This window comes from Pantoea sp. JZ2 (assembly GCF_035191405.1).
Classification (GTDB): Bacteria; Pseudomonadota; Gammaproteobacteria; order Enterobacterales; family Enterobacteriaceae; genus Pantoea; species Pantoea stewartii.
Genome location: NZ_CP045248.1, coordinates 1 through 56,854, shown reverse-complemented (window position 1 = coordinate 56,854; position 56,854 = coordinate 1). Strand labels below are relative to the sequence as shown.

Genomic DNA, 56,854 nt, shown 5'->3' with positions numbered 1-56,854 from the left:
AAAACCCATCGCCGGCTACTGGTTCAATACTGTTGGACAGGCCATTTTTGGTCACAATAACTTCGCCGTCAGGATTGGTTCGGTCTTTTCAACCCTGATGAGCGCCATCCTGATTTACTGGCTGGGTTGTCGCCTGTTTGCTCGCCGTACCGTTGCTCTCACGGCCAGCGTTATCTTTATGACCTCACTTCTGGTCTACGGTATTGGTACTTATGCCGTGCTGGATCCGATGCTGACGTTATGGATGGTTGCGGCGATGTGCAGCTACTGGTTCGCCAGCGAAGCGCAAAATGTGCGGCAACGTATCCTCCGTTATCTGATTTTGGGCTTAGCCTGCGGCATGGGCTTTATGACCAAAGGTTTCCTTGCCCTGGCGGTTCCTGTACTGGCGATCCTTCCATGGGCGATCTGGAACCAGCGTTTTCGGGAACTGGTTATTTATGGCCCACTGGCGATTGTCAGTGCGGCAGCCATCAGTGCACCCTGGGCGATTGCCATTCAGCAGCAACAACCTGATTTCTGGCATTACTTTTTCTGGGTTGAGCATATCCAACGTTTTGCCGAAGACAACGCACAGCATAAGGCACCTTTCTGGTACTACCTGCCAGTGCTGATTGCCGGCGCGCTGCCCTGGCTGGCGTTGTTACCGGGCGCACTGCGTTCAGGCTGGACCCAACGCCAGCAGTCCTCAGGTGGTGTTTATCTGTTGAGCTGGGTCGTGATCCCCTTGGTGTTTTTCAGCATTGCGAAAGGGAAACTGCCGACGTATATCCTGCCTTGCTTTGCGCCGCTGGCGCTGCTGATGGCTGACTATGCCTGGCGTAAAGTGGGTGAGAACACGCGCGTCTTTAAAGTCAACGCCTGGATCAATATCCTGTTTGGCGCGATCTGTGTGGTTACGTTGCTGGTCGTGCTGGCACCCTGGGGATTAAGCCATCGTCCGCTCTATGGCGCACATCAGCTGGTTGCACTCATTATGGCCGTGATCGCGTTTGCGGGCTGGGCTGTCGCGGGGGCTTTCAGCCTGAAATCGCCACAACGCAACTGGCTGGCCGCCGCGCTTTGCCCTTTGGCGCTGGCGCTCTGTGTCGGTTCGGCAATTCCGGAAAGCGTTGAGAATACCAAGCAACCCCAGGTCTTCATCCGCAGTATTGAAAACAGCCTGGCGAACAGCCGCTATATCTTAAGTGATAATTCCGGCGTGTCGTCAGCCATCGCCTGGACGCTGAAACGCAGCGATATCATTGCCTACAGTCAAAAGGGCGAGCTGCAGTATGGTCTTAGCTATCCCGATGCCCAGTCTGCCTATGTCAGCAGCGAGGATTTCCCGCAATGGCTTCAGGCGCACCGTAAGCAGGGCAATGTCTCGTTGATCATGATGCTGGAACGCGGTGAAGCGACACCCACGGATTTACCGCCAGCGGATGCGGTCTATCGCAACGGTCGGATGCTGTTACTGCAATACAATGCGGCTAACTGATCGTGAGTTTATTATTGGTGCTGCTGACCAGTTTACTCACCTGCGCAGGTCAGCTCTGTCAGAAACAGGCGGCACGGCAAACAAACAGGGCTAACCTGGCCGGCTGGCTGCTGGCCAGTCTTATAATGTTAGCGCTGGGGATGGTGGCCTGGTTGCTGGTGCTGCAGCGTTTGCCGGTAAGCCTGGCCTACCCGATGCTGAGTATTAACTTTATTCTGGTTGCCCTGGCCGCACGGTTTATCTGGCGTGAAAAAATGTCGCCTCTGCAATGGGCTGGCACGGTACTGATTGTCGCAGGCGTCGCCCTGATAGGGAGCTACGCATGAAGGGTTATTTGCTGGCCTTATGCAGCGTTTTGCTGGTGACACTCGCTCAGTTAATGCTGCGCTGGGCGATGCTTCAGTTGCCCAGTTTACAGGCCGTGTTGATCCAGCATCCCGTGAACTGGCTGCCGCTGCTGATTCTGTGTGGCGGACTGACTGCTTACGCCTGTTCGATGGTGAGCTGGTTTCTGGCACTGCGCCATCTGCCACTCAGCCGGGCCTATCCGTTGCTGAGTATCAGCTATGTACTGGTCTGGTTGATGGCAATCAGTCTGCCGCTGTTCGCTGAGCCTTTTCATACAGGCGCGATGGTCGGCGTCATGTTGGTGCTGGCAGGATTACTCTGTATGTGTATTAAGCCGCACAAAACCGACTGAAATGACCAGACCGGAACCGGCGTCGTTATAAGCAGGGCAACAAAATCAGTTCAGGATACGTGTTGCACCGCTCTTTTCAGCCAACCACAGTGACGCCGGCAACTTGCCGGCGTCACTGTTTCCGGTATCAGAACGTTTCCCAATTGGCTTCAGTTACGCTGGACTGGCGTGCAGACACCACGACTTTAGGTGCCGCGGACGATATAGCCTGACTGGCCACCACACTTTTCTTATTACTGGGTACCCGGAATACAGCAACCGTTTTTTCCAACGCTTCTGCCTGCGATTCCAGTGAGCTGGCAGCGGCTGAGGACTCTTCAACCAGCGCGGCGTTTTGTTGCGTCGTGGTGTCCATCTCTGTCATCGCCTGGGCGATCTGCGATATGCCACGATTCTGCTCATCCGAGGCTGCAGCGATTTCGCTCATAATATCTTTAACCTGGGTCACCGACAGCACGATCTCGTCCATTGTCGTTCCCGCCTGATCCACCAGGGTCGAACCTTCATTGACGCGATTCAGTGAATCGCGGATCAGCGTCTCAATTTCCTTAGCCGCAACAGCGCTGCGCTGCGCCAGGTTTCTGACTTCGCCAGCGACAACGGCAAAACCACGCCCTTGTTCGCCGGCACGGGCCGCCTCTACGGCAGCGTTCAGGGCCAGAATATTCGTCTGGAAGGAAATACCGTTAATGACACTGATAATTTCGCCAATCTTACCTGAACTGGTCGTAATGCCTTGCATGGTGGTGACAACGCTTCGGATGATCTCACCGCCGCGTCCGGCATTGGCAGAAGCCTCTGTAGCGAGTTGGCTGGCGTGATGCGCGTTTTCCGCATTCTGTTTCACGGTGGAGGTTAACTCTTCCATGCTGGCCGCAGTTTGCACCACGGCGGCAGACTGTTGCTCGGTCCGGGAAGACAGATCCATATTGCCGGCAGCGATCTCTGAAGAAGCGCGAGCCACGCTGTTCACGCCGTCGCGTACATGGGTAATTATGTTTTGCAGGCTGTCGTTCATCAGGCTGACGGCCTGCATCAATTGCCCCAGTTCATCACGACGAGCCGTGGACAGCGAGGCGGTCAAGTCGCCTTCCGCTATGCGTTTGGCTACGCTGAGCGTTTCTTTCAACGGAACCGTAATGGAAAGCGTTATTCGCCAGGCGATCAGCAGACTAAGCAGCACACAAATCGCGGCGACAATCGCAATCTGCGTTTCCGCTTTGTGTAATGCATTTGCGGATTCGGAAGCCTGGTAGTTAAAAAGCTCCGCAACGGACGTATTCAGTTTTCCGGCGGTGATGTTCAGTTGTTTCGACGCGGTTGTTTCTACCGCCACGGCTGACAGATAGTCAGTAAAGGCCTGCCTGAGTTGCGCCAAATCCGTTTTCTGCGTCTCCAGCACCGCCTGGATATCCGGGACAGACAGCGCGAGCAACTGTGCGCGCAACTGAGTAACGGTGGAAATGTTGTCGCTGATTTCACTTTTACTGGATTCGGTCGGTTTGTCGACAAAACGCTCTACATCACCGGCGATCTCTTTCAGTATCGATGCTAAGCGCAACACCTGAAGCATGGCCTCAGGCTGAGCGGGAATCGTGATACCATCAAGCCGCTGACCGACAGCCAGCAGATCATTGTTTTGAATGAGGGAGGCGGCAGCAAACGTTTTTTGCGAGGCATTATAAAAAACCTCGCGGTGCGTCTTGTAGTTTTCCAGTTCGTTTGCGGCAGTAGTAAGTGTGTTTTCGCTCTGACTGTCCCAGCTAAAGGTCTTAAGTCTGTTTACCTGTGCTGTTAAATCGTTCAGCGCTTTTGCGTTAACCTGCGCATAGTGTTCGTCTTTCGTGTACTGATAAAGCAGCCGGCTGGTTCGTGCTTCACCGAGTGTGTTGACAAAATCGACAGTAATGTCCTGTTTTTGCGCATTCTCCTTAATGGTTTCAAAGCCTTTAAACGCTAACAGTGCGATGGTCAGGGTTGCAACTATCAGCACAACAAAACTGAGCCCCAGCTTTTTCCCCATTTTCATATCGGAAAACGTACGCGTAATAAACATAATTCCACCCTGATAGCCGGTAAGGGAAATAATTTGCAGCGAGAAACAGGCTTCTACTGCTTAATAAAACTTATCGACTGTTACGTTGAAAACTTTAAAGACGTTTTGAAATAAATCTTCACAAATATGGAGGTGATGCATTTGCACTGTTTTAAAAGAAAAATTAAAACTTTAAACGTCATTAATAAAAGGCATGATAATTAGCTTGCGAATAATAAGAGGCGAGTTCTGTCTGACGTTTTTTACGTTTTCTGGCGTTATGAGAACAAAAATTTTACTGTTTCAAACTTCCATAAATTTATAATTTTATAAAAATATTCAATATCTTAATCAGTAATCTGATTGATTTTTCACTGGTTATCCGCTCAACTTGTTGACTAAATATTAACATTGAAGCGGCGCGGTTAGGGTGGCCATAATGATAGTGTACGTATTCTAATGATTTATGACCTTCAACCCTGGGTGTGTTTATAATTTGTATTAGTTAATTACAGAGATTAACTAATGTTTCACAGACACTTCATTATTGAGAGGTGCGTTTAATATGATTAATCTTTTTCAACTATTTGGAAACAGGCTAACCAAACATGCAATATATGACCTTTCTGCTGGCCGCCCTTATTTTTAGCGGCTCCGCTGCTGCTGCGCCTGCAGCATCCCAACCTGTCTCTCTGCTCTCACGCGCACTGCATGAAAGAATGCTGCTGATGAAAGACGTCGCAGCGTTCAAAAAAGTGCATAACAAGCCGGTTGAAGACCTGACCAGGGAAAAGGATGTGCTGGCAGAAGCGCAGGAAAAATCGGCTCAGGCCGGGCTGGATCCCCAATCTGTTACCGTCTTCTTTCAGGCATTGATGGATGCCAGCAAAGCGATTCAGTATCGCTACATGGCGGACTGGCTGGCCAAACCTCAGTCGGTCCCACCGGCTAAAGATCTGGCTGAGTTGCGAAAGCAAATCAATCAGTTAGATGAACAAATTCTGCAAGCGATTCATCAGCAACTGTCGCAGGGCAGTTTTTCGAAAAGCGATTTAACCTCTCTTCATCACCAACTGGATGTGCAACATCTGAGCGGGGATGATATTAATAACGTTTTACAGGGACTTGAGCAAATTAAACTAAAGCGGTAACGTGCCGCCAGCGTACACGCGTTAAATAACGAACGACTTCTCATTATATCTGCATTGCAACATCACGCCCGTCCTGTCAGGCGGGCGATGCTGTTTTCACTTCCTGACTGTTCTGTCGGAAATCCCCTTTTGATACGCGCAGGTAATGCAGTCGTTCTGCTCGGCGCACGGCTGTTTCTTTCGACAAAACTGCTACCTGAATCACATACGTAGCCAATACATGCTTCCTGAAAACCTTACAGATGATAAGGTTTTTGGCGACTGAATTCAGGATTGTTACTGGTCGACAGGCAAAACCTGAACGCGATATGGGATAACCCATTAAGCGTTCGGGTTTTTTTTGGCCTGAAGAACAGGCAACACCCTAACAAACTGAACATTCCCCATTTTCACATATGTATGTTTATCAGGATGTAAAGAAAGATGATAAATGCTCGCTACAAACAGTATGTACTCGCGCTTTTGCTGGTTTCACCGCTATCAGTCGGCCAGGAATGGAATGGCACAGTATTAGGTTTTGACGCTTCTCCCGCTCCCATGCTGGGCGATATGTTGGGTATTCGTAACATCCTTAATGATAACGGTTTTACCTACAATCTGGGTTATCTGAACGAAATCGGCTGGAATGCTGGCGGTGGCTACCATCAAGACTCGCATGTGGCTTATATCGATCAGTTTGCGTTGACCTTCACTCAGGATTTGGCGCGCTGGACAGGTATTCCCGATGCACGAATTGAGGGGAATATCGTCAATCGTAACCACAATGATGACCTCACCACCAGACGCGTGCAGGATCCGCGAGTGAATATCAACGACCTGACGCAGGAAAGCTGGGGCGGCCAGTCCATTACCCGTTTGGGCTGGCTGACCTTTGCGCGCAGTTTTGACGATCGCCGCATCACCTGGCGAATCGGGATGATGAATAAAGTCCAGACCTTCGATCAGATCATTCCCTGTGACTTCCAGCTACTTTCCCAGTGCGGCGGCAAGTCGGCTAACGCGCTCACCTGGCATAACTGGAACGTCCACACCTGGGGCACAACGCTGTCGTATAACGTGACGCCGGCCCTCACATTAAAGGGGGGAGTGATGGAGCAGAACCCGGATGCCTCCAGCCGTCATCATGCCTGGAGCGGGTCGACGAAGGGCAGCAAAGGCATATTACTTCCGGTTGAAATTGAAGCGCGCCCGATGATCAATCATCTTCCCGGAGCGTATAACCTGGGCGTGGTATTCACCAATGCGCCACAAACGGATCTTTATCACGGAAGATCGGGTGGGGCAGGGGCAACAGACCCAGAAGGTTATACACAACGCAATCGTACCTGGTTTGTGTACGCCGGAATGAATCAGCAACTCACGCAGCATAAGGACGATTCGAATCGTGGGTTAAGTGCCTCCGCCAGCATGAGCCTTGCCGACCAGCGTACCAATTATATTCATCAGGTTTATGCCGCCTCAGTGCGCTATCGGGGACTGTTTGACGCACGACCGGAAGACTGGATGGGTCTTGGTCTCAGCTGGATTGATATGAGCACTGGCTATGCCCGAAATCAGCGCTATATGAATACACTTAGCGGGCTGAGTGATCATAACAATCCGATGTATCATCCGGTACCGGGCCATTCCCTGAACGGGGAGTTTTACTATCGCTTCCGTCCTCTGTCGTGGCTGGAGCTACAGCCGGGCATACAGTACTGGCACCAACCGGGCGGCGTATCGCGCACGCAGGATGCCTGGGTCACCACGCTGAAAACCGCGGTAACTTTCTGACCCCACAGCAAAAGTACGATATGTGTCACGTTTTTTACGCATGATACGGATAGGTTGTAATTGAAACTGATAGAGTTCCCTCACTGGATTGTGACTGCTAAAAGCAGGCAAAACCTGATTTTCTGGCTTCTGCCGGATGTCAGGTTTTTTTGTTTCTGGGGTTCCGATGAAAATCGCCAAAATTCTTAATAACAATGTGGTGGTTGCTCTGGATGAGCGTGGGTCCGAACAGGTTGTCATGGGGCGTGGGCTGGCCTTTCAGAAGCGCGCAGGCGACACGCTGGAAACCGCACTGATTGAAAAGGTGTTTGCGCTGCAGAATGACGTGCTGGTGCGTCGGCTAGGGGAACTGCTGAGTCAGATCCCACTTGAGGTGATGACGACCTGTGACCAGATCATCAGGCTGGCAGGACAGCGGCTGGGAAAGCTGCAGGATAGTTTGTATATCACCTTAACCGACCACTGCTACTTTGCGATTGAGCGGCAAAAGAAAGGGCTGGCAATCAAAAATGTGTTGCTGTGGGAAATTAAACGTCTCTATCCCAGAGAATTTGGGCTGGGTCAGGAGGCGAGGGCCATTATTGCCCGACGTCTGCATGTCGATTTGGCCGAGGATGAGGCGGGATTTATTGCTCTCCATCTGGTTACGGCCCAGTTGGACAGTGAAATGCCTGAAGTGATGCATGTCACCAGGATCATGCAGGAGATCCTGCAACTGGTGAAGTATCAACTGCACCTGGAGTACGACGAAGAGTCGCTCAGCTATCAGCGTTTCGTTACTCATCTGAAGTTTTTTGCCCAGCGAATGCTGACCCGCACGGTGGTGCAGGATGACGATGTGTCTTTGCATGCAGCGGTCAAAGACAACTATGGCATGGCCTGGAAATGCGCCGGAAAAATCGCTCAGCACCTGAATAAAAACTATCAGCGCGAGCTGACAACCGAAGAAATCATGTTTCTCACCCTCCATATTGAGCGGGTGAGAAAAGAGGGGCGTTAAGCCTCAACACGGGATTGTTACTGCATTACGCAGGCAAAACCTGAGTGCGGCCTTCTGACGAAGGACGCCCTCAGGTTTTTTTTTAATTCAACAGGTGGCTACAGGCACCGGATGTAAGGAAAACGAGATGGAATACCAGGCTTTAGCGAAGGATATTCTCAGCCACGCTGGCGGAAAAGAGAACATCATCAGCCTTGTGCATTGCGCAACCCGGCTTCGTTTTAAACTGAAAGACAAGCAGAAAGCAGATGCCGAGGGGCTGAAGAACAACCCGGATGTGATTATGGTGGTAGAAAGCGGCGGCCAATTTCAGGTCGTCATTGGGAACCACGTCCATGACGTCTGGCAGGCGGTGCGCAACGAGGCCGGGCTGACTGATGACGCGCCTGTCGTGGAGGAAAAGGGCGACAAGGGCACCTTATCTGGCCGCCTGATCGACATTGTCTCCGGAATTTTTACGCCATTTATCGGCGTCCTGGCGGCCTCTGGTATCCTCAAAGGGTTACTGGCGCTGGCAGTGGTCTGCGGTTGGCTCACCACGGAAAGCGGCACCTATAAAATATGGTTCGCCGCCAGCGACGCGCTGTTCTTCTTTTTTCCATTAGTGCTGGGCTACACCGCTGGGAAAAAGTTCGGCGGTAATCCTTTTATCACCATGGTCATTGGCGGCGCGCTGACCCATCCGATCATGATCGCTGCGTTCAACGCCAGCCAGCAGCCGGATGCGGTGACCGAGGCGTTTCTCGGCATTCCGGTGACCTGGTTTAACTACAGCTCGTCCGTAATCCCGATTATTCTTGCCGCGTGGGTAAGCTGCTGGCTGGAAAGACAGAGTACGAAGCTGCTGCCATCCTCGATGAAAAATTTCTTCGCGCCGCTCATTTGCCTGGGCGTGACGGTCCCCCTGACTTTCCTGGTGATTGGCCCACTGGCAACCTGGCTCAGCCAGATGCTGGCAAACGGTTATCAATGGATCTATGCACTGGCACCGTGGCTGGCGGGCGCGGCAATGGGCGCGCTCTGGCAGGTCTGCGTCATCTTTGGTCTGCACTGGGGGCTGGTACCGTTGATGATAAACAACGTGGCGGTGCTGGGCCACGACTCTATGTTGCCGATGCTGCTGCCTGCGGTCTTCGGTCAGGTGGGTGCGGCGTTAGGGGTCTTCCTGCGCACCCGCGATGCGCGTCAAAAAATGCTGGCCGGATCGTCCGTGACGGCAGGGATCTTCGGCATTACCGAACCCGCGGTCTATGGTGTCAATCTGCCGCTGCGCCGCCCCTTTATCTTTGGCTGCGTGGCGGGAGCTGTCGGTGGAGCTATTGTTGGCTTCAGCGATACCCACGTTTATTCGTTTGGCTTTGCCAATATTTTTACCCTCGCCCAGATGATACCGCCGGGCGGCGTGGATGCCACGCTGTGGGGCGGCCTTTTCGGCACAATGGTGGCACTGGTCCTGAGTTGCGGCCTGACGTTGGTCGCCGGGATGCCAGCGCGCGCAACGCCTAACGGGCACGCATCAGCAGGCAAAAACACGGTGTTATCGCCGATGACCGGCACCGTTCTGGCACTTGACCAGGTACCGGATACCACCTTCGCCAGCGGCCTGCTGGGCAGCGGTGCCGCTATCATTCCGTCTGATAACAACGTCGTTGCCCCTTTCACCGGCGTTGTTGCCTCGCTTTTTCAGACCAAACATGCCATTGGCCTGCTCAGCGACAGCGGCATTGAAGTATTGATTCACGTGGGCATCGACACCGTGAAGCTCAATGGCATCCCCTTTACCGCTCACGTGAAGGTAGGTGACAGCGTGCAGCCGGGCGATCTGCTGCTGGAGTTTGATCGTCAGGCAATTATCGATGCCGGTTACGACCTGACGACCCCGATTATTATCAGCAACAGCGACGAATATCGCGAGGTAGCGACCGTGACGGCAACATTCGCCAATGCCGGTGTACCGCTAATCTGCGTAAGCCATCAATAACAGGAGAACATAATGAAGACTTTCCCGGATGATTTTTTATGGGGTGGAGCGTTAGCCGCCAACCAAACAGAGGGTGCTTATCTGGACGATGGAAAAGGGCTGTCAACTTCTGACGTTCAGCCACAGGGGGTTTTTGGTCCGGTGGTAGAGCGCGTCGCGGGAGACAGCAGTATCAAGGATGTGGCTATCGACTTCTATCACCGCTATCCGGAAGACATCAAACTTTTTGCTGAAATGGGTTTTAAATGCCTGCGTGTTTCGATTGCCTGGACGCGTATTTTCCCGAACGGTGATGATCAGCAGCCAAACGAGGCAGGGCTGGCTTTTTACGACAGGCTGTTTGACGAACTGGCCGCGCACGGTATCAAGCCGCTTGTCACACTGTCGCATTATGAAATGCCATGGGCGCTGGTAAAGCAGTACGGCGGCTGGGGAAGTCGTCAGACTATCGGTTTTTTTGAACGCTACGCCCGCACTGTGTTTGCGCGCTACAAAGAGAAGGTGAAGCTGTGGCTGACTTTCAACGAGATCAACATGTCCTTGCACGCGCCGCTGACTGGCGTTGGTCTGCCGGAAACCAGCAATAAAGGCGAAGTGTACCAGGCAATCCATCATCAACTGGTCGCCAGCGCGCTGGCGGTAAAAGCCTGTCATGACATTATTCCTGATGCCAGAATCGGCAATATGCTGTTGGGCGGCCTGGTATACCCGCTGACCTGCAAGCCAGAAGACGTGCTGGAAGCGCTACAGGAGAACCGCAGCTGGCAGTTCTTCGGTGACGTGCAGTGCCGCGGTGCCTACCCGGGCTATATGCTGCGCTTCTTCCGTGACAACGGTATTCAGATTGACATCACCGATGCCGACCGCGAGGCGCTGACATCAACGGTCGACTTTATCTCGTTCAGCTACTATATGACCGGCTGTGTCACCACCGATGAGGCGTTAAATCAGCAGGCACGGAGCAACATCCTGAGCATGGTGCCAAACCCGCATCTGGCAAGCTCCGAATGGGGCTGGCAGATAGATCCTGTCGGTCTGCGTACGCTGCTCAACGTGCTCTGGGATCGCTATCAGAAACCCCTGTTTATCGTGGAAAACGGCCTGGGTGCGAAGGATAAACCTGACGCGGACGGCGTAGTGCAGGATGACTACCGCATCAGCTACCTTAATGACCATTTAGTACAGGTGCGCGAGGCGATTGACGACGGTGTAGAGGTGATGGGCTATACCAGCTGGGGGCCCATCGATCTGGTCAGCGCCTCCAGAGCCGAGCTGTCCAAGCGCTATGGTTTTATTTATGTTGACCGCGATGACAATGGGAACGGCACGCTGGCGCGCAGCCGCAAGAAAAGCTTCTGGTGGTATAAAGAAGTTATCGCCACCAGTGGTGCATCGCTGGCACCCTGATCCCGCGCGAAAGGGTGAGTCAACTGAACTCGCCCTGACGTTCCTGTGCCGCTTCAGACCGGAACGACGATACTTATGCGGCCCGCGCGCAGGCGTTGATGACGGTGTCGTTTTTGCTGAATGCGGCCAACAGATGAATCCGTTGATAGCGCCACTGACAGAGATCGTAGCGTAGGTGATGAGGCTGTCTCATCGCCGTAAGGGTGAGTCATAAAGCCTGTCTGAGGTATATCGACGAATGAAAAACGTGGGTTAAGCGGGTGATGGCGTTGGCCGCTTAACCGTCCGTCACTGCTCTGTCTTACTGCAGGCAGTCTATATATTTTTGAGCTGAGCGGTTCACCACCTGTTTCGCGTCAGACGCAATATCGCGCCCTTCAAACGCACTATAAAGTCGATCAAAGGCAAAGGGGGTCAGACGCTCGGTTATTGTCCTGATGTTGTCTGCCGGTAAAGGCAGCATGTTGGGATAGGTCCACATGAAGGACACAGCATTTGCCCCCGGCGCAACCTGAATAATATCGCCAGACAACAGGATGCCTTCATTTTTTGCCCAGTGCAGTACCGTGCCGCCCGCGAAGTGGCCACCCAGCCGCAACAAACTTATGTCAGGGAGCAGAGTCAGGACATCGCCATCCCATAACTGCAGATGTGGGCTGTCACGCACAATCCATTCGCTGTCGCTGGCGTGGATATACAATGGCGCATCAAATATTGCTGCCCAGTCTTGCATGTTGCTGTAATAGTGGGGATGTGAAATCGCAATTGCGTCGATACCGCCCAGCGCACGAATGATATCGACGGTGGCGGCATCAAGGTTAGGTATGCAGTCCCACAGCACGTTGCCCTGTTGTCCTTTAATCAAAAACGCGCGCTGGCCGATGGCAAAATCAGGCACAGACTGCAGGCTAAACAATCCCGTTTCAGGTTGCTGCCATTTATTGCTGTGCGCGGCATGGAGCGCTTCACTGGATGTCCATTGTTGCCCTGAAGCCGGCACGTACTGACGTTCATCTTCGCAAATTATGCAGTGGGTTGTTTCCATCTGCGAGTAGGCGGTTCCGCATGTGACACAGATCTTTGTCATCCTGTTCTCCCCCGTTAATGTCTTAGATTCATTGTAGAATCTGCATCGGAAGCAGGTTTCCTTTTGTGCTGTGCGCGGCGGTTTTGAGGTTGCTAACCCTGATGGCTATAGACAAAAAAATCTTCATCTTGCATAGCAAACTGTGCCACCGGGTACATGCCAAGGCGTTGATGGGCCTGAATTGAACGGCTGTTTTGCGCCTGAATAAATAACACAGGTGCGCCCTGATGATACTGGCACATGTGGTGATAAAGGCGTTTTAGTAATCCCTTTCCCCGTTCAGCCTCACTGATACAAGCCGGGCCGTAGAGCCAACAGTGCCACCCCGGTGGCCACGCATGAAGCATCGCGTTAATCATCTCGGGTTCGTGCTGAGTGGGAATGGCGCTAAATAATACGCCGGTAATCGCCTCATCGCGCTGGGCAACCACTGTCCTGGCACCGGCGCGACGCAGCATCCCTTCAACTTTATCGGCAGGAAAATCCCCATTCAGTGTGCCGCCGCGTCCGGCCGAGTTTGCCTGAAGCAGGGCTGTAATACCGGCCAGATCGTGCAGGGTCGCCAGTCTGATAACCGAGCGGTCAGAATTCACCACAGCTTACCCCTTCGATTCGTCACGGCGGTACAAGGTCCATTCCTCGACATGTTCACCCGAAGGCAGGATACAGTAGCCCACTTCACCCGTTGGCGTTTTTACAATATCGCTTTTTCCGCCAACGGCCAGACAATGCTGTGAGGCAGGATTGGCGAGGCCTGATGTGCGGGTGAGATGATCCGGCGCACAGCCCACGACCAAAATTGATGTTAAAACCAATAAAAATTGCCGCATAACCACTCACTTTTAATCCGTCAGAAACGCCATAGTATATTCCAGACGTGGCGTGAAAACGCACTTAGCCATCGAAAAGAGGAACGACAATGTCAGACAAGCCGTTAAAAATGGTTACCTTACTGGGCAGCCTGAGAAAAGGATCGTATAACGCGATGATTGCGCATGCGCTACCGCAACTGGCACCGCAGGGCGTGGTGGTAGAAGCGCTGCCGTCAATCCGGGATATTCCACTTTATGATGCGGATATCCAGCAGGAAGCAGGCTTTCCAGATACCGTCACGGCGCTGGCTGAACAGATCCGCCATGCTGATGGCGTCATTATCGTGACCCCTGAATACAACTACTCCGTTCCTGGCGGACTGAAAAATGCCATCGACTGGTTGTCTCGCGTGCCCAATCAGCCTTTAGCCGGTAAGCCCGTGGCGATTCAAACGAGTTCAATGGGGGCTATCGGTGGCGCACGCTGTCAGTATCATCTGCGGCAGATTTTGGTTTTTCTGGATGCGATGGTGTTAAACAAACCGGAATTCATGGGGGGCGTTATCCAGAATAAAGTGGATGAGCAGGCCGGAGAGGTGATTGAACAGGGTACAACAGAGCATCTGGCTAAGCAGTTAGCGGCATTTAGCGACTTCATTCGAAAGGTGAGCTGACAAACCGCAAGAACCACGCCTGTAACAGGCGTGGTTCCTGAATTGGCTCTTAACGCAGTAATGACAGCATCGTCTGTGGCACCTGGTTGGCCTGCGCCAGTACCGAGGAACCTGCCTGCTGGAGGATCTGAGCACGTGACATATTCGACACTTCCGTCGCGTAGTCCGCATCCTGAATACGGCTGCGGGCAGCAGTCAGGTTGGTGACGGTGTTGTTCAGGTTGCTGATGGTGGACTCAAAACGGTTCTGAGACGCACCCAACAGGCTACGCTGACTGTCAACGGCTTTAATCGCTTTGTCAATATCTGCCAGCGGTGTGCTGCCAGATGCTGTACCGCCCGATCCACCGGTAACGGCACCTTTCAGTACGTCAAAGCCGATAGCCGCGGTGCTGCGGGCTGTACCATTCACTGTCTGACCGGTTGTTGAACTGGTATTTTGCACGTTACCAGAAGAGGCGTTACCTGCTGCGGCCAGGTCAAAACTGTCACTTGAACTGATGGTAATTCCGATCGTTTGGCCATCCTGCGCACCAACCTGGAAGTTGTAGGTGGTGCTGCCTGAACCGGTGTTCAGTACTTTGAGTCCGTTAAAGTCGGTCTGCTTGGTATCGCGGTCAATTTCCTGCATGCGCTGGTTAACTTCAGCCTGAATCGAATCGATATCCGAAGCAGAGTTGGAGCTGTTCTGCGCCTGAACGGTCAGATCGCGGACGCGCTGCAGGTTGTTGTTTATCTCATCCAGCGCACCTTCCGCTGTCTGAGACAATGAAATACCGTCGTTCGCGTTACGCGCAGCAACGGTCAGACCGTTGATGTTTGACGTAAAACGGTTAGCAATCGCTTCACCCGCGGCATCATCTTTTGCGCTGTTAATACGCAGGCCCGATGACAGACGTTCAATAGCGGTACCCAGAGAAGACTGAGACTTATCCAGGTTATTCTGAGTGATGAGCGACAGAACGTTAGTGTTAATCACTGACATGATAAATTCCTTCTAAGGAGAACGTATGATTTACGCATTATTATTATCGAAACGAAACCACAGAACTTTAATTAAAAATCGCCAGATAAGATTAATTCGTGAATAGCAGAAGTGCCGTTTTAAGCGAAAGGAAACGCCTGCGGTATCCTTGTAAAAAAGAATTATTGCCACACATCAAATACAACCAAATTACTTAATTCCTTAACCTTAAAAACTTTTTGTTACAGCATTTACTGTTAAATAGCACGGATAATTAAATATCAGAAAAAGTCCCTGATGCCAGGCGGTTGCCTTATTTTCTTCCTGTTTATGCATTGATAAGAAAACCTGTATTAAACCTGTCTAAAAAAGCCCGCCAAGATATATCATTACTTCCGTGTAACACTTTGAAATAATGAAAGTTATGCGAAAATCGTTTTACGTCCTGGCGCAACGTGGTCAGAGAGGATGAGTGGTATTGCATTGCAAAGCAAGTGGGCAGGGTAGCACGGCCCAATCACTGCCGCTGGTTTCACAGAAACGGGAGAAATTAATCTAAACCTGTATTACGTATGAATTAGATCTGAAAGAGAGTGGTAAAGCGTTACCGCTATTCAGAAACAGTAAAGCAGAACGATGAAGGGAAGATAATGACCAGACAGATATCTTTTACAAGATATCTGTCTGCAGAGTAATAAGATAAGGCGGCTATTACATTTTTGCGAATTGTGCAGCCAGATAGTTACCGGTCTGCGTCATAGAAGAAACCAGCGTACTCAGATTGGTAAATTCCGTTTTATACTGCGCCATAATCGTGGTGATTTGGTCGTTAACAGTATTGTATTGATCTGAGAGCTGCTTCAACGACGTATTAATCCCTGTTGTGGCGTTCGAAACGGTACCATTACTCGCCAGCATTTGGTTGAGATTATTCGTCACCTCTGTCGCAAAGCCGGTTGTCTTTCCATCGCCGGTCAGAAACGCTAAAACATCGGCGGGCTGATTCGTCAGCGCATTATTCAGTTTCGTACTGTCCACGGTCAGGTCACCTTTATCATCCTGTGTAATGCCCAGTTGAGACAGCTCCTGAATATTACCCGACTGAGGATCAGAAAACTGACTGCGCAGGCTGGTCTGAATATTCATTAACGTGTTATCACCGAGCAGATCGCCATTGTCAGCACTCTGCGCCTGTCCGGCTTGTACAGGCGTATAGTTTGTTTGATCGGCAATGGTTTTTTGCAGCGAATTATACGCATCCACATATGTCTGGATTGCTGTCGACATCGGCGATGTATCTGACGCGATGGATAACGTTTCCGGCGAGCCGGTATTCACTTTATTTAAATTCAGGGTTACACCTTCCGGTGCATCCGTCACAATGTTGCTGCTGCGGGTAATTGATAAACCATTCACTTTTATCTGCGCATCCTGAGCGGCAACCTGTTCTGTCATACCATTATTACTGCCACCACTGCTGTAATTGACATACTGTGCCAACGTTGAGTCGTTGGTACTGACGGTCATTACATTCGCCGTCCCGCTGTCACGTGCGGTCAGGGACAAATAATAGGTATTGTCGTTCGCCATAATAACGCTGGCGTTTACGCTGCCCTGTTGCTGGTTAATCGCGTCACGAATAGCAGTCAGGCTTGTCTGGTTCTGGTTTAACGTCACGGTCAGCGGGGATTTCTGTCCAGGCTGGCTGATCGTGATCGTGCGGGAAGCCATGCTGCTGTCGCCAAGCTGCGCTGTTTCACTACTGGCTGATTTGGAGAGCAGTGACTGTGATGCGGCCAACTGATCCACTTCAACGGAATAGTTTCCGGCAGCGGCATTGCTGGCAAGCGTGGCGGTAAACGCCGTATTCGTACTGGTGACCTTCGTGGTCGCTATGCTTGATGCGTTTTGCAAAGCCGCAGCGGCTGTCTGCAATTTTGACATTGAACTTTGTACCACGCCCCAGGCTGTCAGTTGCGCATTGTATGACGCCTGCTGTGTGGTAATTGGAGTCAACTGCGCTTCTTCAGCTGACTGTAAATTATCATATAACGTGTTGAGGTCGAGGTTAGTACCAGCGCCAAGTGAGCTTATGCTTGCCATTTTCTTGTCCTGATGAAGTGACACCAGACATGAAGATACAACGCATTAATCAGGCATTTTTCTGATTTTGCGCGTTGTTGCAAATCGGTTTATGGTCATTTCATGACCATCAATTTTTCGTTAAGCTGGTAAAAAAATGTTAACAGCAAAACAGATTGTCATTTTTTTCAGGTCTTTTTATTGAGTGTATTCGTAAATGGACAAATTAACCCTTTGCTAATCATGAAATTAAATTGCAGTCGTGTTGGCGGTGTCGCTAAACCTGTGCACTTTGACGAGACAAGTACGGTCGTGCAGCTGAAACCTGCTGTGAATAAACCCCCCCTGGCGTGACCAGAAGGAAATAGGGTGCTAACTCAAATTATTTCTTATTAAAAAATCATTAAATCCTAATCGATGCATTTGCCTTTTATCTTTCTTTTAGCCCTAAAGTTTTTATTTTTACGGCACTGCGCACTCAACAAAAAAGAATTTTAAAAATCGTTAACGCTTACGTTTGAAATATTTATTTACATCCCCCTGGTGAGGATAAATTGAGGGGACGGTTTCAGATAAGGTAGCACAACGATCTTGTCAGACGTTGTCAACGCCTGTCAGCCGTGGTTCTGGTTGGTGAAAAATCACTGCCACATTGCTCGTGTATATTAGCAGGACCAGCCTTTACTGAAGACGGGCTTGATCCGGTAAAAGCCATGTCAGCGCGCGGTGTCATCAATAACTGTTATTTGTCAGCGCATTGAAGGTTGCTCAACAATGGGGAAGTCTGTGATACATTGCCGCTCTGCCAGCGCGGCAATGATGCAGGCCTGGGCTTAACCGATACGGACTATCTTTCATGAAACGACACGATATTAACTCTTCTTTATTTCGCAGCGCAGGATTCGATCCCACTTCGGGTGTGCTCGAGCTTGAATATCGCAACGGAAGTTGCCGGCGCTGGCTGGCCGTTCCTGCCCGGGTTTACCAGGGATTTTGTGCCGCGGTGGATCCCGATAGCTTTTTCCGCGAAAGCATTGATAATCGCTACTTTTCTATGCATCACAAGCGGGATTCACAGTAACGGACACGCAGAAAAGGCCGCGCTGAGTCTGGAGGGTTGTGCGAAATCCCGCGGCCATATTCAGGTGCGGGTTGAGTAGGGCCGGGCAGGGGTTTTCACGTCGGATAAATCAGGCGGCGCTACAGCGCTAAAAACATGCCTGAGCGGGCTGCATTCGATAACGGCCATGCGCTGTTCGCATGGCCTGTCTGTTATCAGCGCGGTTACATCATTTGCGGTTGGCGAATCGCATTACCTTTCTCGAAGCGTGAGAGCCGGTAGGGCGTCAGGTCCGTATAAACGGGCTTATTCGTTAACATCTGTGCACACATCAGTCCCGCACCGGGTCCGATGGCAAAACCGTGGCCACTAAAGCCTGAGGCAATAAACATGCCGGGGAGCTGGCTCACCTGATCAATCACCGGCACCAAATCCGGTGTGGTATCAATCCAGCCGGCCCAGGCATAATCGACTTTGATGCCCTCCAGTTCGGGGAAGACGCGAATCAACTCGGCCAGGCCATCGTGAATGATGCGCTTGTCCGGCGTGGGATCAAGCACCCGGATCTTTTCAAACGGCGAGGGCCTGTCGGGCGACCAGCTTCCAGACGCTTCAGGACCAGAAAAGAATGAACCGTTCAGGCGGATTTTCAGTTTTTTAGCGACCTTGCTGCGGAACATGGGATAAAACTTCGCAGCATAACGGATGTTCTGCGGTGCTAAATCAATCTGGCCAAGGCCCGGAACGGCAACGGTGTAACTGCCGTCCAGACGGCGGCGAAGGCAGAGATTAGGCGTGCTCAGACAGCCTTTGACGACCTCAGGAGCGGCGGTTGTTTTAAATACCGTACCCAGAATATTGGCGGCAGGGAGTTCTACGCCATATTGTCTGCAGAAACGCGAACTCCACGCACCGCCGCAGCAAATTACCCGGCTGGCTTTAACCAGTCCGCGTTCTGTCCAGACGCCAGAAACACGGCCCGCGCTGATATCCAGTGCGCGCACCGCGCAATGCTGAAAAATGCTGGCTCCCAGCTTTTGCGCGCCTTTCGCAATGGCCGGTACCGCCTGCGACGGTTCTGCACGACCATCTGTCGGTGACCATACACCGCCTCGCCATGGAGTTTTGTCCCCAATGCGCTCCTGTGCTTCACGCGCGGAGAGCAACTGGCTGGTAAAGCCAATCTGTTTTGCCTGCTGTCCCCATTTTTCCCAGCGCGCCAGGTCAGCTTCATTTAGCGTGCCATAGAGGATACCGCTGCGCCTGAAGCCCAAATCCATCCCGATTTCACCACTCAGCTCATCCCAGCGCTGCAGGCTTCGCATCGCCATTGGTAACTCATGCAAATCACGGTTCTGTTGACGAACCCAGCCCCAGTTTCGGCCTGACTGTTCACCGGCAATCACACCTTTCTCAAACAGCGCAACAGAAACCCCCTGTTTCGCCAGTTCATATGCCGTTGACGTCCCCACAATCCCACCGCCTATCACAACAACATCAACAGAGGTGGGGAAGACGGAACTGTCACTGACGCTATCGACCTTAATTCGCATGGGTTAACCTTGTTTCAAATATGATGTCGGGGCGGAATATGCATAATCCACAACACGCGGGCTTCAGTGTCGCTGTCGTTAAAAATGTTATGCGGAAGATGACTTTTAAACTGAAAACTGTCGCCCGCTTCGATGAAGGTCGCCTCACCATTCACCTCCAGCGTGAGACGGCCTTCCATAACTACACCTGCTTTTTCACCAATGCCTGTCAGCATTTCTTCCGAACGCGTGCGGGGAGGGATGCTGATATACATAAACTGAATATCATGTTCACCAGAAGGCGATAACATCGCCTTGGTTATGCCCTGCCTGCCAACTTCAAAATGTGGCCGCTCACGCCAGCGCCGGACATAATGTTCAGCACCGGGTCGCATCTCTTCATTTTGTTCAAGAAAAGCGGTCAGTGGGACATTCAGGACCACGCGAAGTTGCTCAAGCACCCGTACCGTGGGGTTAGCCAGATTGCGCTCAATCTGGCTGATGGCTCCCGCCGACACATTAGCCTGTTCCGCCAGTGCCTTGATGGTCATATTGCGCGACTTGCGTATCTGCTTTAGCCGTAAGCCAATCGTCATCTCGACGGCACTCAGATCCTCTGAGTGCATTAACGCTGTTTTCATCACCATGTTCCTTAAGGTTGCGTGCCTCCGTGCATCAACACGCGATTAAGGCATTCCCCACTTCGCTTTGATTTTTTGCAATGTGCCGTCGGCCTTCATTGCCGTCAGGGCAGTATTAATATCGGCAAGTAGCTTATCGTTCCCTTGTTTCACGCCAAAGGCCATAGGTGCGATATGCTCAGGCTTGTAACCGTCCACCACATGCATACCTTTGTACGCGCCAGATTTTTCCTGGTATTTCATAATCGGGTAATCGTTCATCCCCGCAGCGATACGGCCCAGGGACAGATCGCGCATCATATCTGCCGGACTGTCATACACTTTCACCTCTTTCGCGATACCGCTCTTAATCAGCGCCTGCGTATAATCGGTGCCCGCCATGGTGCCGACGATGTCGCCTTTCAGATCCTGCTGCGAGCGATAGACTTTTTTATTGTCATCACGCACGACCAGCCCCGGTCCAAACGCAGTGACTGGCTGCGAGAACGCAATACGTTTTTCGCGCTCTGGTGTGGGTGTCATCCCGGCCACAATCATATCGATTTTGCCCGCAATTACAGACTGAATCAGCGTCGAGAAAGGCACCGCGGTAAAGTTGATGTCAAGCTTCTGACGTTTGGCCACTTCCGCGGCCACGTCCGGCATGAAGCCTTCAATTTTACCGGTTTTGGTATCCAGAAACGTGGTAGGCGCGCTGGAAGGCGGAGAGCCTGCCGTCAGTGGCGCTGCCTGCGCACTGCAAGTGAGACCAAGGGCAACAGAGAATAAAGCCATGGTAACGTGCGACCGAAGAGACATCACTTACTCCTGATTGACATGTGAACAATTAATTTCACTATAATGAAATTAAATTCCTGCCTGTCAATCTTTTCTTTTCTAAAAATGTTGCGCCTCACAAATTAACATAAAACCCTTTGATTTCCCCAGTCAGTGGGCTTTCAATGCACTTTATTACACTAATAAGTTAATGCTATGACGTCATCAGATGAAAAGTTTGACAGTATTTACTGATAAACATATTCATTTAAATGAATTTGAAGCATGACACTCAACACCGGCGGGAGCGCATAATGGACTGGAGCAGCATTCATGTTTACCTTCCCTTTCTTTTGCAAGGGGCTGAAATGACGATTTATATCACGCTACTGTCCTTGCTCATCAGTACGCCGCTGGGGTTGATCTTCGTTGCCGCAAAAATGTGTCCTTTTAAAATCATTTCCTGGCCCGTCAGCGTCATCATTAATATCACTCGCGCCCTGCCGATGATTGTGGTGCTGTTCTACATCTATTTCGTTTTCCCCGATATCGGCATTACCCTGACATCCTTTCAGGCCAGCGTCATCGGTATCGCGTTTTGCTTTTCAACCTTCCTGGCCGAGATTTTTCGTTCCGGTATTGAATCGGTGGATCGTGGTCAGCTTGAGGCGGCGCGCTCTATGGGCATGAGCTTCTTTAAAGCGATGCGACGCGTCATTCTGCCTCAGGCTTTTCATGTCGCACTGCCGCCATACAGCAATACCCTGGTCATGATGCTGAAAGACTCAGCGCTGGCGTCAACGATCGCGGTTACCGAAATGACCCGCCAGGGCCAGCTTCTGGCGGCTTCAACCTTTGATAACACCACTGTGTATACGCTGGTGGCGTTGCTCTACCTGACGTTATGCATGCCGTTGCTGGCTTTTACCAGGCACCTTGAAAATCGCCAGAAAAAAGGAGCATGAGATGATTGAAATTCTTGATGTCCATAAGCGCTTTGGTGCAGTTGAAGTGCTGAAAGGGGTGAGTTTTCGCGTCGAAGAGGGCGAAGTGGTGTGCCTGGTCGGGCCTTCAGGCTCCGGGAAATCGACGGTGCTGCGCTGTATCAACGGGCTGGAAACCTATGAAAGCGGCGCCATCCGCGTGCTTGATCAGCATGTTGACAGTAAAAGCAAACGTATCAACGCGCTTCGTCGCCAGATCGGTATGGTTTTTCAACGCTTTAATCTTTTTCCTCACCGTAGCGTGCTGGAAAACGTGATGGAAGGGCCGATTTACGTCAATGGCGAGACACGCAGTAAAGCCGAAAAGATGGCCAAAGAGCTGCTGGAAAGAGTAGGGCTGGGCGACAAAGTTTCCGCCCGGCCGTCGCAGCTTTCCGGTGGTCAGCAGCAGCGCGTAGCAATTGCCCGCACGCTAGCCCTGCAGCCGAAAGCCATTCTTTTTGATGAGCCGACATCCGCGCTGGACCCAGAACTGGTCGGCGAAGTGCTGCAGGTTATGCGCAACCTGGCCCAGCAGGGAATGACCATGATCGTGGTAACGCATGAGATGCAGTTTGCAAGAGAGGTCGCCGATCGTGTGTGTTTTCTGCACAGCGGACAGATTGTAGAGCAGGGGCATGCGGATGAGGTGCTGCTGCGGCCTCAGGAAGCGCGCACGCAGGATTTCCTGCGCCGCGTACTGGGCAACACAGGCGTACAGAGTCTGATGAATACCTAATTCAAACGGCCCGTTTGATCGGGCTTCGCTAGCCATTCAGCTGAGATGAGTGGCCCTGCCTGTCACCCGACGCTGCGTCGAGCAAAATCTCTGGCAACCTTTCGCTGAGGCGTCGGTACAAACGCCCCCGCCAGGCGGATTAAGCCCGCATCTGAATGCCTTCAGTAATAATGTGCTGAAGGTTTTTTACCGTCTGGTCGAAAAACGCCGGATCGCTGAGCGTTTTACCGGTGATTGCCTCAACCTGCACGCTAAAATCGGCGTAATGCTGCGTCGTTGCCCACAGCATAAAAATCAACTGCATTGGATCGACGGGGGCAATGCGCTCATCTTTAATCCAGCCCCGAATGACATCGCATTTCTCTTCTACCAGGGTTTTCAGGCCGCCCCCCAGCTCCTGTTTCAGCAACGGCGCGCCCTGAACCATCTCCAGGCAAAAAAGACGCGAAGCCTGCGGATGATCGCGGGACACACAGAGTTTCAGGCGAATATATTCTCTAATGGCTTCCAGTGGATGCTGATCGGGCTGTAAGGCCTTTAACGGCGCCAGCCAGATATCCAGCAGTCCTTTCAGCACATCAATATAGAGCGCTTCTTTTGTCGGGAAGTAATAAAAGAGGTTAGTTTTCGAGACGTCAGCCCGTTCTGCAACCTGCTCCAGCCGGGTGCCGTGAAAGCCATAGAGTGAAAAAAATTCCAGTGCGGCGGTCATGATAGCGCCACGTTTGGCAGCAACCGCCCGCGAGCGTCGCGTTGTGGTTTTGGAACCTGGGCTAACGGATTTTTGCTCTCCGGCGGCAGCGTGCGGGTGTTCGACCAATGGCTTCACAACATCTCCTGAGACAAACAGCAAGGCGTGAATGATAACAAATGGGGGCAGGGGCGACTATCGTAACGCTCATTATTCACGCGCTCTGAAATCAACAGTTGAGCGATTTGCACCCTTTTTGCTCAATCTTGCCTGTTATCTGTGCAGTTATTTTTGAACAACGGGTCCGAAACAGACCGTTTGCTCCAGTTATCTTCCATTCAAACTTTCAACCCTTTGAAAAGGTTATTTATTTTAAAACTGGCACCTGCTTTGCAAAGACTTTTGCGTCTGGAGATTTCAGCACGGTGCAATTCGGAACCCGCAGGACGCACTCAAGCCGCGCAGAGATTTTCGTAAGCCCTTGTATTGGTACGTATTACTTTTAATCGAGGTGAGCGATGAAAATCGGTGTCTTTATTCCTATCGGCAACAACGGTTGGTTAATTTCAGAAACTGCACCGCAGTACAAACCGACCTTCGACCTGAACAAAACCATCGTGCAAAAAGCGGAGCACTATCATTTCGATTTTGCGCTTTCCATGATTAAACTGCGCGGCTTCGGTGGTAAAACCGAATTTTGGGAACACAATATGGAGTCGTTCACGCTGATGGCCGGACTGGCCGCCGTGACCTCTCGCATCCAACTTTACGCCACGGCCGCTACGCTGGTGATGCCGCCGGCGATCGTCGCGCGCATGGCCGCCACCATTGATTCCATCTCTAACGGCCGTTTCGGTGTCAACGTTGTCACCGGCTGGCAAAAACCCGAGTACGAGCAAATGGGCATGTGGCCGGGCGATGACTATTTTACCCGCCGCTATGATTACCTGACCGAATACGTGAGCGTGCTGCGCGATCTGTGGGGCACCGGCCACTGCACGCTCGACGGCGAATTCTTCAAAATGGACGACTGCCGCGTCAGTCCCCGCCCGCAAAGCGAGATGAAAGTGATCTGCGCCGGGCAAAGTGATGCAGGCATGGCGTTTTCTGCCAGACATGCCGACTTTAATTTCTGCTTCGGCAAGGGCGTCAATACACCAACGGCCTTCGCGCCAACCGCCGCCCGCATGAAAAAAGCGGCAGAGGCTGAAAACCGCGACGTATCTTCTTATGTGCTGTTCATGGTCATCGCCGATGAAACCGATGAGGCCGCGCGCGCCAAATGGGAGCTGTATAAAGCCGGGGCTGACGCCGAGGCGCTCGCGTGGCTGACCGATCAGAGCAGCAAGGACACCCAATCCGGCAGCGATACCAATGTCCGTCAGATGGCGGATCCCACCTCAGCGGTCAACATCAATATGGGCACACTGGTCGGCTCCTGGGCCAGCGTCGCCAGAATGCTCGATGAAATCGACACCGTGCCCGGCGCTGGCGGCGTCCTGCTGACCTTTGACGACTTCGTTGAGGGCATCGAAAACTTTGGCCGCTACATTCAGCCATTAATGAAAACCCGCCAGCACATCGGCATTGCGCAGAAAGAGGTCGCATAATGAACGTTGTTGAGAATCCGTCAGTGGTCCGCCGCGAACCCCACAATACCGGCGAGGAAACGGTCCTCACAGCCCGTCCTGAAGCCATCGCTTTTACCCCGCAGCAAACTGCGCTGATTGTCGTGGATATGCAAAATGCCTATGCGTCACAGGGCGGTTACCTGGATCTGGCGGGCTTTGATGTCTCTGCCACCGCGCCGGTGATCGCCAATATTAAAGTGGCGATTGCCGCCGCACGCGCGGCGGGCATCAAAGTGATTTTCTTCCAGAACGGCTGGGATAATCAGTATGTCGAAGCCGGCGGTGCGGGGTCGCCGAACTTCCATAAATCCAATGCGCTAAAAACCATGCGCAAACGCCCGGAGCTGATGGGCAAACTGCTGGCAAAAGGCGACTGGGATTACGATCTGGTCGATGAGCTTCAGCCGCAGCCGGGCGATATTGTGCTGCCCAAACCCCGTTACAGCGGCTTCTTTAATACCCAGCTCGACAGTCTGCTGCGCAGCTATGGCATTCATCATCTGGTGTTTACCGGCATCGCCACGAATGTCTGCGTGGAATCCACCCTGCGCGATGGCTTTTTCCTGGAATATTTTGGCGTCGTACTGGAAGACGCGACGCACCAGGCCGGCCCGGAATTCGCACAGAAAGCCGCGATTTATAACATTGAAACCTTTTTTGGCTGGGTCTCTAACGTGCGTCAGTTCTGTGACGCTGTTGGCTACAAAACTGAACAACACGCGGCCTGACCGCTTTTACAAAGGACAATCAACGATGCCTAAAAGCGCCATTATTCCCGCTGGCAGTGGAGTGCCACTGGCACCTTTTGTTCCGGGCACGCTCGCCGATGGCGTGGTGTACGTTTCCGGGACGCTGCCGTTTGATAAAGACAACAACGTGGTGCACGTTGGCGATGCCGCGGCACAAACCCGTCACGTTCTGGAGATCATCAAAAACGTGATTGAAACCGCAGGCGGCACAATGGAGGACGTCACCATGAATTCCATCTTTATCACCGACTGGGCCAATTACGGGGCAATCAATCAGGTCTACGCCGAGTATTTTCCCGGTGAAAAACCCGCGCGTTTCTGTATTCAGTGCGGGCTGGTGAAGCCGGATGCCCTGATTGAGATCGCAACGATTGCCCACATCGGCAAGTAATCTGTTTACCGGCATCTGTTCTGATAACCCTGAGGAAACAGCATGTATTACAAGGTATTAGGTAAAGATAATGCCGATGCAGACACGGTCGTGCTCTCTTCAGGGCTGGGCGGTTCCGGCAGTTTCTGGCAGCCGCAACTGCCTGTACTGACACAGTATTTTCGCGTCGTGATTTATGACCAGCACGGCACCGGCCTGAGTCAGGGCACCGTTCCGGCCGGTTACCGCATGGAGGATATGGCCGATGAGCTGGCGGGCATGCTCAACGGGCTGGATATCCGCCGCTGCCATCTGGTCGGTCACGCACTCGGCGGCATCGTTGGCCTGCATCTTGCACTGCGTTATCCGGCCTTACTGCAAAGTCTGGTGGTCATCAACGGATGGGCAACGCTCGACAGCCAGACGCGTCGCTGCTTTGAGGTCCGCCAGAACCTGCTGCTTAACAGCGGGGTGGATGCGTATGTTCAGGCGCAGCCCCTGTTTCTGTATCCGGGCGACTGGCTTTCTGAACATGAGGCGTTATTACAGGAAGAGCGCCAGCATCAGGTGGCGCATTTTCAGGGAATGGAAAATCTGCTGCATCGCTTACAGGCGCTGATGACGTCTGACCTGGCCGCCTCGCTCGACGGGGTGATCGCACCGACGCTGGCGCTGAGCTGTAAAGACGATTTGCTGGTGCCCTGGCAGCGCTCGGCCGATCTCGCTGCCCGTCTTCCTCTGGGGGAGCACCAGCAAATGCAGTATGGCGGTCACGCCATGAGTGTGACCGACCCCGATACGTTTAACCCGATTTTACTGGACTGGCTGCGGCGGCATGCTTTTCATGCAGCTGACATCGTGTCCGAGCCCTTTTCAACGGAGATATCATGGCCGAAGCCTTAACCGCCAGCGCCCTGGCAACCCTGTTCACTGACGCCCGCACCCATAACGGCTGGCTGGATAAACCGGTGACCCATGAACAGCTGGAAACGATTTACGCGCTGGCGCGCATGGGGCCAACATCTGCAAACTGCAGCCCGGTGCGCATTGTGTTTATCCAGAGCCAGGCGGCCAAAGAGAAACTGGCACCGGCGCTGTCCAGCGGCAATCTGAAGAAAACCCTGACTGCACCGGTGACGGCGATCATTGCCTGGGATCCTGCGTTTTATGAATTACTGCCCGAACTGTTTCCCTCCGGCGATGCGCGTTCGTGGTTCACCTCCAGCCCGCAGCTGGCGCACGATACGGCATTTCGCAACAGCAGTCTGCAGGCAGCCTATCTGATTATGGCCTGCCGCTCACTCGGACTGGACACCGGACCGATGTCTGGTTTCGACAATGCGAAAGTGGATGAAACCTTCCTGGCGCAGACGGGCTGGAAATCCAACTTTCTCATCAACATCGGTTACGGCGACAGCAGCAAACTGTATCCGCGCGCACCGCGTCTTGACTTTGACCGCGCCTGCCGCGTGCTGTAAGCACCCTGTTTCATTATGAGGACACGAGCATGCAATCCACTCTGAACGCCACACAGTCCGTAACCGCTGTTAAACAGGCTGCCGTTGAAAAGCAAGAGTTCCGCGATGCGATGGCGCACCTGGGTTCCGCCGTCAACATCATCACCACAGACGGGGCAGGTGGACGGGCCGGTTTTACCGCCTCTGCGGTATGCAGCGTGACCGATACGCCACCGACGTTGCTGGTATGCCTGAACCGCGCGGCCTCTGTTCATGCGGCGTTTACGCAAAACCAGGTGCTGTGCGTTAACACGCTCTCAGACGGTCATGCGTCGCTGTCCAATCTGTTCGGCGGAAAGACACCGATGGATGCGCGTTTCGCGGCCGCTGACTGGGCCAGCCTTGCCACCGGATCGCCGATCCTCACTGATGCGCTGGTGTCGTTTGACTGCAACATTACGCAGATCACCAGCGTCGGCACCCACGATATTTTGTTTTGTGAAGTCGTTGCTATTCAGCGCAATGACAACGGCCACGGACTGGTGTATTTCGACCGGCGCTATCATCCACTGATGCGTCAGACAGCCTGTTAACTCACTCCTCTCAACTTAGTAAGGGTCGTGCATGGCAAATACCTGGTTTCCACAATGGCGTAAAAGAGAAGGCAATCTGGATGGCGTCGTCATCGCGCCGGATGAACGGCTGCCGTCAGGCACGACGATCATTATGGGATTGCAACATACGGTAGCGATGTTTGGCGCCACGGTCCTCATGCCCTTACTGATGGGCTTTGACGCTAATATGGCCATCCTGATGTCGGGGATCGGTACCTTACTGTTCTTCCTGGTGGTAGGCGGTCGCGTACCGAGTTACCTCGGGTCCAGTGCCGCCTTCGTCGGACTGGTTATCGCGATAACCGGCTACAGTGGTCAGGGTGCGAATCCCAATATCGGTGTGGCCCTTGGCGGGATTATTGCCTGCGGCCTGCTCTATATGGTGATCGGTTTTATCGTAATGGCGGTTGGCACGCGGTGGATTGAACGTCTGATGCCGCCCGTGGTGACCGGTGCCGTGGTCATGGCGATTGGGCTAAACCTCGCGCCGATTGCGATTCACAGCGTCTCCGCCTCCTCGTTTGACAGCTGGATGGCCGTCATGACCGTGCTTTGCATCGGTTCGGTAGCCGTATTCACCCGCGGTCTGGTGCAGCGCCTGTTGCTGTTACTGGGGCTGGTGGCCGCTTATCTGATTTATATGGTCATCACCAACGGCCTTGGGCTGGGCACGCCGGTGGATTTTAGCGCGGTCGCTCAGGCACCCTGGTTTGGCGCACCAACCGTTACGACGCCAGTATTCAGCGCGCATGCCATGCTGATGATCGCGCCGGTCGCAGTAATCCTTGTCGCAGAAAATCTCGGCCATATTAAAGCGGTGGCTGGTATGACCGGTAAAAACCTTGATCCCTACATGGGCCGCGCGTTTGTCGGTGATGGACTGGCGACGATGCTGTCCGCCTCCGCAGGTGGAACGGGCGTGACAACCTATGCAGAAAACATAGGTGTTATGGCTGTCACCAAAATTTACTCCACGCCGATTTTCGTCGCCGCGGCGGTTATTGCCATTGTGCTGGGCTTCTCACCTAAATTTGGCGCACTGATCCACACCATTCCTGGCCCGGTGCTCGGCGGCGCATCCATTGTGGTATTTGGGCTGATTGCCGTGGCAGGTGCCCGCATCTGGGTACAAAACCACGTCGACCTGGGGCTGAACGGCAACCTTATCATGGTCGCGGTCACGCTGGTTTTAGGCGCAGGCAACTTTACCCTGACGCTCGGCAGCTTCAGCATGGGCGGGATCGGCACTGCGACCTTCGGGGCGATTTTGCTGAATGCATTTTTGAGCCGAAGCAAAATGGCAAGCGCACAGCCAGGGGTGAAGACGGAGGCGGTGGTGAAGGAGTAAACCGGGATCTTTTCCTCAGCCGGAGAAGCAGGAAGGGCGGAGCGGGCCGGAACGACAACCGGGTGTTTTTTACGCACCCGTAAAGCATCATTCAGGAAACAAAGAGGCTAAGCGGAAGAAAAACGCTCTGCCCGCCAGTGAAACAGGGCTGTGCTCCGTACACGGTAGCATCAGCCCAACTCCATAAGAGGTTTTCGCAAAAAAACCGTGGGTTTTCAGGCAATTTACCTTAGTCGTCACGTTGAATGCTTTCCTCATGGACATTACTGCCCACCGTTTTCCCGTTTTGATTCTCAATGCGTTACCCGTGAATGATGACTGGCGGTTCTCACTCGATCTCGCCGCGTGTGAGACAGCAACCAATATCATTCGTCATGCGCTAAACGAAGACAGTCACCGCCGGTTTACAGTGGAATTTATTGCGTCAGACATCAGCATTACGCTTCGCTTTATGGACGAGGGGAGTGTATTTCCCGCTGAACGCCTCCAGGCGGCACGTTGTGATGCTTTTTCTGACCAGACAATGACCCAGGAAAGCGGCAGAGGGCTGAAATTGATTTTGTGGTATGTGGATAAATTTCGGATCGAATACTCGGCGGGCAAAAATATTACTTTGCTGGAAAAGTCGTTGGTATGTTAGTGCCGAATGCCTGTTATGAGCGGATGTACTGGACTGATAAGCTGTTGCGCCGGGCGAACGCAGTGTCACCCTACGTATGTCCATGCTGATAACAACAGACTCAACGATACGTTCTGAGCGGCACACGCACTCAACCTATGGCATCGCAGTTCTGTGATATTTTTTGGACAGGCACTTATGCACCTGTCTCACGGCGCCCACTTAGTCGTCAGTATGTGGTGGAACCGGCAAACCTAGCGCGCTTACCAGTTCATCGATACCGAGAGGAACGTCAAACCATTTGTCGTTAGACAGAACGACGCGGCAACCTTTTGAAAATTCTTCTTCACGGACCCAGGCAATAAGCTCTTTCTGGATCATCCATGTTTTATTATTTCTGTCCCTGAGGGTCACCAGGTTAGTGGGTGAGCAGGAAACGCCGGTGGTTGTTTCTGAGGTGTGATATATGCTGGTGTCTAACATGCGGTGCTCCAGTCAAATGGCTAGCTTGAAACTTTTTTATTGTGTATGAGTAACCACGGCAGACGGACCACCAGGACGAGCTTTTTGCCGTCCCTCTGCTCTTGCCGCACAACGAGAGTTAAACCTGCACTTACATTAATCCGCTTCCTGCATTCACCTTCCTTCCTGTCGCTGAAAGGTTTCAACAGAAAGCTATCCGCATCAGAAACGCGGACAAGTGGTCAGCTAGTATATCGTCACCGTTTCGTTTTTCTTCACGGCTATCTGCTTTGGCCCGTGCAAGACCGTAAACAAAGTGGCCACTTATTCAGAAAGAGCCTGTTATCTGAGCAGACATTTTTCTCTGGGCCAGTGCGATCGTACATTCAGGGTCATAAGCAGTCTGACAAGCTGAACAACGCTTTTCGGGCGGGTCAAACCAGGCGCACGTGAAAGCAAAGTACACCTAAAAATCGTTCCTTGCTGGTGTGTATCAGCAGTGTATACTTATAACTCACACTTCGGAGGTGTACATGAAATACAGAACTAACGTCACCATTGATAAAGAAGCCTACGAGATATTTTCATCTGCGGGTTTAAACCTTTCTAAAATGGTTAACGAGCTTGTCACTACTGAGGCTCGCAGAATCCGGGCTGAACGCTGGAAAGAAGAAAACCGTGAAAGCATGAAAGCCTTCTCTGACTTTGTGGGAGAAGAGGGATCGCTTTCTGATATGTACAGGAACTGGTAGGGATGCAATTTGACGTTTACTCACACAAGAATGGTAAAAAATATCCTTATCTTGTTGAAATACAAAGCTACCTGATAGACACACCAGGCCGTTTAATGGTTGCCCCCCTTGCTCTTCCGGGCGAGTTCGTGGGTTCAGGTGAACTTTATCCTGAGGTACTGGTTAACGGCAGCAAGTACCGCGTTGTGACAACCGACATTGCATCTGTCCCGGTGAAAGCGTTAGGGGATAAAGTGGGTGATGTCAGTCAGTATGAAGCAGCAATAAAAAACGCCATTTTCAGGCTTTTTTGGGGTTTCTGACAGGTTTTCTTAACCCACCGATGCCGGTCACCGGCAATGACGGGGCGGATCGGCCAGCTATGAATGTCGCATTCGCTGGCGGTTTTCGTTAGTCTGCCGCGAATAAACGTTCACGGCAGTAAACCTAAAACACAGCACCGCTATTCTGGCTTTCTTAAAAGGCAGGAATCACGTGATCAAGTTTGGGTCGTTCCAGAGACGAAATCCACCTTCGAATGCCAGCGTGTTGTCGCCTTTCCGGCAGTTGGGCGGAAGTGAATCGAGTTCACCTACGTTTCCGCCGCCTAAGACGACGTACTCAGGCTGTAACGCGGCGGTCAGCATCTCCACTACATCAAAAACACGCTCTTGCCATTTTTTGTTGCCCTTTTTTATCCGATAGGCTTCACCCACATAATGTTCATAGCTATTGCCCTTGCGATAAGGTAAGTGAGCAATCTCCATGGGCTGAGCGACATTCTCAACGATCATCGCAGCACCTAATCCCGTGCCAAGACCGAGAAAGAGCATGCGTCCGCCCTGATAGGAACCCAGCGCCTGCATCAGGGCGTCGTTGACGATACGAACAGGGCAACCGAATGCGCCCGCATAGTCAAATCCCACCCAGCCCTCACCGAGGTTGGCGGGTTCCCGAAGCGGTTTGTTGTGGGCGACCGGACCGGGATATCCCATTGCAATCACATCGTAGGTCATGCCTTCAGCCAGGCTCTTAACCACAGCAACCATTTCAGCCGCAGACATTGTCTTTCCACTGTCCGCCTTCTTTTTCACCCCGCCAGCGCTGGAGAGGATTTTTACATGGCTTCCGCCGATGTCGATGGCCAGAACGATTTCATCTTTTTTCTTTTTAGGTTGCCGCGTCATTGATAGTGCTCCATAACTCAATCGGGATCGACCCAGCCGCCGGGGGGCGCAAAGTCTGCCATCGTATACGGCCCCCAGGTTCCGGGCTTGTAGGAAAGGGGGACGGTTTTCTTATCCAGTACTGGCTCAACGATCTTCCAGGCCAGTTCCGCTGCGTCTTGTCGGGTAAAAAGATGACGATCGCCAGCCATCGCATCGCCTATCAGCCGCTCATAGGGCGCCATATCGCCGATGCCATCGTCAAGCGCCGTTAGCTCAACGGCCTCACCTCGCATCTTTTCGCCAGCCGCCTTGCGTCGCGCCCCAATGCCGATCGTAATATCCGGACCAAGGCGAAAGCGGATATAGTTAGCGGCCTCGTTGGCAATGTCATCGAAAAGTGTAACGGGTGGTCGCCGGAAGCGCACGATCACTTCCGTCGCATGCGCAGGCAGATTTTTTCCGGCACGGATAAAAAAGGGAACACCACTCCAGCGCCATGTCGCAATCCGGAAACGAACCGCAGCGAACGTCTCTGTCGAAGAGGAAGGGTTGACACCGGGTTCATCGGTATAGCCTGCAAACTGTCCACGAACCACATCATCGTCTGACAGGGGAGGAATGGCCTTCAGCACCTGAACTTTCTCATCAACCAGATCGTCAGACGCGCCGGAGGCGGGAGGTTCCATAGTCAGCAACAGAAGCACATTCACCAGGTGATTTTGGATCACATCGCGGAGGCAGCCAACTTCATCATAAAATTTGCCACGTCCTTTAATACCAAAGTCCTCGGCCATAGTAATCTTAACGCTTTCGATATGATCGCGATTCCATATTGGTTCGAGGAAGCTGTTGGCAAAGCGAAAATAAAGGAGATTCTGGATGGCTTCCTTCCCCAAAAAGTGATCGATACGGAAAATCGCGTCCTCATCGAAAACGTTGTGAAGCACGTTGTTCAGCTGTTTTGCCGACGCGAGATCGCGGCCGAACGGCTTTTCCACCATCAGGCGGGCACCTTTCGCGATACCTGCCTCTTGCAGACCTGTGACGACCGTTTCAAACAGCGAGGGGGGAATAGCCAGGTAATAGAGCGGGTGATGATGGTCCCCCAGCGCATCGCGCAATCCATCGAATGTTGACTGAATGCGATAATCGCCGGAAACATAGGACAGCCTGTCCGCCAGCGCAGCAAAGACTGCCTCATCGAACTCATCAACGTGTTTTTCAACCGACTCTTTTGCACGCACAATCAACTGGTCGCGCGTCCAGTCTTCAAACGCCACACCGATAATGGGCGTATTGAGCGTGTTACGCTTCACCATTGCATAGAGTGAAGGGAAGATCATTTTATAGGCAAGATCGCCCGTGACACCGAACACTACCAGTACGTCTGATCGTTGCTGCACCATCGCTGTATCCCTCCGCTTTAGCGGTTTTTTTCCAGATGGCCACCGAAGGCGTGCCGCATGGCTGAAAGAACTTTTTCAGCAAACAGTGCTTCACCACGAGAAGAGAAACGCCCGAAGAGAGCAGACGCGAGAACCGGCGCGGGAACGCCCGTTTCCACCGCTGTCTGCAGTGTCCAGCGGCCTTCACCGGAATCTGACACACGACCATCATAGTTTTTAAGGTGCGGGTCCTGCTTCAACGCCTCGGCGGTCAAATCCAGCAGCCAGGAACCGATAACCGAGCCATGTCGCCATACCTCCGCAACGGCGGGAAGATTAATGTCAAAACGGTAATATTCAGGATGGGACAGAGGCGCGGTTTCCGCATCTGCCTCCCGTTCGCCGTTTCCGGCATTCGCGGCTTTCAGTATATTCAGGCCTTCGGCATAGGCGGCCATCACACCATATTCAATGCCATTATGTACCATCTTGACGAAGTGTCCGGCGCCCGCCGGCCCACAATGAAGATAGCCTCTCGGCGCTGTGCCTACGGCCGCATCTTCCTCAATGTGCTGACCGGCACCGGGCGCGAGCGACGCAAAAATCGGATCCAGACGCTTCACAGCCGCCTGCGGGCCACCGATCATAAGGGAATAGCCACGTTCCAGGCCCCACACGCCACCCGATGTACCGACGTCGATATAGTCGATCCCAAGGGGGGAAAACTCTCCAGAGAGATCGATCGCTTCACGATAAAAGGAGTTGCCCCCGTCAATGATGGCGTCGCCTTTATTCAGCTTTGATGCGAAATCCCGCGCAATCTTCGGTGTGATCGCGGCAGGCAGCATGAGCCAGACCGCGCGAGGCGCCGCCAGTTTAGCAATAAGATCGGCTGGCGACGACGCGCCGGTTGCCCCCTCTTTAACCAGTGCGTCAACGTTATCGGCGTTCACGTCGAAGACCACGCAATCATGGCCCTGTTTAAGAAGACGACGAACCATGTTTGCGCCCATACGGCCGAGTCCTACCATTCCAATCTGCATATCATTCCTCTCTGTCAATGCGCATTTGATTTTCCGGTTCATTCACAACCTGAACGGTGAAGTCGGTGTGTTCCCAGTTTTCAACATCAGCCCAGTAGAAGGTGAAGACAACGCGGGTTCCTGCGTCCTCATGCTGTAAAGGCAGGTCCACATAGTATGTGCCAAGTCCGGAAGGGATCGCCGGGCTGTCAGAGACGGTCGTCCAGTTATCTGTGCTCCAGTGCACCAGTGCGTTTGCTTCCGTTTCCAACCTCAGTTGCTTCCCGACAGGAACAGAAGACAGGCGGTTGTTAAAGCGCCATATGCGCAAGTGCGATGCGGTTTTATTCCGGATATAGCGCTCGACGCCCTGCGGTGGCATATCGAAGACCGCGCCATCGCGGAGCGACCGCACGAGTTTAATATGCTCGGAATGCGCCCAGACAAGTGGCATGGCGCTCCCGGCTGGCTGGCCGAAGAACAACTCCCTTTCAGGAATATCGGGCCCGTCCCAGGTCTGTTCCGGTAACAACCCGCCCGGACCTGCCGACTTCTCCAGCGTGGATAAGAGCGCCTCCGCGACCTCGCGCCTGCCCGCTGCCAGCTCGTAATGCGCGCGTTCGCCCGCCAGCAAGGGCCAGGGACGTCCTTGGCCGATACCATCGAACGGCGCGCCGTCTTCGTGCTCACCATAGCCATCGCCGGTATACCGATACCATAGTGGCCCCTGAGGGAGTTCGACGCGCAGACTGTGGTCGATTGCTTTTACCGTATCCACGATGTGCGGGTCGTCGGCGGCGCGCAGACCAAAACGCACCAATGCCAGGGCATCCGGACTCAGCACATCGGTGGTTGACAGAATCGCCCGATCCGGCGTCTGGTTGCGGATCTCGGTTTCGCCGGATGCGCTTGCTTCATCCGTTGCGCCGGGGGGAGCGATGCGGACGTAGTGACCGGCAATACCAACCGATGCGCAAAAATCGGGCTCTCCGGCAAAGGTCCATTTTTCAATCTGCTCATTCCAGCAGTCGGCGGTTTCGCGCAGATGGTTTGCAGCCACCTCATCGCCGTCTAGCGAAAGCAGGTCCGCGGCGGCAAGAAGAGCGGAGACTTCGACCGCCAGGGTAAACGGGCTGTAGCCCGCGTCTTCCTCCCAGCGATCCTCGCCGGTCGCCGGGCCGTTGGTCAAAATATAGCGGGCCGCACTGCGCAGCATGGGCATAATGTGTTTCAGCGCTTTTTTATCGAGATGACCAAGTCGGTGCAGCATATCGGCTAGCAGAACAGGGAAGGCACACTCATCCATCTGGATACCTGACCAGTATGGTTTTCCATCGAGCCACAGGTTCTGTGGCCAGCGCCCGGAGGGCTCCTGAACGCGTCGGAGATAGTCCAGTATAGCGAGTGCTTCGTTGGCATCGCCGGCTGCCAGGAATCCCCCAGCCGTTTCGACCAGGTCACGCGGCCAGACCAGATGATAGCCTCCCAGATCGTCATCGCCCCTGGAAAATCCCCACGGAATCGTCAGGCTCGCGACAACGGCACCGGGGCAATCGGCTGCTTTATGCGAGGCCAGAACTGCGGTTGACACCCGGTATATATTCACACCGTTTCGCTCGGGTTGATCGAGTGGAATGAGCGTGTTCTGCCATGCTTGCCAGTTACTGATGTAGTGCTTGCGGGCTTTGTCAAAACCTGCTTTCAGACTGGCGGTTGCCGCCGCTGCAGCTTCGGATTCCGTCTGGCCGAACCCGATTGCCAGCGTGGCTTCACGGCAGGCACTTGTGAATGCCAGCTCACCGGCAAGGGCGACATTGCCATCGTCCGCGCGCTGATACGAGTTCGCGATGCGCCCGTATTTTTTCAGCTGTTGCCAGCCGTCTGACGTGCCGACAAAGCCCACGCTCATTGCCGTCCAGGGTATATCGCAGACGAGCGCTAAGTAACGAGAGCGACCCGTGGCGAAAAGCACGGGCCTGTCTTCAAATTCACTGATCCATGCGGTGTTCATTTGCCCGGCGTTCACCAGATGGGGAGCGAGCAGGGCGGTGATCTTGTAATCCGCAACATCCCCCTTTAGCGCGGTGAAACGGATGCGTTGGAGGACACAGTCACGGGCAGGATCCGTGATGATATCTTTTTCGAGCCGGTAGCGACCATCCCGGGCCGTGTTAACGATCGAAAAGGCCGGAATGCCTGGCGAGACCGTATGGGTTACTGTTGAGCAATCGCGCTTTTCTTCTGAAAAATAACCTTCAGGGGCGGTGATGATGAACCCAAAATCGCGGGTGCAGGCGCTGTCAACGCGCGGATAATAAATTTCGTTGAGAATGCCGTGGCTTAAGGTGAACCAGACGCGGGAATCAGGTGAAAGGGCGTTACCAATTCCGCTCTTGGCACTCGATGTCCAGCGGGCTTCAATCCCTGGCTTTCCCGGCGCTACGTCAATGATGGCGCGCTGTTGTTGGGCGTCCTCGCTTGCGCACATTTGCAACGGTAGGGCGTCGTTGTCAGAATTTGACATATTCAGAATACCTTGGCTGTGTGCAGAAAAAATCTTAACCACGAAGATGCGGATAACATCCTGACTTATCGCGGGCAAGAGTGAAATATTTCTATACCAAAGCAACTTGGTTAAACTTAAAATCTTGTGATTTTAGTATCGAACCTAATAGGGTTATAGCCGCTGTAACATTTCCGGTCAACTCTCTGAAAAGTTTCAATACACATGAAAGTGTAAAAAATAAAATTTTTTTAGCGGTTAAGGATTACGGCTGAGTTAATTATTACCCGGGCCTGACGCTCTGGGGCCAACTGCATGGCAAACAATCAGTTTTTTATTTGACAGCTTTCACCAGGATATGGCTCCGGGAAAGCGTTATATAGACGTGACAGAATCTTTACGGGAGGATGGCTTGCTGTGTGCCTGTACACCCCCGACCTCAGTTTGCGTGGTGTTTATTTCGCTGAAGGTTGAGAATAAGTGCGTAATCGCTTCCACATCAAATCCAGAGGCCGGAAGTTTATTTTCACGCTCAGCATTCAGAGCGATTAAGAATGCGCAGCTTCAACATTGCAGAGACAGAATTTCGTGCATGAGCTTTGATTCCAGGTGCTAAATGATGCATCCTGACGTCAATATCATTCAGATCCACTAAGCGGGAAAGCCTGAAGCAATAATCGGGGAGGCAATGCATTCGGAACAGGGAAGTAACGAATTACAAGAGCAGGGGAAATGCTGACTTGTGGCATCGTTAATCGTATACCTTACTATTAACCTATTTTGTACCAGAATCAGATGCTCCTTTAAAACATCAGCGTTATTCACCAAATTAAATATGTCCTGTATTTTGGAAGATTCAACAGTTTTAACCTTTCACAATTTGGCACTCAATAATTTCAATCCATACTACGAATAAATTTTCACACTTTTGACGTGCTCGAATTTGGTGGAACTCATGAGGCACTTGCCTGTAAATCATGCGTACACGGCGTGGGCAATTTTTATGACCTCCGCATATTTTAATCCCGTCCATACAGGTGCAGTTCTTAGTGTGACGCCTTACTCTTTATCTGACCGCTCCCGCTTTGGCTGCCCGCTCATAGCAGATCCAGATGGATTTTGCGATAACCATAGACACATCCCGATTCCAGCCAGAACTGTTTAATCCTTCATGTCAGTCTCAGGTCTGCCTGATGGCGTTGTGAATGCGGCTGCTGAAGTCAGGCGTAAAAGCCACTGGGATACACATCCAGAACCCGACAGAGCAGACGAACAGGCCAGCAACAGATGTTATCACGGATAAAGGCGTACTTCAGTCGGACAGCTTTGCGAAGTACGCCGCGGCTTTTTTTAATATGTCCCGTTCGTCGGTAACCCGCTTCAGCTCTTTATGGAGACGGCGGATCCCGGCCTGAGCATCTGACTGTTCTTTATGAAGGGAAGAATTCGGACCGTACTTCTTTACCTAGGCGTAAAGGCTGTGGGTAGTGATATCAAGACGTGTTGCAACGCTGGAAACAGAATAACCACGATCAACAACCTGTTTGACTGCTTCAATTTTAAACTCTTCGGGATAACGCTTACCGCTCATGTGCACCTCTCTTTTAAGTCATCTTAAATGACTCTGAGGTGTCTGATAAACTCGTGGCGATTCATTTTTACCATGATGCTTAACCTTAACGTAGCAGCAAAACATTAAAAAAGTCGGTTAAAGCTGGACGACTAACAGACTAAATGTGACAAATGACTTTCTTTTGACATTACTGACGCATTCATCGACTGTCTACTACAATCAGTTTAACTCTCGGAGGTGGAGAATGTTTAAGGATATTGGTCCCGGTCCAGTAGTCTTTTAACCCACACCCTGTTTAGCCAGGAGGAGTTTCAAAAGTCTGTAACCCTCCTTGTAGCTTTGCAATCTGCCTTAGCTTGAAATTTGTCTATTTTGTTAATGCGGGTGCTGACGTCGACGGTCAGAATTTTCACAAGGTTTTTCTTCATCCGGTTTGTTATACAAAAATCTCTGATTGTGGGTGCCAGAAAAGCCAGGAGTGCTGCAACCACCGCGTCTAAATCTTTGGGATCATTCATCAGTGAAGCCTGTTCTGGTAACATTTTATAAGTCTGTCCTCTTGGAAGAATATTGAGTTTTAAGTGCGTATAACATTAATTATGTTAAATATCAATTGGTTGCAGTGTTTTTTACTGTCCCGCTGCTTATCTGCGTTCCAACCTGTTCTGCAAATAGAACTGTGAGCTTGTCCGATGATTCTGCATGGACAGAATCAAGCCAAGTCATTCGCTTCTTTAATTCGATTTAAGATGCTCATCAGCAAATCACGGAAATTTGTGAAAGAATCATAAACCTCGTCAATTGCAATCCTGTCTCTGATCTCCCAGGAATTAGCTGGAATGTTATATACATACCAGTCAGTCCCTGACGTGCCGATCCATATAAACCCTCTGTTTCCTTCTTCAGCACTCTCTGTTCCTGATAACTCAGCGTTGTACTCAGACAGGCCATTATTTTCATCACCATGGCTCGTCAGCCCAAAGATCGAATGACCGTCAATGCTGAAGCCATCAACACCGGCGACAAATTCCAGGTATTGTGACCAGAAACTCTGCAGCTCAGCTTTCAAGTCTCCAGTGATCCCCTCAACAGGTTTGGGTGCCTTAAAAGGTGGATGCACGGGATAACCGAGTTTTTGAGCCAAATCCACAGTGTTATTAATTACACATGACATTTCAGTGTTGAGCATGACATTGTCTCCCTATGGGTAAATCACACCTTTTGGTACGGGCCATAAAACTTCAGTAGGACCACCTGACGCGATGGATCGCGAAATGCGCTGCTGAGTAGTTGTAAACATGGCATGTTCTGGTGATTTACTGATTAATACCAAATTACTGAAGTCATTCGTTCCACTGTCATCAAGAGGAAGCTTATGGTGCACATCCCAGTTAACGGGGTTATTTCCCTTCGCCATTCGGGTAAGGTCATCCGTGCTTAACCGGCTTTTCACGTCAGGGTTGTCAGAAATTTCCTTCAGAAAAGATTTTCGCACCTTGTCGAACTGGTTACGTAAAACCATTCGTTCAGCCGCTGGCCGTTTGATGTAATCCATTTTTACCACATCAATGTTACTCAGCAGATTTTTCTCGCCTTTATAAGTGCCCAGATAATTTTTGAGCTTCTCGAGCTCTGCGATCGACGTCGGATGAACAGCAGCGCGACCCATGGCCAGTATTGAACTCAGTGCTATAAGAGAGCCTGCAGTCTGCTGATTCAGCACTTCACTGAAACCTGCAGCAGCATCTCCTCCCAGCTTTCGGGCGGTGTCGGCATACATTTCAGGATTCTGATTATAAATCGCTCCCGCAGCCAGAAGACGACCAGCCGCTTTGCTGTTTATGGTACCAAACGTTTCGGGTTTTTTTGTCGTCTGTGCATACTGATTAGGTGATGTCACATACGATCTTGTCATAAACGTTGTTGGCCTTGGTTTTCCGTTCTTATACTGGTTCGCTCTGCGCTGCACTGACTTACAAAATTCCGTAATGATGCGTTCTGCACCATTAGAGTTATAAACCCAGGCTCTTTTGCAGATGAGATTGCCTTCGCCATTGATATAGAAAAGCTCCCCCGGTAAGGAAAACCGATCCAACATCACGATTTCGCCAGTCTGAAGTAAATGGAGAAACCTTTTCTCTTCATGTTGTCTCTGCGCAGGCGGCTGGTCTCTGTAATTTATTTCACCTCTCCTGCGAATGATCGCAGTGCGGTTGAGAACATCAGCCGCTGGCTGAGACTTCAGCACTGTGGACCGGAAGATGTTCATGTGGTGATGGAGGCCACCGGTGTCTATCACGAGCGGCTGGCCACTGCCCTGCACGATGCGGGTTTTTATTTGTCTCTGGCCAACCCTCACCGCAGCCGGGAGTTTGCCCGTGGCATGGGGATTATGACCAAAACGGACAAAGTGGATGCGTATATGCTCGCCTGTTACGCGCTGCTGAAAAAACCGCACCGCTGGGAGCCGCCCGCAGCGGATATCAGGCATCTCAGCGCACTTCTGCGTCGGCGGGATGTAATACTCGCTGACGCCGTGCGGGAGGAAAACAGGCTTGAAAAATATCAGTCTACCGACACGCCTGCAGACGTCATCAGTTCATGCATCAGGATGGCTCAACTGTTACGCGAAGAGGTAAAAAAAATCGAACGGCAGATAAAGGCGCATATTAAGGCCAGTCCTGACCTTAAACGGGATTATGCGCTGCTTACGTCTATTAAATCTGTCGGGCCCCAACTGGGGATGAACATGCTGGTTGTGCTCCGCAGCCATCACTTTGAATCAGCAGACCAGGCGGCGGCTTTTCTGGGCGTGGTGCCAGTCGGGAAGCGTTCCGGTACCTCGGTCCGGGGACGTCCACGCATGTCTAAAATCGGCCCGCCTCAGCTGAGAGCCAAACTTTACATGTCAGCCCTGTGCGGAAAGATTCATAACAAACGTATGCGTAACATTTACGAGGAAATGTGCCTGCGGGGAAAACCCAAGATGGTGGCCATTGGTGCACTGATGCGAAAAATGGTTCACTGGTGTTATGGCGTCCTGAAGACGGGAACGGCTTTTTGTGACGGAGGCCCGCGTGCTGCGCTGAATTCCTGACTCAGGTTGAGTTGACACTTTACCGACTGAAGCGCTCATGAGGGCAACCGGGCGTAGTCCGCTATGAGCGAGGAACGGACTTTTGCAATGAAACGAAAACATCAGAATGGATAGGCCCGCTGAATGAATACCCACGTCCACGCGCAACTCAAAAGTAGTAGGCCTGTGTCTTCTCCGATGAATGCCGGATCGGTGCTGTCTATGTTCTTTTCACCGTCGTGGCTGTTCGCAGGGTAATTGAGCCGCTGTGCACACGGCCCGACTACTGGTTCTGGATGGGGATATTTAAGCGGCGGCCCCGGAAAGGATTTCCTGTCTTGCTCGGCCAGTTGTCGGCGGCTTTAACCATATAACCTTATTACTCACTATCTGATGAAAAAGTATGTTACTCCCTTATTCATAATGAGTGCTGGTAACCCGTATTCATGCTCTGCTGCCTGGTAAATAAATACCCATTCTGGCAGCTCTTTACTTAGCTTTTGCAAAACGCGCAGACGTTTTCGGGCAAGCTCTGGCGTATTAAAGACATCTCCGCGGGACAGCGCACTGACATCCAGCGAGCTAGCCCCCATTACACCACTGAACAGGTAACGTTTTCCGTCTGAATTGCGTGTCAGGAATGATGGCGTTTCATATATTCCCGAAATGCCACTCTGCCTCATGGTATAACCACAGTCTGGTCTGTTTACCATTGATCTGTATTCATCTACACAGCCCAGACCCTCATCAGTAAAACTCACCCCAATATAGACAGTTTTACCTGTATTTTTACCTTTGAAAAATGTGTCAATAATACTGTTGTAACCTCCTTCCATAATCTTATCAGTGCTTCCCATCTCCACGTTCCTGAACGCCGTTTCGGTAGCCTTTCTCATTGTATCAATGTACATGCGCATAGCCGACTCCTGGTCTGAGGCCAGCTCATGAGGAAGCCAGGCAATCAATCCCGAGCGCTCCCAATCTTCTGATGCGAAACCTGCATGTGGATATACAGTTATAAACTTCGGAGATCAAGATTACTCAGGTTATAGGGAGAACTATCATCTGGAGCTCCCCAGTAATAGAGTTTATTGCCGGAAAGCTTCAGATCTTCTGACGAAACATCCTTGTCTTTCCAGGGATCCTGCTTGGATGCTACAAAGACATTCCAGGCATAGCTGTGGGATGGTTCATATTTGAATCTTCCGTTAACGGCATCATTCGTCAGCAGGCATCCTGACAGTGTAATTGCTACAGATAATAGGGTAAAAAACCGGATAGATTTTTTCATTGTGACGCTCTATTCATCGAAAAATATTTTAATCACTACACCAAGAGGCAGTTTGTATATAGATAATTATTGTACGTCAACACCTGAGTTGTGATAGGGGTGTCAGCTCAGATTGGCGGTCAGTTATGAGTGAAGAGCGAACGTTAAGGTCTCTTCACAACAGTGGGGTTATACAGGATCAGGTTTTAGGCCACTCATACAGTATTTGCAGAACTTATGTAATGCAATGGGTTGAATTTAAAGATGAATTATCATTATAAGTAAACCTGGTATTTCGTATTACAAGAGGGGTTTCCATTAAATTTTATTGGGAATTTATGAAAATAAAGAGCATGATTTTAATCACTCTTTTGCGCCCTTTTCCAAACTTCCTTCACAGAAGCTCTCCATGCGAACCATCCCAAAGGAAGATCAGCTAAAGTATTTAGAGATAAATCCAGGTTAATAACGCTTTCGAGGCTTACCAGAACGGCATCCTCTTCATTTAGTGCTTTTGGATGATTAATATGGAATTGCCAACATCCATCCTCGCTATCGTGACAAACATAAGATATTCATCCCCCTGAAGAAAATATTTTTCTATTCGCTATAACTGCTGTATTGGGTTGGTCATCAAACTGCCACATTAAATCGGCCATTAATTGCTTCCTTCTTTGCAAAAGTTAAGCATTTTTTCTTATAAAACATGAGAATAAATCCTGCCCTACTCCCCTTTGATTAATACACCGACATCCTAGCAACGTACGCTCCTGTCACAAAGCAGACAAAGAAGTGAAAAAACAGATAAGCGTATCTCAGGGAGCGAGAGGAAAAATTGTAGTTAACAATTTACTGTTTCTACAATCACAGTTTACACATCTAGGTACACTTCAGACTCAAGTCGGCATGATTTCTTCCGAAACTGTCTACGAAGGTAAGCACTGACTTACTTAATATTCAAAAAACCGGAGCAAATCATGACTATTTCACAGCGCCTTTTTTTAACTTTCTCACTACTGGCGATATCACTGATTACCATCGTTACGGCCTCCGTATCCGTGGTTACAGGATTCCAGACCCGTTTTCAGTATGTGCAGGAAAATACCATTCCTTCCATAACTGACATTGATGATCTGATTAACAGCAGCAACATGCTTATTATCTGGCTTTACCGTCATCAGAGTTCAAAAAGCCTCACCCAGCAGGCACAGTTTGAAAAAGAAATAAACGAGCGCATTGACAAGTTGATTACAAATACCCGCCACTATCTAGAAGAGGACGTCTCTAACGAGGCTGATCGGCAGATGACGGAGGGGGAACTGGCCAAAATTCAGGAAATCAGGGCCAGGTTACCGGTTTTTCTTGCCGGCTCCAGAGCGCAGAATGATGACGTCGCCCTGCCCGCTATTCAGGGTAATGACGGTGTAGGCGCCACGACCCGCAGCCTGATTGCCGATTATCTGAAACAACGTCAGTTTAACGTTGACATCGGCAATGCTTATAACATCCAGAATAACCGCACCTATTACCAGACCCTGTGGGCACTCATTGCTGGCTCTGCTGCAGCCATTATGATACTGGGCTTCTTCACGGTCAGAACCATTCTGTCTATTCGCCGACATCTTAACGGAATGCGCTCGGTAATGGAGAGAGCCAGTGAACATCTGGATTTGACCCTCAGGGCAGACGACTCACGCCGGGATGAGATAGGGCTTACTGCAAAGGCGTTTAACCACCTGGTAAGTAACGTTGCCACCTCATTGAATGCGGTGGAGCAGGCAGCACATTCAGTCAGTTCCTCTTCAGGCGAGATAGCCGCAGGCAATGACGATTTGTCCTCCCGGACCGAAGAGCAGGCCGCTTCTCTGGAAGAAACCGCCGCCAGCATGTCCCAGCTCAGCGAAACGGTTCGCCAGACGGCAGAAAACACCCGACTGGCAAGCCAGCTTGCGAAAAATGCCCGTGAGATATCGAATGACAGCTCGGTTAAGGTTCGTACCATGATTGGAACCATGTCTGACATCCGCAGCAGCTCGGCTAAAATTACGGACATCATTTCCCTGATTGAGGGCGTGGCGTTTCAGACCAACATTCTTGCGCTCAATGCGGCGGTCGAAGCAGCGCGTGCTGGCGAGCAGGGGCGTGGTTTTGCGGTGGTGGCTGGCGAGGTCAGAAGCCTGGCGCAACGCTCTTCCGCCTCAGCGCGTGACATCAGGGAGCTGATTGAGTCCTCCATTGCTTTTGTCGAGGCTGGAGCGTCCCAGGCCAGCGATGTTGGTGAAAACATGACGCGCATGGATGATGCGGTACGTCAGGTCACCGACCTGATTGACGAAATTTCTGTTGCCGCGCAAGAGCAGTCTCTGGGAATAGGTCAGGTACATCAGGCGGTCAATCAGATGGATGATGTGACGCAGCAGAATGCCGCGCTGGTCGAAGAGGCCTCTGCCGCTGCTCGTTCACTGACTGAGCAGGCTGAGGCACTGAACGGTCTGGTGGCTGCATTTACGTTTAGTGAGGATGCATCAGTCCGGAAGATCGAAGTAAAACCATACAGCAGCAGTCCTTTAGCGAAGTCGGTGAGATTAACGCCACAGTCAGACATACACCACGGCAGCAACGATAACTGGACGAAGTTCTGATAAAACACACAGCCGCCGGTCACAACCGACGGCTCACCGGACTGTATCCGCGCGGCACTCAAAAAGGAAAGAGAAATGAACACTAATCCTGATTTTTCTGAAAAGCACAGGGAGCTAGTGGTACTTCATGAGCATATCTGCACGATCACGGAACAGATGAGTACTCATAGCTACCCTTCACTTTCGGTATATCTCAACAATCTTGAACATATGAGGCAATACTTTGAAGAGGTATCCCGCATTTATAGCATTGCAGGGTTTGAAAAGTGGTTGAAAGCTGCAGATACTGATTTATTTATCAACATCATGAGCCAGCAGCGTTCATTTGTCCTGCTCGGTAATATGCTGGGTAATCTGAAGCGTCTTTTCTTTACGAGTTAAAGAATATTATTGCTGAAATGGTTTTCGTTAACTAAGCAGTAATTAGATTAAGACGACTCAGTCCCGCAAGTGGGTCCGCCTGCCACTAATCCGGATGAAGTAGAGTGAAGCCAGCAAGGTGAGACAGTAATCACTGGTACTGATTAACTTCTAGATTATCTTTAAATCTGTGAGCCGGTAATGTCAGAGCAGAAGGTTACTCTGGTTTAAGTCCGCATTGAGTTGTGAGTTCAACCGATGGACGCAACACATCGGTCAAAACGCTCTGCGGGTGATTCACAGTCCAGCGTTTTTCTTGGCCTCTCGTTGAGCTGTCTGGCAACACTGTTTAGTCTTTGCTGTCTGTGAACCGATAAGTCAGTTTGACCTGCTCCCCATTATCAACACTAAGTGCTGTTTGCTACTTCCGCTTCTGGCACAAAGCGGACAGGCTGACTGAGATGAAGGTCCGCTTTGAGCGAAAAAGGGAACGTCTGTAGTGTCATTAGGCCTGGAGATTTTGCTTCCATAGCTGTGTATTCGTTGGTCGGGAGCAGATCAATGATTCACCATAATCCGGACTATAATTTTTCTCCGTAAAAAGCTATATTTCTCCAGTTCGTTCTCCCCGTATTATCGCGGCTGCTGACCCGATTAATCTGAGAGAGTGGAACAATGGAAACTAAACGTACTAGAGATTGGCGCAATGCACAGAAGCGACGTAACAAGTCTCGTGATATCCGCAAGACTTTATTGAACTTCCGTGGCGAAAAAAACTGGAAGATGCTTTACACGCGGTCGGATAAATTGTTGCGTGCCGCACAACTCGGGCTTGAGTATCCACGTATTACTAACCAACAGCTTGCCTTGAGAGGTCTGGAAGAGTACTACTATTCTGATGAACGTACTTTTTATATGTAGTCGTAATCAATGGCGAAGCCCCACGGCGGAACAGGTGTTCCGCCGTTATCCATCTCTTGCCGTACTTTCCGCTGGGACTAGCCGGAATGCAAAAAAAAGAGTCTCTGCCGAATTGCTTCAATGGGCAGATGTTGTCTGTGTGATGGAACAGAAGCACAAAAACCGCTTAGTGGCCCAATACGGCAGGATCATCGCATTCAAGCCTCTGCATGTGCTCGATATCGCTGACGAATACCTTTTTATGGCTCCTGAGTTGATAGCAATATTCAAAGATATCGTACCGGGAAAATTGGGACTAACCGATCAAGAAATTGAGAGCCAATAAGCGTTTTATCTTTCTGCTATTTATTTCCCTCTTTATTTTCCAACGTCCGCTTCTGGCACAAAGCGGACATGTTCATCAGGAAAAATCTGCAAAAACTGAAATGCGGGCATTCCAGTCTTCTTCCTGCCTTTAAGACTGAAAAGTAGTGCTTACCGCCTTTCCTTTCGCTGCTCAGCCCGGTTTAACGCTGGCTCAGAAACAGCCATGCGCTCTCCCCGGCTTTTAGGCCTGATACAGTCAGAATGAACATTCTTTAATCGCTGCCGATAGTAATAATTCCGTCATAAAACTAAACGGAAATGTACTACATCGTCCTTCTGCTGCGCAGGAGAGCTTCTGTATCAGCACTGACGTCTCCATACATCAGTGCTGATACCCGACACCAGGGAACCTGTATGAACAACATTAAAATAGGTATAAGACTCAGTGTGGCTTTCGGCTTTATGGCATTGCTTGTGATTATCATGGTGCTGATTGGCGTCCTTAAAATTAACTCGCTCGGCAGTGCGAACGATGACATTTCAGGCAGCCTTTACAGCAAATCTTCCGCCTCCCAGTCTCTGCGCTATCTCACATCAGACATGAGCCGCCTCGCCCGCAATGCAATTCTCCTCAAAGACGAGTCTCAGAGAGAGAAAGCCATCAGTGACTACCGCAGCGAAAGGCATGAGCTTGACGGCCTGCTCGGACTGCTCCGGAAACAGGTGAGCTCACCCACAGGGCTGGAAATCTTTAAGCGTCTCACGGACCGGGCAGACCTCTTCCTGCCTTTCCTTGATGAAGTTGTGGCCCTCGCGAAAAACGGCAGGAGCGACGAAGCCACGCAGCTGCTTTTCGGTCCGCGCTATCAGAGCCAGGGGGAATTCATGGCTTCCCTGAAACAACTGCAGGACCATCAGGAAGCGCGGATGATTAGCGCTGCTGCACAGGCGCGCGCAGACCGTTCGTCAGCACTGATGATACTCATTACCGCAGGTATTGTTGCAGTACTGCTCGCCGCCATATCCGCACTGTTCATTACCCGGAGTATCACACGGCCGCTTACGGAGGCTGTTCAGGCTGCACGTCGCGTGGCCCTGGGTGACCTGAGTGGCGCGGTGCATGCTGGTCATAAAGATGAGACAGGGGTACTGCTGTCAGCCATTCGTGACATGCAGGATTCCCTGATTAATACCGTCAGCCAGGTAAGAAGCAATGCGGAAAGTGTTGCATCGGCCAGCAACCAGATTGCGCAGGGGAACGCTGACCTCTCACAACGAACTGAAGAGCAGGCCAGTGCGCTGGAGCAGACAGCGGCAACCATGACGCAGCTGGCTATGACCGTCAGGAACAATGCGGAAAACGCACGGCAGGCGGGACAACTGGCAGTGGGCGTACGCGATGTGGCGAATAAAGGCAGCGATGCCACCGGAGCCATTACCGGGACCATGAAGACCATCAGCGAAAGCTCCGGCCGTATTGCCGAGATTACCGCCGTGATTGACGGAATCGCATTCCAGACGAATATCCTTGCGCTCAACGCCGCAGTTGAAGCGGCCCGGGCAGGTGAACACGGCCGGGGATTTGCCGTGGTGGCCAGTGAGGTCAGGTCTCTGGCGCAGCGCAGTGCAACAGCTGCCGGTGAAATACGTCAGCTCATTGAGGCAAATGCGCACAGCGTCGAAGAAGGTAACAAACTGGTGGTACACGCTTCTGAAACAATGTCAGGCATCCTCTCTGCGGTCGGAAAGCTGACTGACACCGTGGAGGAAATCACCTCCTCAAGCGCCGAACAGGCCCGTGGTATTGAACAGGTAGGCATTGCTGTAACGGAGATGGACAGCACCACGCAACAGAACGCCTCGCTGGTCGAGGAGTCTGCCTCAGCGGCTGCGAGCCTTAAAGATCAGGCCGGACGGCTTCTCCAGGCCGTATCCGTTTTCAGTCTGGGTAATCAGGTCATTAGGTCTTCTGTTAATGCGGCTTCTGAACCCGTAAGGCAGAAATTCAGTACGCCGGAAACAGGCACCGGCGTAACGAACAAGGACGAAGGCTGGACGCATTTCTGATCGGAGTACCGCGCTGCTGACTGGCGCGGTACGACGTAAAAATCCTGCAGTAAGTCTCGTCAACGTTGGTTTATGAAACAAGTTTCTGGTCTTCATCAGACAGTGTCCGCTTTGAGCGAGGAGCAGACGTTCACAACTATCATCGCCATTGATAAAGCTCTACTCACCTTCCCGTGTGTTAACCGACAGGGAGCAGATCACCGTATTTTACATAGCCCTCCAGCGTTGCATCCGCAACGTCGATTCCGATCACCTCGGAGAACTAATCGACACTACGACCGCGGCGTTTAAATGCTTATTTGAGAATTAGTCGCTAAGCCATGACCATACTTTATATACACCATACCCAACTAAAGCTACGCCTCCCGCGGCAAGCACAACGGGGGCCGCAGCTACTGTAGCTGCTGAAGCTCCAGTTAAGCCAACAATAGTACTCGCTCCACCAGAGAAAGCTGCTGTAGTTAACCCTGCACCACTAGCAACAGACGATATACCGGTCAATGCTGAAGTACCGGATGTCATTGCCCCTGATGCTATAGCTCGCGTAGCAACTTGACGGCTTGCGATGGACGCCGCAGTTCTTAATACCGTGGGGGCTGTTTGAGTTATTTTATAATAGCTGTAAGCATTGAACCCCGCCTGCCCTACAGATACTGCCATAGTCTTCACTGTTTTGACCTGAGCGCTTTCACTAACGCCAGTCACACACCATGTCGCAAAATGCTCACAGTTGTTGTTGAATAAATTATATCCATCCTCACCCAGTCTGGATTTAGCCCTTTTCACAATATCTACATTGGAGTAAACACATTTAGCATCCAGATGTTCGATAATGGCAACTTCGCTCTGGTTCTGATTGAAGTCTTCAAACGAAGTCTCACAGATTTTACCTTTGCTTAACCCACTTGCCAGACCTGAATAGTGGATAACTTTACCACTCCCAATGTAAATACCATGATGAGTATATCCGGTACGTTTGGATGAAAGGTGTGCGCCAAGGGTAAACATCGATTACTCCATTTTCAGCTAATCATATCCGCCGAGTTTATACCCGAAAGTATTGTTTGGAAATCACCAAGCGTTCAAATTATCTTGTAAAGACTTTTCCCCCTTATGACAGGAGAAGTTAAACGAGGTTAATGATGTCCGCGTTGAGCGAGGAACGGACGGATTGCTATTGATTGCACCACAAGGTGATTTAAGCGTCTAATGTGGTTGAAAATCACAGGTCATTAAAGTTAGGTATTTTTTTGCCGATGTAACATGGACATCCATTCACGGAGGAAGGCACATGAGAAGTTTGGTTTTATCTGCGTTGCTTCTATTAACTATAGTTCCAGCTTCGTATGGTCAAGAAAATATTCAGCACAAACAAATTAAACCATATGTGATTAATTTTCTTAAAAAAGTAGCGAGTTCATCGGCAAGTTGTGATTTATTCAAAGATTTTTTAGCAAAAGATCCTTCAAATGAAAGTAATAAGAAAATGATGTTGGGTTTTTGCGATAGCGATATTGATTTTTCAAAGCCAATATCATTCTCCGAAATGAGCACTCATCACTTTGAGGGGGCGAATTATGTGTGCGGAATCATTTCTGGCCGAACAAAAATCAATCAAAAAATAGGTGCTCGGTTTATCTCTGCAGAGCCACAACACTTGATATTAGACGTTAAGTACTCACGCCGTCCGATTGCATACACGATTGATGATAAATCCTTAGTTTATGAGTATCACTTGCAGATGAAGTCATTTAATGAGCTTAACAAAAAATATTGCCAGTGAATGATAATTCAGGCTGATGTTCCGATAAACTGTAAGGTGGTTGTATCCACGCATAACTCATATAGTTTTCAGCAAGTGAGATATACTTCGACTTCCGGCACGGAACGGAACGGAACGGACATGTATGCTCGGCAATGCCAGCAGTGGGCAAGCAGCAGGTTAATTTACAGTGAATGTCTGCGATTCCACTCATCCACCACATCCCCTAAATTTTTTGGGGCATCATTTCTTATACAGACCATAAACGCACGATCAAATCGAAAATCCGGGCTACATTCATCAATCATGAAACGACGAACATTTTGTGTATTTTTGTAATTTTTATCAACGACAGTGGTGCGGGTTAAAGAAGAACTGTGCCAGTCGATCTTCACTTGTTTACTCCTATATAAACAAACGGTATCAGCCTCAAAACTAGCACTATTGATGTGTCCTCTTATGGCACAAAGCGGACAGGCTGACTGAGATAAAGGTCCGCTTTGAGCGAAAAGCGGACATTAGAAGTTATCCAACACTAAATGAAGAATTGCTACTGAGGCAGCGAATTAATTTATAGGGAGCAGGTCACTGAAGAAAAACGCAACCGTAAACAAGCACGGGCAATATCGCGGTTACTAAAACAGTTTAACAAAGCTAATTTCAGGTGGCTTTTAGCTTCCTGACCACCATCCGTATCAGGCCGAACAGAATCGCGGCGTATAAGGTGATAACCGCAAGCAGAGCAAAGAAGGTCACGGGATCGGTGCCAGCCTCATAAACGTCAGCCTGGTAACGGCCAAAAACCAGATGAGAATGGTCAACAATCCACGCCGTCAGCGAATAGAGCGGCATCCCGTAACGCGACATCATAAATGCCACTACGAAGCACAGTGCGAACCCCGCCGCTTTCTTAACGAATTTTGCAGTCTGCAAAGTTGCTGTCTCCCTGAACGTCAACGTAGCCATAGGCCATCAGCCCGTTTCGCGACCCGGGCACGCGGATCTTTTGTGTGCGTAACAGTGCCTGCCTGACCGTGTAAAAGTCAGTGCGCCGCACAAAGGTAATACATCCCTCACTTTCTCCTGAACCGTCCGGCCGCAGAGGGTGCAGGCGAAAACCGCCACGTGCCACGCCGTTGATGAATATCGAGTCAGTCATAGTCTGCGAATTAAACAGCGCAAACCACTCTGAATGGTCTGAGTTATTCCAGAAATCAACAACCCATCCCCTGATCTGGTTTGCGATACTGCCTTCGGGCCGCGGGACAATCCAGTAACGGCCAACCGGAATGGCACTGTTCGGCAGGTAAGCGCAGTTGGGATCGTTGGTGTAGGGTTTCTGGCCAGAAAAGACCGGAAAGTTACCCACGCCGTAGACCTGCAGCTTTGCCTCGCCGCCCCCCTTTGCCAGGTCGTTGTAGCTCATTGTCATCTTCAGCATGAAACGCTCCCTGTAATTTGTCAGGCCGATGCTATCACTCCTGCAGAGCAAAATTAACGATCGGCCTCCGGCTTTGTCACCCAGTATCACCCGTGTCTGCCCTACGTCCGGATTTACCATAACATCCCATCAGTGACGGCTTCCAATATTTAATATAGGAGTTCGTTTGCAACGTCTGTTTTTGGCACAGGGCTGCTGTTGCAGCCCTGACAACCTTAGACTTCAATCGATTCAGAAATCTCTAACGCATCATCGACTTCAATGCCCAGATAACGGACTGTGCTTTCCAGTTTCTTATGACCCAACAGAAGTTGGATCACCCGGAGATTCTTGGTTTTCTTGTAGATCAGGTAAGGTTTTGTTCTTCTCATGGAATGTGTGCTGTAAAGCGAATCTTCGAGACCAAGCTTTTCTACCCACCCATGAAAGATTCGGTTGTATTGCCGGGTTGAAATGTGCTGATTAGTTCCGACCCTAGACCGAAACAAGAAGTCTTTACTATGCAAATTGCTAAGCTGTATCAATGCAGCAACAGCTTCTCTTGTCCCTTTGGTTATCTCAAATTGCACAGGGCTACCGGTTTTCTGTTGCAACACCGTTGCTCTGCTTGAAACAGAGCTACCATATGCAACATCAGATACTTTGAGTTTGACCAGATCACAGCCTCGAAGCTTACTGTCCAGGGCCATGTTGAACAGAGCTAAATCGCGAGTTTTACCTTCCAGTTCAAGTCGGATTCGGATACCCCAGATATGAGATATCTGAAGTGGTCTTTTTTGGCCTATGATACGGTCTTTGTTCCACGGTGACGTATTCATACTCAAATCTCCTGCAATGTGGGAGATTTGAGTATGGTTGTCCCTTATGAGCGAAAAGCGGGCATTAACGCCCAATTAAAGTGTGAAGCACGTATTCACCATACTCAATTTGAATACCTTAATCACTAAATTTGAACCAAACTGAAAATGCCAAGCGTGCTGAGCCATTCTTAAATTGTTTGTTATATTTCAAGCACGACAGAGTCAATAGACAACCTTGAGTTATCAGAAATATCCTCGACAAACTCAGCCCACAAACCTCTCTCGACTCTTCGACTGCAATAATGCGAAGTAGCCCTAATGAAGCCAATAGCGACGTCATACAAATCTTGGATAAATTCTTCTATAATAGCTTCGTTGTTGTCACCGTAGGATAAAAATATAGAGTCACGATAGTTCGCTTTACCACGGTATCTAAATGCCTGAATAAGGAAATTAACTTGTCCTTTTTCTAGTGCGTGATCGCGAACTTCGCGAGCAGCTTTCGTGCGAAAGTTGTCAACACCAAGAGCTTTGAAATCACGAGAAGTTCTCACCCTCTCTTCTGTTTCCCACTTTTTGTAGCCATGAGTCCCCTTTAGATAGGAAACCAGTGCACCATGAGCAGTTTCATTATCATAAGCTCTATCATTCAGGTCGAAACGGTTAACACCTCTATATGCAGCAATCTCGGCATCAGCAGTGTTTGAAACTAAACTAGTTAGAAGAAGATTAAATGGATATGGGATAAGTTCTTTTTCCGCGATATCTGACTGCCAAACTTTTGCTGTGGCTGTATGTGTCTCTTGAATAGAACCAGAAGATGCTGCAACCATCGCGCTAGCGGAAAAATAGATACTGTAATACCAAGAAATAATAGCTGAACGACATATGTCATATTTATCTTCGACATCTTTATTCATACTTTTCAAAGATGACAGATTATGTAAGGCCATCATTGTGTTCTCAAACACAAGCGTATCAGCTTCACGATTGACAGGTCTACGTTGTACCCGAGCATATAAATCATTTAGTTTATCATCGGCACAAGCGCCACCGTTAACGACTTCGGCAAGGGCCCTCATCCAATTTACAGTCCCCTGAAACGCAAACCGGGGCTCTGCCTGATCACCGGCTTCAAATAGCCTGTCTAATAGCCACTTACTCATGATAAACCTTTGGAAATATGCGGTTATTCAGCGGAAAAATCTGTATCTAAACACGGACTTTTCCACGTTTGTAAATTTAATGTGTGGAACACTACATCGCTTTTGTATAACTGACAACAGCTTATAGGTACAGCCGGGAATTGTATTTGTTATAAATACGGATTAATCCACCTAACAAGTGGTGGCGATACCTTGATCCGGACAAGATATTTTTGCAGTGCAACAACGTCTGCAATTGGCACGGAGCGGACGCTAAGATCTCTTCCTTTGTCCGCTATGAGCGAGGAGCAGAAGTTGGCACCTTTGTGGGGTCAGTCCAAAGCTCCCACAAAAGTGATTACAGAAAAAGTTGCAATTCAGTGTTTCAATTGCCCTAAATTCTCTCAAACATTAAAGCTAAGCCAGCGTTCTAACAATCCTGATTTATTCAAAGAAACTGAGTGATCATTTATTTTTTTACCTTCCAAAGAACTTTTAGCAAAGTATGTACAATTAGCTTTGAAATGCACTGTAAGAGCATCAGGCTTGATAGCCATCAATCCAGCGTCAAAAAGACGATGCAAACAAGCAAGCATAAGCACCCCATTAGAAGTGTTATTATTCCCCGTTCCTACTGGCTCAATATGAGCGGCTTCTAACGCTTCTCCGCTATTCGTAATGGCGCAACGATAACCAAAGTTAGCGGCCACACGTTCTTTAAAATCGTTCTGATTGGTACGGGTACGAACAACGCGATCAGCAAACAAAGCTTGCTCAATAGAATCAGCTAGGGTAACAGCGTAGGAGGAATCATTAGCAACAGATGCTATAGGTGCTTCTACAAGCGTTTCTACGGCCTCTGTAATGGTGCTGGCATATTCAGGGGTAATAATCGTTTCTAAAGGACGTACAGGCGTTTCTATAGGAAGTTTATAAGGCTTACAGACACTAAGGAAATCGTGTATCTGTAATGCTGTCATATTCTCTTTAATTGCATCACGTTTAAACGCTTCAACCATTGCAGCACTGTAACCTTTATCTACAAACAATCTGATCCACTTATCACTAAATGGTTCTGGCGTTTTGGCAACAGGAATAGAAAGAACAGGCTCTCCTGGCTCGTTAGCTGGCAATACAGGCAACTCAATGACAATATCTACAGAGTCAATAGGTGCTTCATTTTTTATAATTAACTTAGGTGTACTTACACTAGCATGATGAACATCTTTAGTATGATCTACAAATCCACCAAATGATTTAAAGTCAATTTTGCATTCAATACATGAAATAGGATGTCTTAATAGTGCCGTGTCGATCCGTCTTTGTTCTACTTTAGATAAATTGATCTCATCTTGCTTAACTTTTGCTATGTGCCAGGGATCAGATTTAATCTTTTCCTCATTAAGTAAAGTATTAGATTTAACAATTCTTTTTGTTCTGACTGAAGGAGGTTTTTTATCATTATTGAGTTTATCTAGGGTTGCACTTAAAATAATTTCTTTAGCTTTCTTAGTGGCTTGTTTTTTAGATAAACCAGATACAATAAGGTCTTGTATTAGCTTTGAATAAAGTTGAGGATTATTTTTACGCTTTTGGTTATCTAACTTGCGTTTTTGGTTATATATTTCCATTTGTTCAGGAGTTAAAGCACCTCCCGCACTACGGATATTACCTGATGTAGCTAACGGCTTCTTGCCGTTCATATTCCTTTTTGCTTGCTCTTTACTAACTTTAACTTTAGCAGTAGGAGCTTCTACACCGAAATCATGACGGCTATCATTTTGAGTGCTGATCAGAACCTTTCTAACATCATCGGGAATAGGTTTACCTTCACGGCTTGCTCTACCCCATGCCTTGATAGCTTCTAAGCGTGTCATTTTCAT

56 protein-coding genes and 2 pseudogenes (1 of these 58 cut by a window edge) are annotated in these 56,854 nt (G+C 50.6%); 29 read left to right on the top strand and 29 right to left on the bottom strand.

The features are described 5' to 3' along the window. The 3 genes in view from arnT to arnF are tightly spaced (at most 2 nt apart) and all read left to right on the top strand, a layout consistent with a single transcriptional unit that may run on beyond the window. A protein-coding gene (gene arnT / locus GC087_RS22765; protein WP_058708901.1) for a lipid IV(A) 4-amino-4-deoxy-L-arabinosyltransferase crosses the window boundary here: on the top strand, positions 1-1,480 show its 3' portion. It extends 179 nt beyond the left edge of the window; the window shows 1,480 of its 1,659 coding nt (coding positions 180-1,659); the start codon falls outside the window, past its left edge; it ends in the stop codon at positions 1,478-1,480. A gap of 2 nt (positions 1,481-1,482) precedes the next feature. After that, a complete protein-coding gene (arnE, locus tag GC087_RS22760; protein ID WP_039339447.1) occupies positions 1,483-1,806 on the top strand; it encodes a 4-amino-4-deoxy-L-arabinose-phosphoundecaprenol flippase subunit ArnE in 324 nt (107 codons plus the stop codon). Further along, positions 1,803-2,180: a 4-amino-4-deoxy-L-arabinose-phosphoundecaprenol flippase subunit ArnF gene (arnF, locus tag GC087_RS22755; protein ID WP_039339445.1), complete on the top strand. Its 378-nt coding sequence runs from the start codon at positions 1,803-1,805 to the stop codon at positions 2,178-2,180. The genes arnE and arnF overlap by 4 nt, the downstream gene beginning before the upstream one ends. A 127-nt stretch (positions 2,181-2,307) precedes the next feature. Here the strand turns inward: arnF and GC087_RS22750 are convergent, their stop codons facing one another. Next, entirely contained in the window at positions 2,308-4,236 is a 1,929-nt protein-coding gene (locus tag GC087_RS22750; protein WP_324030729.1) for a methyl-accepting chemotaxis protein, read from the bottom strand. Positions 4,237-4,823: 587 nt separating this feature from the next. On the opposite strand from GC087_RS22750, the gene GC087_RS22745 reads away from it, so the two are divergent. The 5 genes from GC087_RS22745 (at position 4,824) to GC087_RS22725 (ending at position 11,527) form a co-directional block, all read left to right on the top strand. Further along, positions 4,824-5,366: a chorismate mutase gene (locus GC087_RS22745; protein ID WP_039339441.1), complete on the top strand. Its 543-nt coding sequence runs from the start codon at positions 4,824-4,826 to the stop codon at positions 5,364-5,366. Positions 5,367-5,903: 537 nt separating this feature from the next. Further along, entirely contained in the window at positions 5,904-7,139 is a 1,236-nt protein-coding gene (locus GC087_RS22740; RefSeq protein ID WP_324030746.1) for a carbohydrate porin, read from the top strand. Positions 7,140-7,305: 166 nt separating this feature from the next. Further along, positions 7,306-8,139 (top strand): BglG family transcription antiterminator LicT, encoded by an 834-nt coding sequence (licT, locus tag GC087_RS22735; RefSeq protein WP_033742480.1) that lies wholly within the window; start codon positions 7,306-7,308, stop codon positions 8,137-8,139. A 127-nt stretch (positions 8,140-8,266) separates the two neighbouring features. Then, on the top strand, positions 8,267-10,120 hold the full coding sequence (gene bglF, locus GC087_RS22730) for a PTS beta-glucoside transporter subunit IIABC (protein WP_324030728.1): 1,854 nt from the start codon (positions 8,267-8,269) through the stop codon (positions 10,118-10,120). A 12-nt stretch (positions 10,121-10,132) separates the two neighbouring features. Next, positions 10,133-11,527 carry a glycoside hydrolase family 1 protein gene (locus GC087_RS22725; protein WP_110268480.1) on the top strand — a complete coding sequence of 465 codons (1,395 nt, stop codon included), beginning with the start codon at positions 10,133-10,135 and terminating at the stop codon, positions 11,525-11,527. Between the two features lie 301 nt (positions 11,528-11,828). On the opposite strand, the gene GC087_RS22720 is transcribed toward GC087_RS22725, so the two are convergent. The 3 genes from GC087_RS22720 to GC087_RS22710 all read right to left on the bottom strand — a co-directional run bounded on the left by GC087_RS22720 (position 11,829) and on the right by GC087_RS22710 (position 13,444). Continuing rightward, positions 11,829-12,614 (bottom strand): MBL fold metallo-hydrolase, encoded by a 786-nt coding sequence (locus tag GC087_RS22720; RefSeq protein ID WP_324030727.1) that lies wholly within the window; start codon positions 12,612-12,614, stop codon positions 11,829-11,831. A 92-nt stretch (positions 12,615-12,706) separates the two neighbouring features. Beyond that, positions 12,707-13,210 (bottom strand): GNAT family N-acetyltransferase, encoded by a 504-nt coding sequence (locus GC087_RS22715; protein ID WP_324030726.1) that lies wholly within the window; start codon positions 13,208-13,210, stop codon positions 12,707-12,709. Between the two features lie 3 nt (positions 13,211-13,213). Continuing rightward, positions 13,214-13,444, bottom strand: coding sequence for a putative hemolysin (locus GC087_RS22710; protein WP_324030725.1), 231 nt, complete (start codon positions 13,442-13,444; stop codon positions 13,214-13,216). A gap of 89 nt (positions 13,445-13,533) precedes the next feature. On the opposite strand from GC087_RS22710, the gene GC087_RS22705 reads away from it, so the two are divergent. Further along, entirely contained in the window at positions 13,534-14,100 is a 567-nt protein-coding gene (locus GC087_RS22705) for an NADPH-dependent FMN reductase (RefSeq protein WP_324030724.1), read from the top strand. A 49-nt stretch (positions 14,101-14,149) separates the two neighbouring features. On the opposite strand, the gene GC087_RS22700 is transcribed toward GC087_RS22705, so the two are convergent. After that, positions 14,150-15,085: a flagellin N-terminal helical domain-containing protein gene (locus GC087_RS22700; RefSeq protein ID WP_006121927.1), complete on the bottom strand. Its 936-nt coding sequence runs from the start codon at positions 15,083-15,085 to the stop codon at positions 14,150-14,152. A gap of 690 nt (positions 15,086-15,775) precedes the next feature. Further along, complete coding sequence (gene fliD, locus GC087_RS22695) at positions 15,776-17,167, bottom strand: flagellar filament capping protein FliD (protein ID WP_324030723.1); 1,392 nt, start codon at positions 17,165-17,167, stop codon at positions 15,776-15,778. 835 nt (positions 17,168-18,002) lie between these two features. Between fliD and GC087_RS22690 the strand changes: the two genes are divergently transcribed. After that, positions 18,003-18,227 (top strand): KTSC domain-containing protein, encoded by a 225-nt coding sequence (locus tag GC087_RS22690; RefSeq protein WP_006121926.1) that lies wholly within the window; start codon positions 18,003-18,005, stop codon positions 18,225-18,227. Between the two features lie 203 nt (positions 18,228-18,430). Here GC087_RS22690 and GC087_RS22685 read toward each other — a convergent pair whose 3' ends face one another. Genes GC087_RS22685 through GC087_RS22675 form a run of 3 tightly spaced genes read right to left on the bottom strand, consistent with a single transcriptional unit; the run spans position 18,431 to position 21,177 of the window. Then, positions 18,431-19,759 carry an NAD(P)/FAD-dependent oxidoreductase gene (locus tag GC087_RS22685; RefSeq protein WP_110268476.1) on the bottom strand — a complete coding sequence of 443 codons (1,329 nt, stop codon included), beginning with the start codon at positions 19,757-19,759 and terminating at the stop codon, positions 18,431-18,433. A gap of 14 nt (positions 19,760-19,773) precedes the next feature. Further along, complete coding sequence (locus GC087_RS22680; protein ID WP_006121924.1) at positions 19,774-20,379, bottom strand: cupin domain-containing protein; 606 nt, start codon at positions 20,377-20,379, stop codon at positions 19,774-19,776. A 45-nt stretch (positions 20,380-20,424) separates the two neighbouring features. Further along, a complete protein-coding gene (locus GC087_RS22675; RefSeq protein WP_324030722.1) occupies positions 20,425-21,177 on the bottom strand; it encodes an ABC transporter substrate-binding protein in 753 nt (250 codons plus the stop codon). Positions 21,178-21,449: 272 nt separating this feature from the next. Between GC087_RS22675 and GC087_RS22670 the strand changes: the two genes are divergently transcribed. Beyond that, positions 21,450-22,100: an amino acid ABC transporter permease gene (locus GC087_RS22670; protein WP_324030721.1), complete on the top strand. Its 651-nt coding sequence runs from the start codon at positions 21,450-21,452 to the stop codon at positions 22,098-22,100. Between the two features lies 1 nt (position 22,101). Continuing rightward, on the top strand, positions 22,102-22,857 hold the full coding sequence (locus GC087_RS22665; RefSeq protein WP_324030720.1) for an amino acid ABC transporter ATP-binding protein: 756 nt from the start codon (positions 22,102-22,104) through the stop codon (positions 22,855-22,857). 139 nt (positions 22,858-22,996) lie between these two features. Here GC087_RS22665 and rutR read toward each other — a convergent pair whose 3' ends face one another. Beyond that, on the bottom strand, positions 22,997-23,677 hold the full coding sequence (rutR, locus tag GC087_RS22660) for an HTH-type transcriptional regulator RutR (protein WP_226374676.1): 681 nt from the start codon (positions 23,675-23,677) through the stop codon (positions 22,997-22,999). A gap of 389 nt (positions 23,678-24,066) precedes the next feature. Between rutR and rutA the strand changes: the two genes are divergently transcribed. The 8 genes from rutA (at position 24,067) to GC087_RS22620 (ending at position 30,357) form a co-directional block, all read left to right on the top strand. After that, positions 24,067-25,158: a pyrimidine utilization protein A gene (rutA, locus tag GC087_RS22655; protein WP_006121918.1), complete on the top strand. Its 1,092-nt coding sequence runs from the start codon at positions 24,067-24,069 to the stop codon at positions 25,156-25,158. Continuing rightward, positions 25,158-25,907, top strand: coding sequence for a pyrimidine utilization protein B (rutB, locus tag GC087_RS22650; RefSeq protein WP_006121917.1), 750 nt, complete (start codon positions 25,158-25,160; stop codon positions 25,905-25,907). The genes rutA and rutB overlap by 1 nt, the downstream gene beginning before the upstream one ends. Positions 25,908-25,932: 25 nt before the next feature. Beyond that, the gene (gene rutC, locus GC087_RS22645) at positions 25,933-26,319 is read left to right on the top strand and encodes a pyrimidine utilization protein C (protein ID WP_006121916.1); all 387 of its coding nucleotides are present in this window, start codon (positions 25,933-25,935) and stop codon (positions 26,317-26,319) included. A 42-nt stretch (positions 26,320-26,361) separates the two neighbouring features. Then, entirely contained in the window at positions 26,362-27,201 is an 840-nt protein-coding gene (gene rutD / locus GC087_RS22640; protein WP_033742500.1) for a pyrimidine utilization protein D, read from the top strand. Then, a complete protein-coding gene (locus GC087_RS22635) occupies positions 27,186-27,776 on the top strand; it encodes a malonic semialdehyde reductase (RefSeq protein ID WP_006121913.1) in 591 nt (196 codons plus the stop codon). The genes rutD and GC087_RS22635 overlap by 16 nt, the downstream gene beginning before the upstream one ends. 29 nt (positions 27,777-27,805) lie before the next feature. Then, positions 27,806-28,348, top strand: coding sequence for an NADH-dependent FMN reductase RutF (rutF, locus tag GC087_RS22630; RefSeq protein ID WP_324030719.1), 543 nt, complete (start codon positions 27,806-27,808; stop codon positions 28,346-28,348). Positions 28,349-28,379: 31 nt separating this feature from the next. Further along, positions 28,380-29,717 carry a pyrimidine utilization transport protein G gene (gene rutG / locus GC087_RS22625; protein ID WP_324030718.1) on the top strand — a complete coding sequence of 446 codons (1,338 nt, stop codon included), beginning with the start codon at positions 28,380-28,382 and terminating at the stop codon, positions 29,715-29,717. Positions 29,718-29,973: 256 nt separating this feature from the next. Beyond that, entirely contained in the window at positions 29,974-30,357 is a 384-nt protein-coding gene (locus tag GC087_RS22620) for an ATP-binding protein (RefSeq protein ID WP_054633992.1), read from the top strand. A 201-nt stretch (positions 30,358-30,558) separates the two neighbouring features. On the opposite strand, the gene GC087_RS22615 is transcribed toward GC087_RS22620, so the two are convergent. Then, entirely contained in the window at positions 30,559-30,819 is a 261-nt protein-coding gene (locus GC087_RS22615; RefSeq protein ID WP_054633991.1) for a hypothetical protein, read from the bottom strand. Between the two features lie 512 nt (positions 30,820-31,331). On the opposite strand from GC087_RS22615, the gene GC087_RS22610 reads away from it, so the two are divergent. Both GC087_RS22610 and GC087_RS22605 read left to right on the top strand, forming a co-directional pair. Continuing rightward, positions 31,332-31,550, top strand: coding sequence for a type II toxin-antitoxin system CcdA family antitoxin (locus GC087_RS22610; RefSeq protein WP_006121899.1), 219 nt, complete (start codon positions 31,332-31,334; stop codon positions 31,548-31,550). A gap of 2 nt (positions 31,551-31,552) precedes the next feature. Beyond that, entirely contained in the window at positions 31,553-31,852 is a 300-nt protein-coding gene (locus GC087_RS22605) for a CcdB family protein (protein WP_324030717.1), read from the top strand. Between the two features lie 168 nt (positions 31,853-32,020). Here the strand turns inward: GC087_RS22605 and GC087_RS22600 are convergent, their stop codons facing one another. The 8 genes and pseudogenes from GC087_RS22600 to GC087_RS22565 all read right to left on the bottom strand — a co-directional run bounded on the left by GC087_RS22600 (position 32,021) and on the right by GC087_RS22565 (position 41,279). Beyond that, positions 32,021-32,716: an ROK family protein gene (locus tag GC087_RS22600; protein ID WP_324030716.1), complete on the bottom strand. Its 696-nt coding sequence runs from the start codon at positions 32,714-32,716 to the stop codon at positions 32,021-32,023. A gap of 17 nt (positions 32,717-32,733) precedes the next feature. Next, positions 32,734-34,104 (bottom strand): glucose-6-phosphate dehydrogenase, encoded by a 1,371-nt coding sequence (zwf, locus tag GC087_RS22595; protein WP_324030715.1) that lies wholly within the window; start codon positions 34,102-34,104, stop codon positions 32,734-32,736. Positions 34,105-34,121: 17 nt separating this feature from the next. Continuing rightward, entirely contained in the window at positions 34,122-35,126 is a 1,005-nt protein-coding gene (gene gnd, locus GC087_RS22590) for a phosphogluconate dehydrogenase (NAD(+)-dependent, decarboxylating) (RefSeq protein ID WP_058702568.1), read from the bottom strand. A gap of 1 nt (position 35,127) precedes the next feature. After that, a complete protein-coding gene (locus tag GC087_RS22585) occupies positions 35,128-37,629 on the bottom strand; it encodes a glucan 1,4-alpha-glucosidase (RefSeq protein ID WP_324030714.1) in 2,502 nt (833 codons plus the stop codon). A gap of 1,082 nt (positions 37,630-38,711) precedes the next feature. Continuing rightward, a pseudogene (locus tag GC087_RS22580) lies at positions 38,712-39,199 on the bottom strand (transposase); the annotation flags it as partial. Positions 39,200-39,492: 293 nt separating this feature from the next. Then, positions 39,493-39,699: a hypothetical protein gene (locus GC087_RS22575; RefSeq protein ID WP_324030713.1), complete on the bottom strand. Its 207-nt coding sequence runs from the start codon at positions 39,697-39,699 to the stop codon at positions 39,493-39,495. A 194-nt stretch (positions 39,700-39,893) separates the two neighbouring features. Then, entirely contained in the window at positions 39,894-40,370 is a 477-nt protein-coding gene (locus GC087_RS22570) for a YrhA family protein (protein WP_324030712.1), read from the bottom strand. Positions 40,371-40,382: 12 nt separating this feature from the next. Then, entirely contained in the window at positions 40,383-41,279 is an 897-nt protein-coding gene (locus GC087_RS22565; RefSeq protein WP_324030711.1) for an HNH endonuclease signature motif containing protein, read from the bottom strand. A 45-nt stretch (positions 41,280-41,324) separates the two neighbouring features. Between GC087_RS22565 and GC087_RS22560 the strand changes: the two genes are divergently transcribed. Beyond that, the gene (locus GC087_RS22560; RefSeq protein WP_324030745.1) at positions 41,325-42,278 is read left to right on the top strand and encodes an IS110 family RNA-guided transposase; all 954 of its coding nucleotides are present in this window, start codon (positions 41,325-41,327) and stop codon (positions 42,276-42,278) included. Positions 42,279-42,643: 365 nt separating this feature from the next. Here the strand turns inward: GC087_RS22560 and GC087_RS22555 are convergent, their stop codons facing one another. Then, entirely contained in the window at positions 42,644-43,174 is a 531-nt protein-coding gene (locus tag GC087_RS22555; RefSeq protein ID WP_324030710.1) for a hypothetical protein, read from the bottom strand. A gap of 98 nt (positions 43,175-43,272) precedes the next feature. Then, a complete protein-coding gene (locus GC087_RS22550; RefSeq protein WP_324030709.1) occupies positions 43,273-43,548 on the bottom strand; it encodes a hypothetical protein in 276 nt (91 codons plus the stop codon). Positions 43,549-44,504: 956 nt separating this feature from the next. On the opposite strand from GC087_RS22550, the gene GC087_RS22545 reads away from it, so the two are divergent. Together GC087_RS22545 and GC087_RS22540 are read left to right on the top strand one after the other, a co-directional pair. Beyond that, entirely contained in the window at positions 44,505-46,169 is a 1,665-nt protein-coding gene (locus GC087_RS22545) for a methyl-accepting chemotaxis protein (RefSeq protein WP_324030708.1), read from the top strand. A 75-nt stretch (positions 46,170-46,244) separates the two neighbouring features. Continuing rightward, entirely contained in the window at positions 46,245-46,550 is a 306-nt protein-coding gene (locus GC087_RS22540; protein WP_324030707.1) for a hypothetical protein, read from the top strand. 230 nt (positions 46,551-46,780) lie between these two features. On the opposite strand, the pseudogene GC087_RS22535 reads toward GC087_RS22540, so the two are convergent. After that, positions 46,781-46,912 (bottom strand): annotated as a pseudogene (locus tag GC087_RS22535) (IS30 family transposase); the annotation flags it as partial. 292 nt (positions 46,913-47,204) lie between these two features. Here GC087_RS22535 and GC087_RS22530 point away from each other — a divergent pair. The 3 genes from GC087_RS22530 (at position 47,205) to GC087_RS22520 (ending at position 49,823) form a co-directional block, all read left to right on the top strand. After that, positions 47,205-47,450, top strand: coding sequence for a hypothetical protein (locus GC087_RS22530; RefSeq protein ID WP_324030706.1), 246 nt, complete (start codon positions 47,205-47,207; stop codon positions 47,448-47,450). Beyond that, positions 47,428-47,775, top strand: coding sequence for a low molecular weight protein tyrosine phosphatase family protein (locus GC087_RS22525; RefSeq protein ID WP_324030705.1), 348 nt, complete (start codon positions 47,428-47,430; stop codon positions 47,773-47,775). Before GC087_RS22530 ends, GC087_RS22525 begins: the two co-directional genes overlap by 23 nt. A 395-nt stretch (positions 47,776-48,170) precedes the next feature. Next, the gene (locus GC087_RS22520) at positions 48,171-49,823 is read left to right on the top strand and encodes a methyl-accepting chemotaxis protein (protein ID WP_324030704.1); all 1,653 of its coding nucleotides are present in this window, start codon (positions 48,171-48,173) and stop codon (positions 49,821-49,823) included. 306 nt (positions 49,824-50,129) lie between these two features. Here GC087_RS22520 and GC087_RS22515 read toward each other — a convergent pair whose 3' ends face one another. After that, a complete protein-coding gene (locus tag GC087_RS22515) occupies positions 50,130-50,831 on the bottom strand; it encodes a lecithin retinol acyltransferase family protein (protein ID WP_324030703.1) in 702 nt (233 codons plus the stop codon). A gap of 283 nt (positions 50,832-51,114) precedes the next feature. Here GC087_RS22515 and GC087_RS22510 point away from each other — a divergent pair, with 283 nt between their 5' ends. Further along, the gene (locus GC087_RS22510; RefSeq protein WP_324030702.1) at positions 51,115-51,606 is read left to right on the top strand and encodes a hypothetical protein; all 492 of its coding nucleotides are present in this window, start codon (positions 51,115-51,117) and stop codon (positions 51,604-51,606) included. 164 nt (positions 51,607-51,770) lie between these two features. On the opposite strand, the gene GC087_RS22505 is transcribed toward GC087_RS22510, so the two are convergent. The 6 genes from GC087_RS22505 to GC087_RS22480 form a co-directional block, all read right to left on the bottom strand. Continuing rightward, complete coding sequence (locus GC087_RS22505) at positions 51,771-51,980, bottom strand: DUF6434 domain-containing protein (RefSeq protein WP_072006680.1); 210 nt, start codon at positions 51,978-51,980, stop codon at positions 51,771-51,773. A 265-nt stretch (positions 51,981-52,245) separates the two neighbouring features. Further along, complete coding sequence (locus GC087_RS22500; RefSeq protein ID WP_058702416.1) at positions 52,246-52,518, bottom strand: hypothetical protein; 273 nt, start codon at positions 52,516-52,518, stop codon at positions 52,246-52,248. Continuing rightward, positions 52,496-53,026: a DUF2778 domain-containing protein gene (locus GC087_RS22495; RefSeq protein ID WP_058702417.1), complete on the bottom strand. Its 531-nt coding sequence runs from the start codon at positions 53,024-53,026 to the stop codon at positions 52,496-52,498. The genes GC087_RS22500 and GC087_RS22495 overlap by 23 nt, the downstream gene beginning before the upstream one ends. A gap of 215 nt (positions 53,027-53,241) precedes the next feature. Next, complete coding sequence (locus GC087_RS22490) at positions 53,242-53,844, bottom strand: tyrosine-type recombinase/integrase (protein ID WP_182270621.1); 603 nt, start codon at positions 53,842-53,844, stop codon at positions 53,242-53,244. Between the two features lie 182 nt (positions 53,845-54,026). Beyond that, positions 54,027-54,992, bottom strand: coding sequence for a hypothetical protein (locus tag GC087_RS22485; protein ID WP_324030701.1), 966 nt, complete (start codon positions 54,990-54,992; stop codon positions 54,027-54,029). A gap of 383 nt (positions 54,993-55,375) precedes the next feature. Then, complete coding sequence (locus GC087_RS22480) at positions 55,376-56,854, bottom strand: HNH endonuclease (protein WP_324030700.1); 1,479 nt, start codon at positions 56,852-56,854, stop codon at positions 55,376-55,378.

What these genes read in the sequence shown, in the direction of transcription:
- GC087_RS22560 (WP_324030745.1), top strand. Translation starts at nt 41,325, where the DNA reads ATGTTGTCTCTGCGCAGGCGGCTGGTCTCTGTAATTTATTTCACCTCT.
- GC087_RS22495 (WP_058702417.1), bottom strand. Translation starts at nt 53,026, where the DNA reads ATGCTGAAGATGACAATGAGCTACAACGACCTGGCAAAGGGGGGCGGC.
- GC087_RS22510 (WP_324030702.1), top strand. Translation starts at nt 51,115, where the DNA reads ATGAGAAGTTTGGTTTTATCTGCGTTGCTTCTATTAACTATAGTTCCA.
- GC087_RS22520 (WP_324030704.1), top strand. Translation starts at nt 48,171, where the DNA reads ATGAACAACATTAAAATAGGTATAAGACTCAGTGTGGCTTTCGGCTTT.
- rutF (WP_324030719.1), top strand. Translation starts at nt 27,806, where the DNA reads ATGCAATCCACTCTGAACGCCACACAGTCCGTAACCGCTGTTAAACAG.
- zwf (WP_324030715.1), bottom strand. Translation starts at nt 34,104, where the DNA reads ATGGTGCAGCAACGATCAGACGTACTGGTAGTGTTCGGTGTCACGGGC.
- fliD (WP_324030723.1), bottom strand. Translation starts at nt 17,167, where the DNA reads ATGGCAAGCATAAGCTCACTTGGCGCTGGTACTAACCTCGACCTCAAC.
- GC087_RS22600 (WP_324030716.1), bottom strand. Translation starts at nt 32,716, where the DNA reads ATGACGCGGCAACCTAAAAAGAAAAAAGATGAAATCGTTCTGGCCATC.
- GC087_RS22575 (WP_324030713.1), bottom strand. Translation starts at nt 39,699, where the DNA reads ATGAATGATCCCAAAGATTTAGACGCGGTGGTTGCAGCACTCCTGGCT.
- rutC (WP_006121916.1), top strand. Translation starts at nt 25,933, where the DNA reads ATGCCTAAAAGCGCCATTATTCCCGCTGGCAGTGGAGTGCCACTGGCA.
- GC087_RS22635 (WP_006121913.1), top strand. Translation starts at nt 27,186, where the DNA reads ATGGCCGAAGCCTTAACCGCCAGCGCCCTGGCAACCCTGTTCACTGAC.
- GC087_RS22670 (WP_324030721.1), top strand. Translation starts at nt 21,450, where the DNA reads ATGGACTGGAGCAGCATTCATGTTTACCTTCCCTTTCTTTTGCAAGGG.
- GC087_RS22490 (WP_182270621.1), bottom strand. Translation starts at nt 53,844, where the DNA reads ATGAATACGTCACCGTGGAACAAAGACCGTATCATAGGCCAAAAAAGA.
- GC087_RS22710 (WP_324030725.1), bottom strand. Translation starts at nt 13,444, where the DNA reads ATGCGGCAATTTTTATTGGTTTTAACATCAATTTTGGTCGTGGGCTGT.
- GC087_RS22745 (WP_039339441.1), top strand. Translation starts at nt 4,824, where the DNA reads ATGCAATATATGACCTTTCTGCTGGCCGCCCTTATTTTTAGCGGCTCC.
- GC087_RS22690 (WP_006121926.1), top strand. Translation starts at nt 18,003, where the DNA reads ATGAAACGACACGATATTAACTCTTCTTTATTTCGCAGCGCAGGATTC.
- GC087_RS22555 (WP_324030710.1), bottom strand. Translation starts at nt 43,174, where the DNA reads ATGCGCATGTACATTGATACAATGAGAAAGGCTACCGAAACGGCGTTC.
- rutD (WP_033742500.1), top strand. Translation starts at nt 26,362, where the DNA reads ATGTATTACAAGGTATTAGGTAAAGATAATGCCGATGCAGACACGGTC.
- GC087_RS22720 (WP_324030727.1), bottom strand. Translation starts at nt 12,614, where the DNA reads ATGACAAAGATCTGTGTCACATGCGGAACCGCCTACTCGCAGATGGAA.
- GC087_RS22610 (WP_006121899.1), top strand. Translation starts at nt 31,332, where the DNA reads ATGAAATACAGAACTAACGTCACCATTGATAAAGAAGCCTACGAGATA.
- GC087_RS22620 (WP_054633992.1), top strand. Translation starts at nt 29,974, where the DNA reads ATGGACATTACTGCCCACCGTTTTCCCGTTTTGATTCTCAATGCGTTA.
- GC087_RS22570 (WP_324030712.1), bottom strand. Translation starts at nt 40,370, where the DNA reads ATGCTCAACACTGAAATGTCATGTGTAATTAATAACACTGTGGATTTG.
- GC087_RS22680 (WP_006121924.1), bottom strand. Translation starts at nt 20,379, where the DNA reads ATGAAAACAGCGTTAATGCACTCAGAGGATCTGAGTGCCGTCGAGATG.
- GC087_RS22545 (WP_324030708.1), top strand. Translation starts at nt 44,505, where the DNA reads ATGACTATTTCACAGCGCCTTTTTTTAACTTTCTCACTACTGGCGATA.
- GC087_RS22740 (WP_324030746.1), top strand. Translation starts at nt 5,904, where the DNA reads ATGCTGGGCGATATGTTGGGTATTCGTAACATCCTTAATGATAACGGT.
- GC087_RS22675 (WP_324030722.1), bottom strand. Translation starts at nt 21,177, where the DNA reads ATGTCTCTTCGGTCGCACGTTACCATGGCTTTATTCTCTGTTGCCCTT.
- GC087_RS22515 (WP_324030703.1), bottom strand. Translation starts at nt 50,831, where the DNA reads ATGTTTACCCTTGGCGCACACCTTTCATCCAAACGTACCGGATATACT.
- arnF (WP_039339445.1), top strand. Translation starts at nt 1,803, where the DNA reads ATGAAGGGTTATTTGCTGGCCTTATGCAGCGTTTTGCTGGTGACACTC.
- GC087_RS22525 (WP_324030705.1), top strand. Translation starts at nt 47,428, where the DNA reads ATGAACGTACTTTTTATATGTAGTCGTAATCAATGGCGAAGCCCCACG.
- GC087_RS22565 (WP_324030711.1), bottom strand. Translation starts at nt 41,279, where the DNA reads ATGTTGGATCGGTTTTCCTTACCGGGGGAGCTTTTCTATATCAATGGC.
- bglF (WP_324030728.1), top strand. Translation starts at nt 8,267, where the DNA reads ATGGAATACCAGGCTTTAGCGAAGGATATTCTCAGCCACGCTGGCGGA.
- rutB (WP_006121917.1), top strand. Translation starts at nt 25,158, where the DNA reads ATGAACGTTGTTGAGAATCCGTCAGTGGTCCGCCGCGAACCCCACAAT.
- GC087_RS22700 (WP_006121927.1), bottom strand. Translation starts at nt 15,085, where the DNA reads ATGTCAGTGATTAACACTAACGTTCTGTCGCTCATCACTCAGAATAAC.
- gnd (WP_058702568.1), bottom strand. Translation starts at nt 35,126, where the DNA reads ATGCAGATTGGAATGGTAGGACTCGGCCGTATGGGCGCAAACATGGTT.
- GC087_RS22665 (WP_324030720.1), top strand. Translation starts at nt 22,102, where the DNA reads ATGATTGAAATTCTTGATGTCCATAAGCGCTTTGGTGCAGTTGAAGTG.
- GC087_RS22750 (WP_324030729.1), bottom strand. Translation starts at nt 4,236, where the DNA reads ATGTTTATTACGCGTACGTTTTCCGATATGAAAATGGGGAAAAAGCTG.
- rutA (WP_006121918.1), top strand. Translation starts at nt 24,067, where the DNA reads ATGAAAATCGGTGTCTTTATTCCTATCGGCAACAACGGTTGGTTAATT.
- GC087_RS22585 (WP_324030714.1), bottom strand. Translation starts at nt 37,629, where the DNA reads ATGTCAAATTCTGACAACGACGCCCTACCGTTGCAAATGTGCGCAAGC.
- GC087_RS22685 (WP_110268476.1), bottom strand. Translation starts at nt 19,759, where the DNA reads ATGCGAATTAAGGTCGATAGCGTCAGTGACAGTTCCGTCTTCCCCACC.
- licT (WP_033742480.1), top strand. Translation starts at nt 7,306, where the DNA reads ATGAAAATCGCCAAAATTCTTAATAACAATGTGGTGGTTGCTCTGGAT.
- GC087_RS22480 (WP_324030700.1), bottom strand. Translation starts at nt 56,854, where the DNA reads ATGAAAATGACACGCTTAGAAGCTATCAAGGCATGGGGTAGAGCAAGC.
- GC087_RS22530 (WP_324030706.1), top strand. Translation starts at nt 47,205, where the DNA reads ATGGAAACTAAACGTACTAGAGATTGGCGCAATGCACAGAAGCGACGT.
- GC087_RS22485 (WP_324030701.1), bottom strand. Translation starts at nt 54,992, where the DNA reads ATGAGTAAGTGGCTATTAGACAGGCTATTTGAAGCCGGTGATCAGGCA.
- GC087_RS22705 (WP_324030724.1), top strand. Translation starts at nt 13,534, where the DNA reads ATGTCAGACAAGCCGTTAAAAATGGTTACCTTACTGGGCAGCCTGAGA.
- GC087_RS22540 (WP_324030707.1), top strand. Translation starts at nt 46,245, where the DNA reads ATGAACACTAATCCTGATTTTTCTGAAAAGCACAGGGAGCTAGTGGTA.
- GC087_RS22615 (WP_054633991.1), bottom strand. Translation starts at nt 30,819, where the DNA reads ATGTTAGACACCAGCATATATCACACCTCAGAAACAACCACCGGCGTT.
- GC087_RS22725 (WP_110268480.1), top strand. Translation starts at nt 10,133, where the DNA reads ATGAAGACTTTCCCGGATGATTTTTTATGGGGTGGAGCGTTAGCCGCC.
- rutG (WP_324030718.1), top strand. Translation starts at nt 28,380, where the DNA reads ATGGCAAATACCTGGTTTCCACAATGGCGTAAAAGAGAAGGCAATCTG.
- GC087_RS22550 (WP_324030709.1), bottom strand. Translation starts at nt 43,548, where the DNA reads ATGAAAAAATCTATCCGGTTTTTTACCCTATTATCTGTAGCAATTACA.
- GC087_RS22605 (WP_324030717.1), top strand. Translation starts at nt 31,553, where the DNA reads ATGCAATTTGACGTTTACTCACACAAGAATGGTAAAAAATATCCTTAT.